General features: G+C 68.0%; 52 protein-coding genes, 1 tRNA gene and 1 pseudogene (1 of these 54 cut by a window edge). 39 read left to right on the top strand and 15 right to left on the bottom strand.

Annotation, left to right across the window (positions count from 1 at the left end; genetic code table 11):
- The 28 genes from V7Q42_RS10630 to V7Q42_RS10490 form a co-directional block, all read left to right on the top strand.
- Positions 1–224 carry the final stretch of a DUF4442 domain-containing protein gene (locus tag V7Q42_RS10630; RefSeq protein WP_333824017.1) on the top strand. The gene continues 238 nt to the left of window position 1, outside the view, so the window shows 224 of its 462 coding nt (coding positions 239–462); its start codon lies beyond the left edge, outside the window; it ends in the stop codon at positions 222–224.
- A gap of 123 nt (positions 225–347) precedes the next feature.
- Entirely contained in the window at positions 348–1,385 is a 1,038-nt protein-coding gene (locus V7Q42_RS10625) for a HupU protein (protein ID WP_442958185.1), read from the top strand.
- The gene (locus V7Q42_RS10620; RefSeq protein WP_333824015.1) at positions 1,382–2,833 is read left to right on the top strand and encodes a nickel-dependent hydrogenase large subunit; all 1,452 of its coding nucleotides are present in this window, start codon (positions 1,382–1,384) and stop codon (positions 2,831–2,833) included. Before V7Q42_RS10625 ends, V7Q42_RS10620 begins: the two co-directional genes overlap by 4 nt.
- 316 nt (positions 2,834–3,149) lie before the next feature.
- Positions 3,150–4,232, top strand: coding sequence for a hydrogenase small subunit (locus V7Q42_RS10615; protein ID WP_333824014.1), 1,083 nt, complete (start codon positions 3,150–3,152; stop codon positions 4,230–4,232).
- 47 nt (positions 4,233–4,279) lie between these two features.
- Positions 4,280–6,070 carry a nickel-dependent hydrogenase large subunit gene (locus V7Q42_RS10610; RefSeq protein ID WP_333824013.1) on the top strand — a complete coding sequence of 597 codons (1,791 nt, stop codon included), beginning with the start codon at positions 4,280–4,282 and terminating at the stop codon, positions 6,068–6,070.
- Between the two features lie 116 nt (positions 6,071–6,186).
- Positions 6,187–6,912, top strand: coding sequence for a Ni/Fe-hydrogenase, b-type cytochrome subunit (gene cybH, locus V7Q42_RS10605; protein WP_333824012.1), 726 nt, complete (start codon positions 6,187–6,189; stop codon positions 6,910–6,912).
- Between the two features lie 4 nt (positions 6,913–6,916).
- Entirely contained in the window at positions 6,917–7,522 is a 606-nt protein-coding gene (locus V7Q42_RS10600) for a HyaD/HybD family hydrogenase maturation endopeptidase (RefSeq protein WP_333824011.1), read from the top strand.
- A 93-nt stretch (positions 7,523–7,615) separates the two neighbouring features.
- Positions 7,616–7,918, top strand: coding sequence for a HypC/HybG/HupF family hydrogenase formation chaperone (locus V7Q42_RS10595; RefSeq protein ID WP_333824010.1), 303 nt, complete (start codon positions 7,616–7,618; stop codon positions 7,916–7,918).
- A 344-nt stretch (positions 7,919–8,262) separates the two neighbouring features.
- Entirely contained in the window at positions 8,263–8,712 is a 450-nt protein-coding gene (locus V7Q42_RS10590; protein ID WP_333824009.1) for a hydrogenase accessory protein, read from the top strand.
- Positions 8,713–8,714: 2 nt separating this feature from the next.
- On the top strand, positions 8,715–9,593 hold the full coding sequence (locus tag V7Q42_RS10585) for a hydrogenase expression/formation protein (protein ID WP_333824008.1): 879 nt from the start codon (positions 8,715–8,717) through the stop codon (positions 9,591–9,593).
- Entirely contained in the window at positions 9,590–9,820 is a 231-nt protein-coding gene (locus V7Q42_RS10580; RefSeq protein ID WP_333824007.1) for a rubredoxin, read from the top strand. Before V7Q42_RS10585 ends, V7Q42_RS10580 begins: the two co-directional genes overlap by 4 nt.
- Entirely contained in the window at positions 9,810–10,343 is a 534-nt protein-coding gene (gene hybE, locus V7Q42_RS10575) for a [NiFe]-hydrogenase assembly chaperone HybE (RefSeq protein WP_333824006.1), read from the top strand. Before V7Q42_RS10580 ends, hybE begins: the two co-directional genes overlap by 11 nt.
- Complete coding sequence (locus V7Q42_RS10570) at positions 10,340–11,455, top strand: nickel-dependent hydrogenase large subunit (protein ID WP_333824005.1); 1,116 nt, start codon at positions 10,340–10,342, stop codon at positions 11,453–11,455. Before hybE ends, V7Q42_RS10570 begins: the two co-directional genes overlap by 4 nt.
- A complete protein-coding gene (gene hypA / locus V7Q42_RS10565; RefSeq protein WP_333824004.1) occupies positions 11,448–11,789 on the top strand; it encodes a hydrogenase maturation nickel metallochaperone HypA in 342 nt (113 codons plus the stop codon). The genes V7Q42_RS10570 and hypA overlap by 8 nt, the downstream gene beginning before the upstream one ends.
- Complete coding sequence (hypB, locus tag V7Q42_RS10555) at positions 11,789–12,910, top strand: hydrogenase nickel incorporation protein HypB (RefSeq protein WP_442958184.1); 1,122 nt, start codon at positions 11,789–11,791, stop codon at positions 12,908–12,910. The genes hypA and hypB overlap by 1 nt, the downstream gene beginning before the upstream one ends.
- A 14-nt stretch (positions 12,911–12,924) precedes the next feature.
- On the top strand, positions 12,925–15,519 hold the full coding sequence (locus tag V7Q42_RS10550) for a carbamoyltransferase HypF (protein WP_333824003.1): 2,595 nt from the start codon (positions 12,925–12,927) through the stop codon (positions 15,517–15,519).
- A gap of 17 nt (positions 15,520–15,536) precedes the next feature.
- Entirely contained in the window at positions 15,537–15,770 is a 234-nt protein-coding gene (locus V7Q42_RS10545) for a HypC/HybG/HupF family hydrogenase formation chaperone (protein ID WP_333824002.1), read from the top strand.
- Positions 15,767–16,924, top strand: a complete 1,158-nt coding sequence (gene hypD, locus V7Q42_RS10540; protein ID WP_333824000.1) for a hydrogenase formation protein HypD — start codon at positions 15,767–15,769, stop codon at positions 16,922–16,924. The genes V7Q42_RS10545 and hypD overlap by 4 nt, the downstream gene beginning before the upstream one ends.
- Before the next feature lie 35 nt (positions 16,925–16,959).
- Complete coding sequence (gene hypE, locus V7Q42_RS10535; protein ID WP_333824034.1) at positions 16,960–17,988, top strand: hydrogenase expression/formation protein HypE; 1,029 nt, start codon at positions 16,960–16,962, stop codon at positions 17,986–17,988.
- Positions 17,989–17,998: 10 nt separating this feature from the next.
- Positions 17,999–19,513, top strand: a complete 1,515-nt coding sequence (locus V7Q42_RS10530) for a sigma-54-dependent transcriptional regulator (protein WP_333823998.1) — start codon at positions 17,999–18,001, stop codon at positions 19,511–19,513.
- On the top strand, positions 19,497–20,882 hold the full coding sequence (locus V7Q42_RS10525; protein WP_333823996.1) for a sensor histidine kinase: 1,386 nt from the start codon (positions 19,497–19,499) through the stop codon (positions 20,880–20,882). Before V7Q42_RS10530 ends, V7Q42_RS10525 begins: the two co-directional genes overlap by 17 nt.
- 149 nt (positions 20,883–21,031) lie before the next feature.
- Positions 21,032–22,222: an aromatic ring-hydroxylating oxygenase subunit alpha gene (locus tag V7Q42_RS10520; RefSeq protein WP_333823995.1), complete on the top strand. Its 1,191-nt coding sequence runs from the start codon at positions 21,032–21,034 to the stop codon at positions 22,220–22,222.
- Between the two features lie 78 nt (positions 22,223–22,300).
- Positions 22,301–23,914 (top strand): phytoene desaturase family protein, encoded by a 1,614-nt coding sequence (locus V7Q42_RS10515; protein WP_333823994.1) that lies wholly within the window; start codon positions 22,301–22,303, stop codon positions 23,912–23,914.
- 150 nt (positions 23,915–24,064) lie between these two features.
- Entirely contained in the window at positions 24,065–24,922 is an 858-nt protein-coding gene (locus V7Q42_RS10510) for an ABC transporter substrate-binding protein (RefSeq protein ID WP_333823993.1), read from the top strand.
- A gap of 146 nt (positions 24,923–25,068) precedes the next feature.
- On the top strand, positions 25,069–26,199 hold the full coding sequence (locus V7Q42_RS10505) for an amino acid ABC transporter permease (protein ID WP_333823992.1): 1,131 nt from the start codon (positions 25,069–25,071) through the stop codon (positions 26,197–26,199).
- Between the two features lie 17 nt (positions 26,200–26,216).
- Positions 26,217–26,963, top strand: coding sequence for an amino acid ABC transporter ATP-binding protein (locus V7Q42_RS10500; RefSeq protein WP_333823991.1), 747 nt, complete (start codon positions 26,217–26,219; stop codon positions 26,961–26,963).
- Complete coding sequence (locus tag V7Q42_RS10495; RefSeq protein ID WP_333823990.1) at positions 26,960–27,631, top strand: class II aldolase/adducin family protein; 672 nt, start codon at positions 26,960–26,962, stop codon at positions 27,629–27,631. The genes V7Q42_RS10500 and V7Q42_RS10495 overlap by 4 nt, the downstream gene beginning before the upstream one ends.
- A 128-nt stretch (positions 27,632–27,759) precedes the next feature.
- Positions 27,760–28,068, top strand: a complete 309-nt coding sequence (locus V7Q42_RS10490) for a hypothetical protein (protein ID WP_333823989.1) — start codon at positions 27,760–27,762, stop codon at positions 28,066–28,068.
- Between the two features lie 453 nt (positions 28,069–28,521).
- On the opposite strand, the gene V7Q42_RS10485 is transcribed toward V7Q42_RS10490, so the two are convergent.
- The 6 genes from V7Q42_RS10485 to hemC form a co-directional block, all read right to left on the bottom strand.
- The gene (locus V7Q42_RS10485) at positions 28,522–29,457 is read right to left on the bottom strand and encodes a prephenate/arogenate dehydrogenase family protein (RefSeq protein WP_333823988.1); all 936 of its coding nucleotides are present in this window, start codon (positions 29,455–29,457) and stop codon (positions 28,522–28,524) included.
- Positions 29,458–29,593: 136 nt separating this feature from the next.
- Positions 29,594–30,706 carry a histidinol-phosphate transaminase gene (gene hisC / locus V7Q42_RS10480; RefSeq protein ID WP_442958183.1) on the bottom strand — a complete coding sequence of 371 codons (1,113 nt, stop codon included), beginning with the start codon at positions 30,704–30,706 and terminating at the stop codon, positions 29,594–29,596.
- 69 nt (positions 30,707–30,775) lie between these two features.
- Positions 30,776–31,639, bottom strand: a complete 864-nt coding sequence (locus tag V7Q42_RS10475) for a chorismate mutase (protein ID WP_333823987.1) — start codon at positions 31,637–31,639, stop codon at positions 30,776–30,778.
- Between the two features lie 141 nt (positions 31,640–31,780).
- Positions 31,781–33,535, bottom strand: coding sequence for a heme biosynthesis protein HemY (locus V7Q42_RS10470; protein WP_333823986.1), 1,755 nt, complete (start codon positions 33,533–33,535; stop codon positions 31,781–31,783).
- 10 nt (positions 33,536–33,545) lie between these two features.
- Positions 33,546–36,443, bottom strand: coding sequence for a uroporphyrinogen-III synthase (locus V7Q42_RS10465; protein WP_333823985.1), 2,898 nt, complete (start codon positions 36,441–36,443; stop codon positions 33,546–33,548).
- A gap of 4 nt (positions 36,444–36,447) precedes the next feature.
- Positions 36,448–37,377, bottom strand: a complete 930-nt coding sequence (gene hemC, locus V7Q42_RS10460; RefSeq protein WP_333823984.1) for a hydroxymethylbilane synthase — start codon at positions 37,375–37,377, stop codon at positions 36,448–36,450.
- A gap of 179 nt (positions 37,378–37,556) precedes the next feature.
- Between hemC and tsaD the strand changes: the two genes are divergently transcribed.
- Together tsaD and V7Q42_RS10450 are read left to right on the top strand one after the other, a co-directional pair.
- Positions 37,557–38,633 (top strand): tRNA (adenosine(37)-N6)-threonylcarbamoyltransferase complex transferase subunit TsaD, encoded by a 1,077-nt coding sequence (gene tsaD, locus V7Q42_RS10455; RefSeq protein WP_333823982.1) that lies wholly within the window; start codon positions 37,557–37,559, stop codon positions 38,631–38,633.
- Positions 38,630–39,652, top strand: a complete 1,023-nt coding sequence (locus V7Q42_RS10450) for an NAD(P)H-dependent glycerol-3-phosphate dehydrogenase (RefSeq protein ID WP_333823980.1) — start codon at positions 38,630–38,632, stop codon at positions 39,650–39,652. The genes tsaD and V7Q42_RS10450 overlap by 4 nt, the downstream gene beginning before the upstream one ends.
- Positions 39,653–39,700: 48 nt before the next feature.
- On the opposite strand, the gene V7Q42_RS10445 is transcribed toward V7Q42_RS10450, so the two are convergent.
- Positions 39,701–40,186, bottom strand: a complete 486-nt coding sequence (locus V7Q42_RS10445; protein ID WP_333823979.1) for a hypothetical protein — start codon at positions 40,184–40,186, stop codon at positions 39,701–39,703.
- Positions 40,187–40,460: 274 nt separating this feature from the next.
- Between V7Q42_RS10445 and V7Q42_RS10440 the strand changes: the two genes are divergently transcribed.
- The 4 genes from V7Q42_RS10440 to V7Q42_RS10425 all read left to right on the top strand — a co-directional run bounded on the left by V7Q42_RS10440 (position 40,461) and on the right by V7Q42_RS10425 (position 42,393).
- The gene (locus tag V7Q42_RS10440; protein ID WP_333823978.1) at positions 40,461–40,751 is read left to right on the top strand and encodes a YciI family protein; all 291 of its coding nucleotides are present in this window, start codon (positions 40,461–40,463) and stop codon (positions 40,749–40,751) included.
- A gap of 8 nt (positions 40,752–40,759) precedes the next feature.
- Entirely contained in the window at positions 40,760–41,179 is a 420-nt protein-coding gene (locus tag V7Q42_RS10435) for an EVE domain-containing protein (RefSeq protein WP_333823977.1), read from the top strand.
- Positions 41,140–41,850 (top strand): class I SAM-dependent methyltransferase, encoded by a 711-nt coding sequence (locus V7Q42_RS10430; RefSeq protein WP_442958182.1) that lies wholly within the window; start codon positions 41,140–41,142, stop codon positions 41,848–41,850. Before V7Q42_RS10435 ends, V7Q42_RS10430 begins: the two co-directional genes overlap by 40 nt.
- A 141-nt stretch (positions 41,851–41,991) precedes the next feature.
- The gene (locus V7Q42_RS10425) at positions 41,992–42,393 is read left to right on the top strand and encodes a hypothetical protein (RefSeq protein WP_333823975.1); all 402 of its coding nucleotides are present in this window, start codon (positions 41,992–41,994) and stop codon (positions 42,391–42,393) included.
- A 12-nt stretch (positions 42,394–42,405) separates the two neighbouring features.
- Here V7Q42_RS10425 and V7Q42_RS10420 read toward each other — a convergent pair whose 3' ends face one another.
- Both V7Q42_RS10420 and rpmF read right to left on the bottom strand, forming a co-directional pair.
- A complete protein-coding gene (locus V7Q42_RS10420) occupies positions 42,406–42,816 on the bottom strand; it encodes a hypothetical protein (protein ID WP_333823974.1) in 411 nt (136 codons plus the stop codon).
- A 136-nt stretch (positions 42,817–42,952) separates the two neighbouring features.
- Positions 42,953–43,135 carry a 50S ribosomal protein L32 gene (rpmF, locus tag V7Q42_RS10415; protein WP_333823972.1) on the bottom strand — a complete coding sequence of 61 codons (183 nt, stop codon included), beginning with the start codon at positions 43,133–43,135 and terminating at the stop codon, positions 42,953–42,955.
- Positions 43,136–43,466: 331 nt separating this feature from the next.
- On the opposite strand from rpmF, the gene V7Q42_RS10410 reads away from it, so the two are divergent.
- The gene (locus V7Q42_RS10410) at positions 43,467–44,405 is read left to right on the top strand and encodes a polyprenyl synthetase family protein (RefSeq protein ID WP_333823971.1); all 939 of its coding nucleotides are present in this window, start codon (positions 43,467–43,469) and stop codon (positions 44,403–44,405) included.
- A gap of 379 nt (positions 44,406–44,784) precedes the next feature.
- Here V7Q42_RS10410 and htpG read toward each other — a convergent pair whose 3' ends face one another.
- A complete protein-coding gene (gene htpG / locus V7Q42_RS10405) occupies positions 44,785–46,671 on the bottom strand; it encodes a molecular chaperone HtpG (protein ID WP_333823970.1) in 1,887 nt (628 codons plus the stop codon).
- Positions 46,672–46,866: 195 nt separating this feature from the next.
- On the opposite strand from htpG, the gene V7Q42_RS10400 reads away from it, so the two are divergent.
- The gene (locus V7Q42_RS10400; RefSeq protein WP_333823969.1) at positions 46,867–48,084 is read left to right on the top strand and encodes a DUF4238 domain-containing protein; all 1,218 of its coding nucleotides are present in this window, start codon (positions 46,867–46,869) and stop codon (positions 48,082–48,084) included.
- Positions 48,085–48,114: 30 nt separating this feature from the next.
- Here the strand turns inward: V7Q42_RS10400 and V7Q42_RS10395 are convergent, their stop codons facing one another.
- From V7Q42_RS10395 to leuC, 3 genes and pseudogenes are all read right to left on the bottom strand, one after another.
- The gene (locus V7Q42_RS10395; RefSeq protein ID WP_333823968.1) at positions 48,115–48,342 is read right to left on the bottom strand and encodes a hypothetical protein; all 228 of its coding nucleotides are present in this window, start codon (positions 48,340–48,342) and stop codon (positions 48,115–48,117) included.
- A 139-nt stretch (positions 48,343–48,481) separates the two neighbouring features.
- A pseudogene (locus V7Q42_RS10390) lies at positions 48,482–48,603 on the bottom strand (2-hydroxyacid dehydrogenase); the annotation flags it as partial.
- A 109-nt stretch (positions 48,604–48,712) separates the two neighbouring features.
- Positions 48,713–50,116 carry a 3-isopropylmalate dehydratase large subunit gene (gene leuC, locus V7Q42_RS10385; RefSeq protein ID WP_333823967.1) on the bottom strand — a complete coding sequence of 468 codons (1,404 nt, stop codon included), beginning with the start codon at positions 50,114–50,116 and terminating at the stop codon, positions 48,713–48,715.
- 176 nt (positions 50,117–50,292) lie between these two features.
- Between leuC and V7Q42_RS10380 the strand changes: the two genes are divergently transcribed.
- Positions 50,293–50,368 (top strand) — tRNA-Thr (locus V7Q42_RS10380).
- 164 nt (positions 50,369–50,532) lie between these two features.
- Positions 50,533–51,762: a tyrosine-type recombinase/integrase gene (locus tag V7Q42_RS10375; RefSeq protein WP_333823966.1), complete on the top strand. Its 1,230-nt coding sequence runs from the start codon at positions 50,533–50,535 to the stop codon at positions 51,760–51,762.
- On the opposite strand, the gene V7Q42_RS10370 is transcribed toward V7Q42_RS10375, so the two are convergent.
- Positions 51,734–52,843, bottom strand: coding sequence for a tyrosine-type recombinase/integrase (locus V7Q42_RS10370; RefSeq protein ID WP_333823965.1), 1,110 nt, complete (start codon positions 52,841–52,843; stop codon positions 51,734–51,736). The genes V7Q42_RS10375 and V7Q42_RS10370 overlap by 29 nt on opposite strands.
- Before the next feature lies 1 nt (position 52,844).
- The gene (locus V7Q42_RS10365) at positions 52,845–53,273 is read right to left on the bottom strand and encodes a hypothetical protein (RefSeq protein ID WP_333823963.1); all 429 of its coding nucleotides are present in this window, start codon (positions 53,271–53,273) and stop codon (positions 52,845–52,847) included.
- A 294-nt stretch (positions 53,274–53,567) separates the two neighbouring features.
- Here V7Q42_RS10365 and cas9 point away from each other — a divergent pair, with 294 nt between their 5' ends.
- The gene (gene cas9 / locus V7Q42_RS10360; RefSeq protein WP_333823962.1) at positions 53,568–56,753 is read left to right on the top strand and encodes a type II CRISPR RNA-guided endonuclease Cas9; all 3,186 of its coding nucleotides are present in this window, start codon (positions 53,568–53,570) and stop codon (positions 56,751–56,753) included.
- Positions 56,754–56,950: the final 197 nt, after the last annotated feature.

The following is a 56,950-nucleotide window of genomic DNA, read 5'->3' as shown; positions in this document are numbered from 1 at the left end:
AGGCGGCGACCATCGACTACGTCAAGCCGGGCCGCGGCACCGTCACCGCGCGGTTCCGCCTGGAGGACGCGCGCATCGACGAGATCCGCGCCGCCGCCGCCGACGGATCGAAGGTCCTGCCGGTCTTCCGCTGCGATGTCCACGACACCGAAGGCGATCTCGTCGCCCGCATCGATCGCACCCTCTACGTCCGCCGCAAACGCGACGCCACACCCGTGTCCTGACCCCGCCGCTCGACGGCCTTCCGACACACTCGCGAAAACCGCCCCTTGTCGGGAGGCGGCCACCGTGATCCCTTCTGCGGAGGAATCGACGGCCGGCGCGAGGCGCTCGCGGACCGAGGAGGTGTGTGCGTGTCGGGTGAGGTGGCGAGCCGGTTCGGCGTGTTGTGGCTGCAGGCGGGCGCCTGCGGCGGCTGCTCCATGGCCTTCCTCGACCACGGCCGCCGCGGTGTCTTCGCCGACCTCGAGGCCTTCGGTATCGATCTCCTGTGGCACCCCTCGCTGTCGGAGGCGACCGGCGAGGAGGTGGTGGAGATCCTCCAGGGCATCGTCGACGGCCGTGTCCCCCTCGACGCTCTGGTGGTCGAGGGTACGGTCCTCACCGCCCCGAACGGCACCGGCCGCTTCCAGATGCTCGCCGGCACCGGAGCGAGCCTGCTCGACTGGATCCGCCGGCTGGCGCCGAAGGCCCGCCACATCGTCGCCGTCGGCAGTTGCGCCGCCTTCGGCGGCATTCCCGCCGCTTCGCCCGACCCCGGCGAGGGCGTCGGCCTCCAATACGACGGAATCGACCGCGGCGGCGCGCTCGGTGCCGGCCATCGCGGCACCGCCGGCCTGCCGGTCGTCAACGTCGCCGGCTGCGCCCCCCACCCCGGCTGGATCGTCGAGACGCTGATCGCGCTGGCCGCCGGCGATCTCGCCGCGACCGATCTCGACGCGCTCGGCCGCCCGAAATTCTTCGCCGACCACCTCGCCCACCACGGCTGTTCGCGCAACGAGTTCTACGAGTTCAAGGCGAGCGCCGAGGTCGCCTCCGACCGCGGCTGCCTGATGGAGCACCTCGGCTGCAAGGCGACGCAGGCGGTCGGCGACTGCAACCAGCGCGCCTGGAACGGCTCGGGCTCCTGCACCGACGGCGGCTACGCCTGCATCGCCTGTACCTCGCCCGAGTTCGAGCGCGCCCGCGGCTTCCTGGCGACGCCGAAGATCGCCGGCATCCCCGTCGGCCTGCCGCTCGACATGCCCAAGGCCTGGTTCATGGCCCTCGCCGCCCTGTCGAAATCGGCGACGCCGAAACGGGTGCGGCTCAACGCCGTGAAGGATCACGTGGTCGTCCCACCGGGACGCGCCAAACGCTGGGGCGCGGAAGGAGGAGACGGTTGACCCGTATCGTCGTCGGACCGTTCAACCGGGTGGAAGGTGATCTCGAACTGAAACTCGACGTCGAGGACGATCGGGTCGTCGCCGCACGGGTGACGACGCCGCTCTACCGCGGCTTCGAACAGATCCTGATCGGCCGGCCGATCGGCGACGCCCTGGTGATCGCACCGCGCATCTGCGGCATCTGTTCGGTATCGCAGTCGCTCGCCGCGGCGAAGACTCTCGCCGCCTTCTCCGGCGCGGTTCCCGCCCCGAACGGCGCGCTCACCACCGCCCTCGCCCACGCCGCCGAGAATCTCGCCGACCACCTCTCGCACTTCTACCTGTTCTTCATGCCCGACTTCGCCCGCGCCGAATACGCCGGCCGAGCCTGGGCGGCGACCGTCGGCGCGCGCTTCACCGCGGTGAAGGGAAGCGCCGCCGCAGACTTCCTGCCGGCCCGCTCGCGCCTGCTCGAGATCATGGGCCTGATCGCCGGAAAATGGCCGCACAGCCTCGCCTTCCGCCCCGGCGGCACCACCCTCGCCCTCGACCTCGGCGCCAAGATGCGGCTGCGCGCCGTCCTCGCCGATGTCCGCGCCTTCCTCGAAACCACGCTCTTCGATCGGCGTCTCGAAGACATCGCCGCGATCGAGACGCCCGACGAGTTGGACCGCCTCGCCGCCGCGGGGCGGGGCGATTTCACCGTCTTCCTCAAACTCGCCGCCGATCTCGACCTCGCCCGGCTCGGCCGCGGCCCGGGCATGGTGATGAGTTACGGCGCCTACGCCGACGTCGGCAGCAGTGGCCCGTTCTTCGCCGCCGGCCTCTTCGACACCGCCACCGCGACGACCCGGCCGTTCGCCCCGGCCAACATCGTCGAGGACCCGGCTCATTCGTGGTTCGCCGGCGACGCCGGCTCCCCGAGCCGCGCCGAGACCCTGCCCGACATCGATCGCCCCGACGCCTACTCCTGGGCACGCGCCCCTCGCTACGACGGCCGTGCCGTCGAAGTCGGCGCCGTGGCTCGCCAACTGGTCGCCGGTCACCCGCTGGTCCGAGCGATGGTGGTGCGCGACGGCGGCACCACGGTCGCGAGCCGCGTCGTCGCGCGCCTGCTCGAAGTGGCGCTGGTCGTGCCGGCGATGGAGACCTGGGTCGGCGGCATCGTTCCGGCCGAGCCGTTCTGCGCCGTCGAAGGCGAACCCACCGACGGCTCCGGCATCGGCCTCGTCGAGGCGGCGCGCGGCGGCCTCGGCCACTGGATGACGGTGCGTGGCGGCCGCATCACCCGCTACCAGATCGTCGCACCGACCACCTGGAACTTCTCCCCCCGCGACGGCGACGGCCACTCCGGCCCGCTCGAGGGCGCGCTCGAGGGCACCACCCTCTCCGGCTTCGGCGCCAGAGCCGCCGCCGTCCAGCACGTGGTGCGCTCCTTCGATCCCTGCATGGTGTGCACCGCGCATTGACGCGCGCCGGTCCGCTTCGAACGGCCTCCCGCCCCCGTCGATCGCCCCCGCACGACCGGAAAGCAGCTTTTCGTCGCCGGTCGCCGCCCTGACAGCGGATCGAACCGATTCGCACCGACAAGGACGCCCCCTTGTCGCGCATCCCGTCGAAATCCGGCGGAATCCGTGGATTTCCGGAAGACGAAGAGCCGCGGGGTGAGTTGGCCCGCTCCTTGCTGTCTCTATGGTCACGACGTCCGCGACGACCCCTCGTGCATCCACCATGCAGGTCGGGAGGCGGGCGGGCGAAGACGAAGTGCCATGGGGGAGGCTCGAGATGAGTGCCGGGCAGGAAACGTTCTACGAGGTGATCCGTCGTCAGGGGATCACCCGCCGCAGCTTCACCAAGTTCTGTTCGTTGACCGCGGCGAGCCTCGGGCTCGGGCCGATGGCGGCGTCGCAGATGGCCCATGCGCTGGAAACCAAGCCGCGCATCCCGGTCATCTGGATGCACGGCCTCGAGTGCACCTGCTGCTCGGAGAGCTTCATCCGCTCGGCCCATCCGCTGGTCAAGGATGTCGTCCTGTCGATGATCTCGCTCGACTACGACGACACCATCATGGCCGCCGCCGGTCATCAGGCCGAAGCGATCCTCCAGGAGACCCGGCAGAAGTACAAGGGCCAGTACATCCTCGCCGTCGAGGGCAACCCGCCGCTCAACGAAGGCGGCATGTTCTGCATCGACGGCGGCCGGCCCTTCGTCGAGAAGCTGAAGGAGATGGCGGAAGACGCCATGGCGGTCATCGCCTGGGGCGCCTGCGCCTCGTGGGGCTGCGTCCAGGCGGCCAAGCCCAACCCGACCCAGGCGACGCCGATCGACAAGGTCATCAAGAACAAGCCGATCATCAAGGTGCCCGGCTGCCCGCCGATCGCCGAGGTGATGACCGGCGTCGTCACCTTCGTCACCACCTTCGGCCGGCTGCCCGAGCTCGACCGCCAGGGTCGGCCGAAGATGTTCTATTCGCAGCGCATCCACGACAAGTGCTACCGCCGGCCGCATTTCGACGCCGGCCAGTTCGTCGAGGAGTGGGATGACGACGGCGCCCGCAAGGGCTACTGCCTCTACAAGATGGGCTGCAAGGGCCCGACCACCTACAACGCCTGCTCCACCGTCCGTTGGAACGGCGGCGTCTCCTTCCCCATCCAGTCCGGCCACGGCTGCATCGGCTGTTCGGAAGAGGGCTTCTGGGACAAGGGCTCGTTCTACGACCGGCTCACCGGCATCAACCAGTTCGGCATCGAGGCCAACGCCGACAAGGTGGGCGCGACCGTCGCCGGCGTGGTGGCGGCCGGCGTCGCCGCCCATGCCGCGGTGACCGCGGTCAAGCGCGTGATCAAGAAGCCCGAGAACGTCGGTTGATCCGACGGTCGTCCCCGACAGGTATCGAATTCTGAGGAAACGCCGTCATGGGTATCCAGACACCGAACGGTTTCAATCTCGACAACTCCGGCAAGCGCGTCGTCGTCGATCCCGTCACCCGCATCGAGGGTCACCTACGCGTCGAGGTGAATGTCGACTCCAACAACGTCATCCGCAACGCCGTCTCCACCGGCACCATGTGGCGCGGCATCGAGGTGATCCTGCGCGGTCGCGATCCGCGCGACGCCTGGGCCTTCACCGAGCGCATCTGCGGTGTCTGCACCGGCACCCACGCGCTCACCTCGGTGCGCGCCGTCGAGAACGCCCTCGACATCAAGATCCCGGAGAACGCCAACTCCATCCGCAACATCATGCAGCTGTGCCTGCAGGTGCACGACCACCTCGTGCACTTCTATCACCTGCATGCCCTCGACTGGGTCGACGTGGTCTCGGCGCTCTCCGCCGACCCCAAGGCGACCTCGGCGCTCGCCCAGTCGATCTCCAACTGGCCGCTGTCCTCACCCGGCTACTTCAAGGACCTGCAGACCCGGCTGAAGAAGTTCGTCGAATCGGGCCAGCTCGGCCCCTTCAAGAACGGCTACTGGGGTCATCCCGCCTACAAGCTGCCGCCGGAAGCCAACCTCATGGCGGTCGCCCACTACCTGGAGGCACTCGACTTCCAGAAGGAGATCGTCAAGGTCCACACCATCTACGGTGGCAAGAATCCCCATCCGAACTGGCTGGTCGGCGGCGTGCCCTGCGCCATCAACGTCGACGGCGTCGGCGCGGTCGGCGCCATCAACATGGAACGCCTGAACCTGGTCTCGTCGATCATCGATCGCTGCATCGAGTTCACCGAACAGGTCTACATCCCCGACCTGATGGCCATCGGCTCGTTCTACAAGGACTGGCTCTACGGCGGCGGCCTGTCGTCGAAGTCGGTGATGAGCTACGGCGACATCCCCGAACATGCCAACGACTATTCGCCGGCCTCGCTGAAGCTGCCGCACGGCGTCATCCTCAACGGCAACCTGAACGAGGTGATGCCGGTCGACCTGAAGGATCCCGACCAGATCCAGGAGTTCGTCACCCACTCCTGGTACGAGTATCCGGACGAGACCAAGGGCCTGCACCCCTGGGACGGCGTCACCGTGCCCCATTACGAACTCGGTCCCAAGGCGAAGGGCACCAAGACCAACATCGAGGCGCTCGACGAGGAGGCGAAATACTCCTGGATCAAGTCGCCGCGGTGGAAGGGCAACGCCGTCGAGGTCGGCCCCCTCGCCCGCTACATCATCGGCTACGCCCAGAAGAAGCCCGAGTTCAAGGACCCGGTCGACAAGCTCCTCAAGGATCTCGGCGTGCCGGTCTCCGCCCTGTTCTCGACGCTCGGCCGCACCGCGGCGCGCGCCCTCGAGTGCCAGTGGGCGGCGCATCAGATGCGGTATTTCCAGGACAAGCTGATGGCCGCCATCAAGGCCGGCGACTCGTCCACCGCCAACACCGACAAGTGGAAGCCGGAGAGCTGGCCGAAAGAGGTCAAGGGCGTCGGCTTCACCGAGGCGCCGCGCGGCGCGCTCGGCCACTGGGTGAAGATCAAGGACGGCAAGATCGACAACTATCAGGCCGTCGTGCCGACCACCTGGAACGGTTCCCCGCGTGACCCCAAGGGCAACATCGGCGCCTTCGAGGCGTCGCTGATGGACACCCCGATGGCCGATCCCGAACAGCCCTTGGAGATCATCCGGACGCTGCACTCCTTCGATCCGTGTCTGGCGTGCTCGACCCACGTCATGAGCCCGGACGGCCAGGAGATGTCGAAGGTCACGGTTCGCTGATCCCGTGAAGACGGCGACCGGCGGGCTCCCCCGCCGGTCGCTGCGAACCTCGAGCGAAGAACGAGACGATCGCACCCGGCCGACCACGTCGACGGGGCGACCATCGGGAGGGATCCATGAACCAGATCGTCGAGTTGCAGGGCGCGCTGGACGCACACGGCGAACGCGTCGAAGCCCGCCAGACCATCTACGTCTACGAAGCCCCGGTCCGCCTGTGGCACTGGGTGAACGCGCTGTGCATCGTGGTGCTGTGCATTTCGGGCTGGTTCATCGGCTCGCCGCTGCCCTCGGTGCCGGGCGAGGCGAGCCAGAACTTCCTGATGGGCTATATCCGCTTCGCCCATTTCGCCGCCGGTCAGGTGATCGCCGTCGCCCTGCTGATGCGCATCTATTGGGCCTTCGTCGGCAACACCTACGCCCGTCAGGTCTTCTATCTGCCCTTCTGGGACAAGACCTGGCTCTGGGGCGTGTGGTTCGAGCTCAAGTGGTATCTCTTCCTCACCAAGGATCCGAAGAAGTACATCGGCCACAACCCGCTCGGGCACGTCGCGATGTTCGCCTTCATGCTGTTCCTGGTGTTCATGATCTGCACCGGATTCGCCCTCTATTCGGAAGGGACCGGCATCGACAGCTGGCAGCACGCGCTGTTCGGCTGGGTCTTCGGTATCTTCCCCAACAGCCAGGACGTCCACACCTTCCATCACCTGGGCATGTGGGCGATCGTCATCTTCGCCATCGTCCACATCTATGCGGCGGTGCGCGAGGACATCATGTCCCGCCAGAGCATGATCTCGTCGATCATTTCCGGCGAACGCGTCTTCCGCGACGACTTCAGGGACTGAGCCGATGGGTGCGCTCGATCGTCACCGTGAGCGGCGGCAGGGAGACCTCCCCCGCGTCCTCGTCCTCGGCATCGGCAACATCCTGTGGGCCGACGAAGGGTTCGGCGTGCGCGCGGTGGAGGAGTTCCACCGCCGCTATCGGGTCCCCGACCATGTCACCGTCCTCGACGGCGGCACTCAGGGGCTCTACCTCGTCAACTTCCTGCAGGAACACGACCGGCTCCTCGTCTTCGACGCCATCGACTACGGCCTCGAGCCGGGCACGATGAAGATCGTGCGCGACGACGAGGTGCCGAAATTCACCGGCGCCAAGAAGATGAGCCTGCACCAGACCGGCTTCCAGGAGGTCCTCTCCGCCGCAGACCTGCTCGCCGCCTACCCCGAGACGCTGGCGCTGATCGGTTGCCAGCCCCTCGATCTCGAGGATTGGGGCGGCCCGCTCACCGAACCGGTGCGGGCGACCCTCGACCGCGCCCTCGACGCGGCGTTGGCGATCCTCGCCGAGTGGGGTATCACGGTCGAGCCGCGCGTCGGCGAGATCGAGGCGGACGATCGCCTCCTCGCCAACGACATCGACTTCGCCGCCTACGAGCGTCGCATCGAAGCCTGAGGCGGGTGCCGCCGGCCCCGCCCGTCACGTCAGCGAGATGCGCCGGCCCGCGGATCCTCCGCGCGCCGGCTTCGTCGTCGAGAGGACCCGATCATGTGTCTCGGCATCCCCATGACCGTCGTCGAAGGCGACGACATGCAGGCCCTGGTCGAGCGGCGCGGTGAGACCCGCCGGATCTCGATGATGCTGGTCGGCGAGCAGCCGGTCGGCGCGATCGTCCTCGTCCACATCGACAGCGCCGTCCGCGTCCTCGACGCCGCCGAGGCGAAGCTCATCGACGACGGCCTCGACGGCGTCGCCGCTGCCCTGGAAGGCCGCGACTTCGAGCACCTCTTCGCCGATCTGGTCGATCGCGAGCCGCAGTTGCCGGATCACCTGCTGAAGCCGGAAAGCTGACGGACACTCCGCCCGCCGCAGCTGCCTGACCGGCCTCGGCCGCTCCATCACCGTTTCCCCGTTTCGACCCGGAAGACACACGTTCCACGGGTATGCGAGCCCATGCGCCTGCGATTTCGGGTCGACATTCTACGTGGATGACTCGCGTCCGCCGCCTCCGGCTGCCGAATTCGGTCTTGGAAATGTGATTTCCAATTATTGGAAATCCAATGATCATGGCGGACCACGGAAGCGTTTCCTCCACCCTGCCGAAACGGCGGAATCCCTAGAGATCCGCTTTCCACCGACTGGAATCGCGTTTGGCACGCGCATTGCGAAGTACGGGGAAACACCAGGGAGGACCCATGACTTCGCCACTCATCGCCGCTCTCGGTGAGCGCCACGGACTGCCGACGATCGACGAGACCACCGTCGACGCCTTCCTCGCACCCGCCGCCGGCGAGCCGGAGCACACGCTGCTGTTCTTCACCGGCGATCCGGCGACCCGCGCCGAGACGCTCGATGTCGCGGTCGTGTTGCCCGAGCTTCTCGCCGCCTTCCAGCATCGGCTGCGCGGTGCGGTCGTGGCCCGCGTCGCCGAGACCGGGCTCGCCGCTCGCTTCCGCGTCGCCGTCCACCCGAGCCTGGTGGTCACGCGTGGTGCCGACCCGGTCGCCGTCTTCCCCAAGATCCGCGACTGGTCGGAGTACATGGACAGGATCGACGCGGCGCTGGCGCCCGACGCCCCGGTCCTTCCGGCCGAGAGCCGGCCGCGCACCGAATTCACCTACACCACCGCGCACGGGGGAGAATGACCATGAAAGCGGGTTTCTGGGTCGCCCCGGAGGGCGAAGACGGCGGCGTGTCGATGATGCCGATCGGCATCGACGAGACCGCTTCGGGTTTCGCCGGCCGCTCCGGCCTGACCGGCGCCGGCACCATCTCCTTCCTCGCCACAGCGAGCGCCGCCGACCTGATCGAGCGCTGCCCGAAGGTGGCCGACCTGCTGCCGCAGCTCGTCGCCGCCCTGGAGACGCAGGCGGCCGAGGCGCCGAGCCGGCTCTTCGATCTCGCAGGCTACGGCGCCGACGACCTCACCCTGATCGGCGAGGTGCTCGGTGAAGGCGAGGTCTCCGCCACCGTGGCGCTGCCCGAGGGCGTCGTCGCCCAGGTGCAGGAATCGGTGATGGCCGGCCTGTGGCGCGTGCGCTTCACCGATGCGTCGGGTGCGCTCGTCGCCGACTACGTCGAGGCCGCCTCGATCCCGGCGGCGGTGGAGCGCGCCGCGGCGATGGCTCCGGTGCTGGAGAGCTTCGGCATCCCGCCGGAAGGCGCCATGAACGTCATGCCGGTCCTGACCGAGATCCGCGACCGCGCCGCCGCGCACGAGAAGGGTGCGGCCTCGCACACCATCACCTTCTCGCTCTTCCCCATGTCGGACGCCGACATGACCTTCCTCCAGGACAGCCTCGGCCCCGGGCCGATCCGTATCCTGTCGCGCGGCTACGGCACCTGCCGGATCGTCGCCACCGGTGCCCGCAACGTCTGGTCGGTTCAATTCTTCAACGCCATGGACACCATCGTCCTCGACACTTTGGAGATCGGCGACGTACCGGTCACGGCGCGCGCCGCGGTCGAGGACTTCCGCGATTCGGCCGAGCGTCTGAAAGAGATCGAGGAGGCCTATTTCCGATGAGTTCCTTCGAGAACTTCGGCGTGATCGGCGACGTGACGGCGGAAGCGCGCATGGAATGCGGTATCTGCTGGCACGTCTACGAGCCGGCGGAGGGCGATCCCGTCTGGCAGATCGCGGCCGGCACCGCCTTCACCGACCTGCCGGAGGACTGGCGCTGCCCCAACTGCGACGCGCCACGCTCGAAGTTCATGGCGCTCGAAGCGGAGGGAGGCGGTCGTGACGGCTGAGGCGACGCGCGAACGGCAGGCGCGCGACGCCGCGGCGGTGGCCGCCGGCGAGACCCTGGCGCGAATCTACGGCGACATCGCCGAGCGCTCGATGCGCGACCTGCCGGTCTACAATCCGAAACTTCGCGTCGAGGCCGTCGGCTTCCACGACGACGGTTTTCGAGTGATCGGCATCGTCGCCACGCCGTGGTTCATGAACGCGGTGGTCGCCGCCTCGCCGCTCGGACCGGCGGCGGTGGAGGTCTCACCCGGATCGACCGTCACCCACGACCTGCCGAGCGGTGCCTACGACTTCGTCGCCGGCACCCTCGACGGCTTCGGCCGCCTCGACAGCCTGTCGCTGTTCTCGCCGATGTTCCGTTTCGAAGACCCTGAGGCGGTCACCGCCACCGCCGAAGCGGCGATGGCGGAACTGCTTCGCCCGCCGCAGCCGGCGAAGACCGAGACCCCGGCGCCGACGGCGCTCGACCGCCGTGCCCTGCTCTTCGGCCGCAAACCGCGGAACGAGACCGCCGCGCCATGACCACCCCCACCACCTCCTTCGGTCCGGGCGCCATCGCCCTCACCGTCACCGTGGCGCCGCCCGCCGAGGGCGGCCGCGTCGAGGCGGTCCGTATCGCCTCGACCCGGCCGGTCGGCTTCTCCTCGGCGCTCTTCGTCAATCGCTCGGCCGACGAGATCCCGGCCCTGGTCGGCCGGCTCCATTCCCTCTGCGGCCTCTCCCATGCGACCGCCGCGGCCATGGCCGCCGCCGCCGCTCGCGGCGAGGACGCGACCACGGTCGCCACCGTCCGCTTCGACGGGCTCCTCGCCGAACGGCTCGGCGAACACCTGCGCTCCACCTTCCTCGGTCCGGCCGGCACCCCCCCCGGCGAGGTGCCGCGCGAGATGCTCGCCGACCTGCGCGCCGTCCTCGCCGCAACCCGCGAACTGGCGGCGACCACCGCCGAACCGATGCCCTCCGGCGCTCGCCGCGCCGCGATCGGCCGCGCCCGCGCCGGCCTCGAGCGGCTCGGTCTCGTCCTCGACCGCGCCGGCCGCCTCGACATGCCGCCGGCTTCCTGGGCCGCCGGCGTCGTCGAGCGCTTCGGCGCGGCGAGCGGCGATATCCACCTTTCCGCCGATCCGCTCACCGCCGCCGACGACGAGGCGGTGGTCGCCGCCCTCGCCGCCGATCCGACCGGCTTCGCCGCCGCACCGCGCCTCGCCGACCGCCGTCCCGAGACCGGTCCCCTCGCCCGCGCCGGCTCGGGCGAACGCATCGCCGCCCGCCTCGGCGAGATCGCCGCGGCCGGCCGTCTGCTCGACGCCCGGTCGCAGACGCGGGCCCGCGCCCTCGACGCCTGGGCGCGCGCCGCATCGATCGATTTCCGTACGGGATATGCCGCCGTGGAAAGCCCGCGCGGCCGGCTCCATCATCTCGTCCGTCTCGACGGTATCGGACGCGTCGCCTTCTATGCCATTCTGGCGCCGACAGAATGGAATTTCGGCGCCGACGGCCCCTTCGTCGCGACCATCCGGGCCAATCGGCCGACGGCGGACGATGCGGGCCGCGCTCGGGTGGAACGGATCGCCGCCGCCTTCGACCCCTGCGTCGGCTTCGCGGTGAGCGTGGAGGAACGTGGTCGTGCATGAGATGTCGCTCATGGAGAGCGTCCTCGAGATCGTCGAGGAAGAAGCGAGGAAGGCGGGCGCGACCAAGGTCAAGGCGGTGCGCCTCGACATCGGCGAACTGTCCCACGTCGAGCCCGAGGCGATGCGCTTCTGCTTCGACGCGGTGGTGCGCGGCACCATCGCCGCGGAAGCGGCGCTGGAGATCGTCCGGGTGCCGGGCCAGGGCTGGTGTATGGACTGCTGCGAGACGGTGGCGCTTTCCGAACGCTTCGGCGCCTGCCCGAAATGCGGCAATCACAGAGTTCAGATGACGTCGGGCGACGACATGCGGGTCGCCGAGTTGGAGGTGGAGTGATGTGCACGGTCTGCGGCTGCGGTCAGGCGACGGTCGAGGGCAAGAAGGTCGAAGGGCACGATCACGGCCACGGCCACGATCACCACCACCACGATCATGATCACGGACATTCCCACGACCACGATCATGTCCACGATCACGACCATGCCCACCCGCACGGCCACGACCACGTGCATGCCCACAGCCACGAGCACGACCACGGCGACGGCCACGTCCATTCCCATGCCCACATCCATGGTCACGATCACGGCCACGACCATGCGCACGCCCACGGCCATGCCCATGTGCACACCCACGACCATGATCACGGGCACGATCATTCCCACTCCCATGACCACGTGCACGGCCCGGGCTGCGGGCACGATCACGACCACGGCCACGTCGTCCGTTCGGAAGACGCGATCGACTACGGCGCCGGCCTCGCCGGCGTCCACGTTCCGGGCCTCGCGCAGGAGCGCATCGTCAAGATCGAGCGCGACATCCTCGGCAAGAACGACGGCCTCGCCCGCGCCAACCGCCGCCGCCTCGCCGAGAAGGGCGTCTTCGCCCTGAACCTCGTCTCCTCCCCCGGTTCGGGCAAGACGACGCTGCTGGTCAAGGCGATCTCGGATCTGAAGGAGAAGCACGCCATCGCCGTGGTCGAGGGCGATCAGCAGACCTCCAACGACGCCGAGCGCATCCGCGCCACGGGGGTCAGGGCGATCCAGGTCAACACCGGCAAGGGCTGCCACCTCGACGCCTCGATGGTCGGCCACGCCCTCGACGACCTCGATCTCGAGCAGAATTCGGTCCTGTTCATCGAGAACGTCGGCAATCTCGTCTGCCCGGCCGCCTTCGACCTCGGCGAGGCCCACAAGGTGGTGGTGCTGTCGGTGACCGAGGGCGAGGACAAGCCGCTCAAGTACCCGGACATGTTCGCCGCCGCCGACCTGATGCTGCTCAACAAGGCCGACCTGCTGCCGCATCTCGACTTCGACGTCGAGGCCTGCATCGCCAACGCGCTGAAGGTCAATCCGCGCCTCCAGGTGATGACCGTGTCGGCCCGCTCGGGCGAAGGCATGGCTGTCTTCTACGCCTGGATCGCCGCCCGCGCCGCGCTCGCCGCCCGCCCGGCGAACTGAGGGAACCGCCGCCGATGAACCACGGACCCGCCGGCGACGCGCTCGTTCGCCTCTTCGCCGATGGCGGAGAGGTCGAGCGGCTGCGCATCCGCCTGCGCGGTGCGGTCCAGGGCGTCGGCATGCGTCCCTTCGTCCACGGTCTCGCCGCTCGTCACGGGATCTCCGGTCTGGTGCTCAACGACGGCGACGGCGTCGTGATCGAGGCCGAGGGCACCGACGTCGCCGCTTTCGTCGCGGCGCTGACGGCGGAGAAACCGCCACTCGCCTCGATCGATTCCGTCGAGACGGAGCCGATGTCCCCGACCGGCGAGAGCGGCTTCCGCATCGTCGAGAGCGTCGCCTCCAAGGCCCGCACCCGCGTCCCCGCCGACGCCGCGACCTGCGAGGCCTGCCTCGACGACCTCTACGACCCCGAGAGCCGGTTCCACCTCTACCCCTTCGTCAACTGCACCCACTGCGGCCCGCGCTACACCATCACCGCCCATCTGCCCTACGACCGGCCGCAGACGGCGATGGCCGGCTTCCCGATGTGCGCGGCCTGCGCGAGCGACTATCGCGATCCGACGAACCGCCGTTTCCACGCCGAACCGATCGCTTGTCCGACCTGTGGACCGAAGCTGCGCGTGGTGTGGCGACGCGGGGAAGGCTCGGCGGGGCGCGGCCTCGGACCGGAAGGCGACGTTCCATCCGTCGGGCTCCCGGTCGGGCCCGCCGGTCGCTCCATCGTCCCCTCCCCCCTCGAGGAGGAGGGACAGGGAGGGGGGGCTGCGGCCCATCCGCGCGCGCCGATGGTCGAAACGAGCACCGTGCCCTCCCTCTCTGTCTCTCCCCCTCCAGGGGGGAGAGAACCGGATGAGACTGCCGACGACCAATCGGCACCTTCGCTCGAGGCGAGGTCGTCGGCGGAAGGTGGCCCTTCCCTCCCCCCCATCGCCGAGATCGTCGCGGCGCTCCGCGCCGGGAAGATCGTCGCGGTGAAGGGCATCGGCGGCTTCCATCTGATGTGCGACGCGCGCTCCGAGACTGCGGTCGCCGAACTCAGGCGGCGCAAGGCGCGCGACGCCAAGCCCTTCGCGGTGATGGTGGCCAATGCCGCTTCGCTCGACGGCATCGCCGTCGTCGGGGACGTCGAGCGCGACCTCTTCCTCTCCGCCGCCGCGCCGATCGTCGTCATGGACGCGGTGCCCGGCGCGCTCGCCCCGTCCATCGCCCCGAACCTCTCCCGCATCGGCGTCATGCGCGCCTACGCCCCGCTCCATCATCTGATCTTCCGGGAAGCCGTCGGGGGCGAGGTGGCCGCCCGCGATCGTGAGGCGGCGAACGATTTCGTCGTCGTCGCCACTTCGGCCAATCCCGGTGGCGAACCGCTGGTCATCGACGACGCCGACGCCCGCCGCCGCCTCGGCGGCATCGCCGACCTGATCGTCGGCCACGACCGGCCGATCGTCATCCGCGCCGACGACTCGGTTGCCCAGGTGATCGCCGGCAAGCCGAGCCTGATCCGCCGCGCCAAGGGCTTCGTGCCCAACCCCGTCGATCTCGGATCGGACGGCCCGGTGGTGCTGGCGACCGGCGCCCACCTCAAGGCGACCGTCACCGTCACCCGCGGCCGCGAGGCCTTCGTCTCGCAACATGTCGGCGATCTCGACACCGTCGAGACGGTGAAGTTCTACCGCGAGACCGCGGCCCACCTCCTGTCGCTCCTCGACGTGAAGCCGGAGATCGTCGCCTGCGATCTCCATCCCGACTTCCGCTCGTCGCGGTTCGCCCTCGAGTTCGACGCGCCCGTCCTGCCCGTTCAGCACCACGCCGCCCATGTCGCGGCCATCGCCGCCGAGCACGGCATCGTCGAGCCGATCCTCGGCCTCGCCCTCGACGGCATCGGCCACGGCGACGACGGGTCGGCCTGGGGCGGCGAGTTCATCCGCGTCTCCGGCGCCTCCTGGCGGCGCCTCGGCCATCTCGCCCCGCTGGCGCTGCCCGGCGGCGACAAGGCGGCGCGCGAGCCCTGGCGCATGGCGGTCGCCGCCCTGCACGCCATCGGCGAGGCCGAACGCGCCCGCGCCCTCTTCGCCGACGAACCGCTTCTCGCCCCCCTTCTCGCCCGCCTCGACACCGGACGCGAGGCGACCACCACCTCGCTCGGCCGGCTCTTCGACGCCGTCGCCGGCCTCGCCGGCTTGCGCCGCCGCCAGGACCACGAGGGTCAGGCGGCGATGGAGCTCGAAGCCCTGATGGTCGAAGCGAAACACGGCAGCGGCCTGTTCCGGCTGGCGAACGGCGTCCTCGACTTCTCGCCGCTCCTGGTCGAACTCGCCCGGCCGGGTGTGCGCCCGCGCTGTGTCGCCGAGTTCTTCCACGGCACGCTGATCGACGGCCTCGCGACCCTGGTCGCCACCCACGCCCGGCATGGCGAGGCGATCGCGCTGGGCGGCGGTTGCCTGATGAACCGGGTGCTGGCCGAAGGCCTCGTCGCGGCACTGACCGCGCGCGGCTTCCGTCCGCTTCTCGCTCATGCCGTTCCCGCCAACGACGGCGGCCTGTCGCTCGGCCAGGCGGCCCTCGCCCGTGCCCATGCCGCATCCCGACCGACACCGAAGATCCCCTGAAGAGGAGACGTCCCCCCATGTGTCTCGCCATCCCCGCTCTGGTGAGCGAACTGCTCCCCGACGACATGGCCAAGGTCAGTCTCGACGGCGTCACCAAGGAGATCTCGATCGCCATGGTCGAGGACGTGAAGCCCGGCGACTACGTCATCATCCACGTCGGCTATGCGCTGTCGAAGATCGACGCCGACGAGGCCGAGAAGACTCTGGCCCTGCTCGCGGAAGCCGGCGCACTCCAGGGAGCGGCCGAATGAAATACGTCGACGAATACCGCGACGGCAAACTCGCCCGCGCCATCGCCGAGACCATCCGCGCCGAAGCGGATCCGGCGAAGACCTACCATTTCATGGAGTTCTGCGGCGGCCACACCCATGCGATCTCGCGCTACGGCCTCGAGGACCTGCTGCCGGCCAACGTGCGCATGATCCACGGCCCCGGCTGCCCGGTCTGCGTCCTGCCGATCGGCCGCATCGACGAGGCGCTGGAGCTGGCGAAGAACCCGAGGGTGACGCTCCTCACCTACGCCGACCTGATGCGCGTGCCCGGCTCCAAGGGCCGCAGCCTCCTCAAGGCCAAGGCCGAGGGCTGCGACATCCGCATGATCTATTCGACCCTCGACGCCATCCGCATCGCCGAGGAGAACCCCGATCGCGAGGTGGTGTTCTTCGCCATCGGCTTCGAGACGACCACCCCGCCGACGGCGCTGGCGCTCAAGACGGCCGAGAAGAAGGGGCTCACCAACTTCTCGGTGTTCTGCAACCACGTGCTCACCCCCTCGGCGATCCGCGCCATCCTCGAGGCGCCGGCGACCGGCAAGCTACCGCCGGTGAAGATCCAGGGCTTCATCGGCCCGGCCCACGTCTCGGTGGTGATCGGCTCGAAGCCCTACGAGACCTTCGTCGAGGAATTCGGCCAGCGCATCGTCGTCTCCGGCTTCGAGCCGCTCGACGTCATGCAGTCGGTGCTGATGCTGGTGCGCCAGGTCAACGAGGGTCGCGCCGCGGTCGAGAACCAGTACATCCGCGCCGTGGTGCCGGAGGGCAACGTCGCCGCCCAGAAGCTCTGCGACGACGTCTTCGATCTCCGCGACCGCTTCGAATGGCGCGGCCTCGGCTACATCGACAACTCGGCGCTGAAGCTGCGCGACGAATACGCCCGCTTCGACGCCGAGAAGCGCTTCGCGGTGACACGGATCCACGCCTCCGACAACCCGGCCTGCGAATGCGGCGTCATCCTCATCGGCGCCAAGCAGCCGGCCGACTGCAAGCTCTTCGGCACGGTGTGCACCCCCGAGACCCCGATGGGCTCCTGCATGGTGTCCTCGGAAGGCGCCTGCGCCGCCCACTGGACCTACGGCCGCTTCCGCGACAAGGCCAAGAATCAGGACGAACGGAGAAGAGCGTCGTGAACGCCCCGAACGAACCCCGCCTGCGCCACCGCAAGATGGACGTGAAGTCCGGCCGCGTCGACCTCTCGCACGGGTCGGGCGGCCGCGCCATGGCGCAGCTCATCGCCGAGATCTTCCACGAGGCCTTCGCCAACGAATATCTGGCGCAGGGCAACGATCAGGCGACCTTCGCCGCCCCGGCCCCGACCGGCGGCCGCATGGTGATGACCACCGACGGCTACGTCGTCTCGCCGATCTTCTTCCCCGGCGGCGACATCGGCTCGCTCGCCGTCCACGGCACCATCAACGACGTCGCCATGGGCGGCGCCCGGCCGGTGGCGCTCTCCGCCTCCTTCATCATCGAGGAGGGCTTCCCGCTCGCCGACCTGCAGCGCATCGCCCGCTCGATGGGCGAGGCGGCGCGCGACGCCGGCGTGCCGATCGTCACCGGCGACACCAAGGTGGTCGAACGCGGCAAGGCCGACGGCGTCTTCATCTCCACCGCCGGCATCGGCGTCGTCGCCGACGGCCTGGAGCTCGGCGGCCACCTCGCGCGCCCCGGCGACAAGGTGGTCGTCTCCGGCTCGATCGGCGATCACGGCGTCGCCATCATGTCGAGCCGCGAGAACCTCACCTTCGACACCGCCATCCTCTCCGACAGCGCTGCGCTGCACCGGCTCACCGAGGTGATGATCGCCGCCGCCGGCCCGTCGCTGAAGCTGATGCGCGACCCGACCCGCGGCGGCCTCGCCGCGACGCTGAACGAGGTGGCGAACCAGTCCGGCGTCGGCATCCGCATCGAGGAGGATGCGATCCCGATCAAGGCGGAAGTGGCGGCGGCCTGCGAGTTCCTCGGCCTCGATCCCTTGAACGTCGCCAACGAGGGCAAGCTGATCGCCGTGGTCGATCCGGGCGCGGCGGAAGCGATCGTCGCGGCGATGCGCGCCCACCCGCTCGGGCGGGACGCGGCGGTCATCGGCGAGGTGATCGAGGACGATCAGCGCTTCGTCCAGATGACCACCGCTTTCGGCGGCGGCCGCATCGTCGATTGGCTCTCCGGCGAGCAACTGCCGCGTATCTGTTGAGGCGGGACCCATGCCCCACGACCCGATCCGCGACACCCACGCCCATCGCCGCCCCGCCTCGAGCCCGGGCAGCGGCGCCACCGTGCTCGTCATCGACGACGAGATCCGCTCGCTCGAAGCGATCCGCCGCGTCCTCGCCGAGGAGTTCGAGGTCATCTCGGTACGCGGCGCCGAGGAGGCCGCCGAGGTGCTGGCCGGCGAGATGGTGCAGGTCATCCTCTGCGACCAGCGCATGCCCGGCGAGAACGGCGTCGACTTCCTCAAGCGCGTCCGCGATCAGTGGCCCGACCCGGTCCGCATGATCATCTCCGGCTACACCGACTCGGAGGACATCATCGCCGGCGTCAACGAGGCCGGCATCTACCACTACATCACCAAGCCCTGGCACCCGGAGAAGCTCGTCGCCTCGGTGCGCGAGGCCGCCACCCTCTACAAGCTGCAACGCGAGACCGGCGCCGCCCCGCTCGACACCAAACCGAGCCGCGAGCGCCTGACGAAGGTGGTCGCCGACAAGCGCAAGGCGGAACGCCGCTTCTGGGAATTCGACCGCATCGTCCACCAGCCGACGAGCCCGGTCGCCGGCGTCCTGGCGCTCGCCCGCCGCGCCACCGAATACGACATCTCGGTGCTGATCACCGGCGCCTCGGGGACGGGTAAGGAACTCCTCGCCCGCGCCATCCATCACGGCTCGGGCCGCGCCGAACAGGCCTTCGTCGTCGAGAACTGCGGCGCGTTGCCCGACGAATTGCTGGAAAGCGAACTCTTCGGCTGCAAGAAGGGCGCCTTCACCGGCGCCTATCAGGACCGCATCGGCCTCTTCGAGGTCGCCGACGGCGGCACCATCTTCCTCGACGAGATCGGCGAGACCTCGCCCGCCTTCCAGGTCAAGCTGTTGCGCGTCCTCCAGGAGGGCGAGATCCGCCCGCTCGGCGCCCAACGCACCCGCAAAGTCGACGTCCGCGTCGTCGCCGCCACCAACCGCGACCTCCTCGCCGACGTCGACGCCGGCCGCTTCCGTCGCGATCTCTACTATCGCCTCGCCGCCTTCCCCATCCATCTGCCCTCGCTCGCCGAGCGGCCGATGGATGTGCCGCCGATCGCCGATCGCATCCTCGCCGAGGTCAACCAGTCCTTCCGCCGCGAAGTTCCCGGCTTCGAGCCGGCGACCGTGACGGCCCTCATGGCCTACGATTGGCCCGGCAACGTGCGCGAGCTCCACAACGAGATCCAGCGCATGGTCGCCCTCTCCGACGGCGACCGCCCGCTCGAACCCCACCTCCTCTCGCCCCGCATCGCCGCACCGGGCGACGCCTGCGCCGCGCCGTCGCCGATGGCCGACGGCCGCCTGCAGCTCAAGGATCGCGTGGAGGCATTGGAGAAGCAGGTGATCGCCGAGACCCTCGATCGGCTCGGCGGCAACATCTCGCGCGTCGCCGCCGAACTCGGCTTGTCGCGGGTCGGCCTGCGCGCCAAGATCCACCGCTACGATCTGAAGCGGGATTTCGAGGATGACGACCGAGACTGATCCGCGTCGTCCCGAGAACCTGCTCGCCCACGTCATGCCCGGCGAGGAACCGGCGCTCGACGGCGAAGGCGAGGCGATGTGGATCGACGTCATCGCCAAGATGGACGCGGTCTATTCCGATCTCCTGCGCTACGAGGTCGATCTCGAGGCCAAGAACTCCGAACTCGAGGCGGCCGAGGGCTTCATCTCGTCGGTGATCGCCTCGGTCTCCGACATCCTGGTGGTGGTCGACGACCGTGGCGTGGTGGTCCAGGTCAATCCCGCCTTCGTCCGCCTGATCGCCCGCCCGTCCACCGAACTCGTCGGCCGACCGCTCACCGAACTGGTGGTGGAGAGCGACGCGGCGCGGGCCCGCGCCGCCCTCGTCTCCGGCGCCGAAGGCGAGGTGCGCGAACTCGAACTCTCTTTCCGCACCCCCGTCGGCCCCTCCGATCTGATGGCGGTCAACTGTTCGGCCCGCTTCGATCACAACGGCCGACGCGTCGGTGCGGTGCTCACCGGTCGGCCGATCGGCGAGCTGCGCCGCGCCTACGAGGCCCTCCACAAGGCCCACCTCGAGCTGCAACAGGCCCAGCGCAAGCTGGTCGAGCAGGAGAAGATGGCGAGCCTCGGCCGTCTGGTCGCCGGCGTCGCCCACGAACTCAACAACCCGATCAGCTTCGTCTACGGCAACATCCACACCCTCGAGCGCTACCGCCGCAACCTCGAGACCTACATCCACGACCTGCGCGGGCTCGCCGACCCGCGCGCCGTCGCCCGCCTCGATCGCGAGGCGCGCATCGACGCCGTCCTCGCCGATCTCGGACCGCTGATCGAGGGGACGCTCGAAGGCGCGGTGCGCATCTCCGAGATCGTCAAGAACCTGCGTCGGCTCTCCTTCTCGCGCTCCAACCAGCGCGAAGCGATCGACCTCACCCGCCTGATCGGCACCGCGGCCCACTGGGCCGTCCGCGCCAAGAACGTCCGCGCCCGCCTCGACACCGACATCGAGCCGGGCCTGACGGTCGAGGGGCAGGAGGGCCAGATCCACCAGGTGCTGATCAACCTCATCGACAACGCCCTCGACGCGGTTCGCGCCGCCGCCGATCCGCACATCACCATCACCTCCCGGTCGCAGGACGGCGAGGTGGTGATCGAAGTCGCCGACGACGGCGCCGGCATCGCCGACGAGGTCGCCGACAAGATCTTCGAACCCTTCTTCACCACCAAGACGGTGGGTGAGGGCACCGGCCTCGGCCTGTGGATCTCCTATTCCATCGCCCGCGACCACGGCGGCTCGCTCACCGCCGCCAACCGCCCCGAAGGCGGCGCCGTCTTCCGCCTCACCCTCCCCCGCCACGCCCCACCCGGGGCCGGCGCCGGCGGGTGAGACGCGGGTCACGTCGTTCACGCACGTGCTTCCCGCGACCGGGTGGCCACCCCTCCGCCACCCTTGACGCCCTCGCCTCGTTGTACGACTGTCTCACAAGCGTGCCACTCCGCTCGGAGGGCTCGGCGAGGGCGACGCGAGGGGGCGGCATGAGGGAAGATTCGATCGATCCGGTGATCCCGACCGACGAAGCCTCGATCACCCGGGCCGTCAGTCTACCGGCGTGGATCTATCGCGATCCCGAATATTTCGCCGTCGAATGCGACGAGGTGCTGCGCCCGTCCTGGCAGGTGGTCTGCCATCTCGCCGATGTGCCCGACCCCGGCGACTTCCAGACCTTCGATTTCATCGGCGAGCACATCGTCGTGGTGCGCGGCGACGACGGAGAGGTCCGCGCCTTCCACAACGTCTGCCGCCATCGCGCCGCGCGCATCCTCGACGGCACCCACGGCAACTGCGGGCGCACCATGATGTGCCCCTATCACGCCTGGAGCTACGACCTCGAGGGCCGGCTCGTCGGCCTGCCGTTCCGCAAGAGCTTCGCCGTCGACCCCGCCGACCTCGGTCTGAAGCCGGTCGAGATGGAGATCTGGCACGGCTTCGTCTTCGTCCGGCTGGAGAGCGGTGGTCCCTCGGTCGCCGAGATGATGAGCCCCTACGAGCACGAGGTGGCGCCCTACCGCTTCGAGGACCTCGTCCCGCACGGCCGGGTGACGCTGCGCCCGCGCGCCGTCAATTGGAAGAACATCGCCGACAACTACTCGGATTCGCTCCACATCCCCATCGCCCACCCCGGCCTCACCCGCCTCTTCGGCAAGGGCTACCGCATCGAAGCGACCGAATGGGTCGACAAGATGTGGGGCCAGCTGCGCGACGACCCGTCGGAGAACCTTTCCGAGCGCCTCTATCAGCGCCTGCTGCCCGACGTCGCCCACCTGCCGGCCGAGCGCAAACGGTTGTGGACCTACTTCCGCCTGTGGCCCAACGTCGCCTTCGACATCTATCCCGATCAGGTCGATTTCATGCAGTTCGTCCCCGTCTCGGCGACCGAGACGATGATCCGCGAGATCGCCTACGTCTTCCCCGACGACCGTCGCGAGATGAAGGCGGCGCGCTGGCTCAACTGGCGCATCAATCGGCTGGTCAACGCCGAGGACACCGACCTCGTCAATCGCGTCCAGGCCGGTATGGGCTCGCGCGCCTACGAGGTCGGCCCGCTCGGCGCCGAAGAAGTGTGCCTGAAGCACTTCGCCACCAAGACCCGTCGGCTGGTGCCGGAAGCCCGCCTCGACCGCGCCCCACCGCGCGGCTGGAGCCTGCGGCGGGCCGGAAATCGATGAAGGATCCGGCCCCCGGCCGGGCGACGACGACATCCAACGTCCCGATGCGACGGGACGAAGCAACGATCGGATGATCCCATGCGCGACGTGATCGTGATCGGCGGCGGCCACAACGGTCTGGTGACAGCCGGCTATCTCGCCGCCACCGGCTTGAAGGTGACGGTGCTGGAGGCCCGCGACGTGGTCGGCGGCTGTGCCGTCACCGAGGAGTTCCACCCCGGCTTCCGCAATTCGGTCGCCGCCTACACCGTGTCGCTGCTCAACCCCAAGGTGATCGCCGATCTCGAACTGGCGAAACACGGCCTCACCGTGGTCGAGCGCAAGCTCTCCAACTTCCTGCCGCTGCCCGACGGACGATACCTGAAGGTCGGCGCCGGGCGCACCAAGTCGGAAGTCGCCAAGTTCTCGGCGAAGGACGCCGAGCGCCTCGACGCCTACGGCGACCGCCTCGACCGCATGGCCGACGTGCTGCGCGAACTCGTGCTGGAGACGCCGCCCAACGTCGCCACCGGCCAGGGCCTCCTCGCCATGATCGGCGAGCTCCTCGCCGCCGGAAAGGTCGCCAACCGCTTCCGCCGCCTCGATCTCGAGGGGCAGCGCGACCTCTTGGAGATCTTCACCCGCTCCGCCGGCGACTATCTCGACCAGTGGTTCGAGAGCGATCCGATCAAGGCGATCTACGGCTTCGACGGCATCGTCGGCAACTACGCCTCCCCCTACGCCGCCGGCACGGCTTATGTGCTGCTCCACCACTGCTTCGGCGAAGTGAACGGCAAGCGCGGCGTCTGGGGCCATGCGCTCGGCGGCATGGGGGCGATCACCCAGGCGATGGCCCGCTCGGCGCAAGCCCGCGGCGCCGAGATCCGCACCGGCGCGAAGGTCCGCGAGATCCTCACCGAGCGCGGTCGCGCCGTCGGTGTCGTCACCGAGGCCGGAGAAACGATCCGCGCCCGTATGGTCGTCTCCAACCTCCACCCCAAACTCACCTTCGAGAAGCTGATCGATCCGGCGGCGCTGCCCGCCGACTTCCGCGCGCGCATCGCCTCCTGGCGCTCCGGCTCCGGCACCTTCCGCATGAACGTGGCGCTCTCCGAGCTGCCGTCCTTCACCTCGCTCCCCGGCCGCGACCTCGCCGAGCACCACACCTCCGGCATCGTGATCGCTCCGTCGCTCGCCTACATGGAGGACGCCTGGATCGACGCCCGCCGCGGCGGTTGGTCGAAGGCCCCGGTCGTCGAGATGCTGATCCCCTCGACCCTCGACCCGAGCCTCGCCCCCGAGGGGCAGCACGTCGCCTCGCTCTTCTGCCAGCACGTCGCCCCCGAGCTTTCCGACGGCCGCTCCTGGGACGACCACCGCGAAGAGGTGGCCGATCTGATGGTCGCCACCGTCGACGCCCACGCCCCCGGCTTCGCCGAGTCGGTGATCGCCCGCCAGATCCACTCGCCGCTCGATCTCGAGCGCAAGTTCGGCCTCGTCGGCGGCGACATCTTCCACGGCGCCCTCGGCCTCGATCAGATGTTCTCGGCCCGCCCGGTCATGGGCCACGCCGACCATCGAAGCCCCCTCGCCGGTCTCTACATGTGCGGCTCGGGCACCCATCCCGGTGGCGGCGTCACCGGCGCCCCCGGCCACAACGCGGCGCGAGAGATCCTCCGCGACATCCGGCGCGGACGGGTGGCGAAAGGGTGAGCCGAGCGGCGGAGCGGAAAGAACCTCCCGCAGATTCCCCTGCGGCGAAAGGTATTTCCCGGTTCCCATCTCCGATTTCGGCGCTAACATGCCCCCACGGTCCCGGCACCCGCCGGGAACGAAGCCATTCGCCACATGGGGCACCCTCTCATGACTTTCACGTCGAAATTTCGTACCGGCGTCGCCGTCGCCGCCTTCGCGGCTCTGACCACCGTCGCCGGCGCGGCCCAGGCCGCCAACATGATCGACAAGTGCGAGGTGACCGGTAAGAAGGGCGAGTTCTCGATCACGCCCGCCGTCGCCGGCCAGCTGACCTACCAGTCGAACCTGCCGGCGCCCGGCTGGAACAACGGCGACACGCCCGAGACCATCAAGGACGGCTACGAGTATTGCCTCGCCGCCAACATCGCCTGGCGCCTCGGTCTCGACAAGGTGAAGCTGGTCAACGTCGACTTCGACGCTCTCGTCGCCGGCAACACCAAGGACTTCGACATCGCCCTGTCGCAGATTTCGATCACCGACAAGCGCAAGGAAGTGGTCCGCTTCTCGGTTCCCTACTTCGACTCCGACGTCGGCGTCCTCGCCAAGAAGGGCAAGAAGTACGGCAGCGCCGACATGAAGGGCCTGCGCATCGGCGTCCAGCAGGGCACCACCGGCACCGACTTCGTCACCGATGCGCTGAAGCCCAAGACCCAGGCCAAGGTGTTCCCCGACACGCCGTCGATGTTCACCGCGCTGATGGCCAATCAGGTCGACGTCGTCATGACCGACACCGCCATCGTTCTCGGCCAGGCGGCCGAGTCGAAGGGCAAGATGGAGGTCATCGGTCAGTACAAGACCGGCGAGCAGTACGGCGCGCTCTTCCCGAAGAACTCGGCCAATGCCGAGACCATCGACAAGGTGATCGCCGCGCTCATCGCCGACGGCACCACCAAGAAGCTCTCGGCCAAGTATCTCGCCGCCTCCTGGGGCGCCGATCCCAACAAGATCCCCTACTTCAAGCCCTGAGCCTCGGCGCCGGGTCCGATGTTCCGGCGGACGGTGCTCTCGCGCCGTCCGCCGTCGCATGAGGCCCCTGCCGACCGGCCCGCGACGGTGCCGGCGGGGGTCGATGGAGATCGGACGCGATCTCCGCAACGACGAGACGATCTTCGATGGACGATACCCCCGCCGCCGCCCCCGTCGACCGAACGCCGGCGCCGCGCCCCACACGCCAGTGGAAGCCGGCGCCGCCGAAATCGGCGATCGGCCTCGCCACCGCCGCACTCGCCGGCGTCACGACCACCGTCGCCCTGGCGTTCTACACCGCCTCGTCGATCCACGACGCGCTCGTCACCCTCGAATTCACCTCACTCACCGTCGACGTCCTGCTCTACGCCGTCGCGGCGGCGACCTTCGTGCTCTTCCTGCCGGCGTGGCGCGGCTACGCCGCCGCCCGGCGCGCCCGCGCCCTCGTCGTCACCGACATCGCCGAGGCCCGCGCCACCACCGCCGAGGCACGAGAGAAGTCGTGGATCGCCGTCGGCTACTCGGTGGCGGCGGCGATCGTCTTCCTCTTCGGCCTCTTCGTCATCTCCAACGACATCGCCGTCGGCCGAATCTTCCTCGACTTTCACGTCATGGGCGAGACTTTCCATCTGGTCGTCGTCGCCTTCTGGGAGAACATCAAGATCTTCACCGCGGCGGAGATCCTGGTGCTGATCTGGGGCCTGCTGATCGCCGTCGCCCGCCTCGCGCCCGGTCGCGCCGGCGCGCCGGTCCGGCTCATCGCCACGGCCTATGTCGACCTCTTCCGCGGCCTGCCGGCGATCATCTCGATCTATCTCGTCGGCTTCGGCCTACCGAGCGCCGACCTGCCGATCCTGCGCGACATGACCCCGACCATGTTCGCCATCCTGGCGCTGACGCTGACCTACGGCGCCTATGTCTCCGAGGTCTATCGCTCCGGCATCGAGAGCGTCCACTGGAGCCAGACCGCGGCTTCCCGCTCGCTCGGCTTCTCCTACGGCCAGACGCTGCGCTTCGTCGTCGTGCCGCAGGCGCTGCGGCGCATCGTTCCGCCGCTCCTCAACGACTTCATCTCGCTGCAGAAGGACACCTCGCTCGTCCTCGTGCTCGGCACCATCGACGCCTTCAATCAGTCGAAGATCATCGCCGCCAACCACTTCTCGCTCTCCGCGGTGACCGTGGTGGCGGCGCTCTTCGTCCTCATCACCATTCCCCAGGGCCGCCTCGTCGACAAACTGATCGAACGCGATCAGAAGCGCATGCGGACCGGAAGCTGAGGCGGGGAGAACTCGAGATGGCTCTCGTCGAAGTCCGCGACGTCCACAAGGCCTACGGCGGGGTGGTCCCCGTCCTCAACGGCGTCACCCTCGACATCGAGGAGCATCAGGTCGTCTGCCTGATCGGCCCCTCCGGTTGCGGCAAGTCCACGCTGCTGCGCTGCATCAATGGCCTGGAACCGATCGACAACGGCGAGATCCGCCTCCACGGCGACCGCGTCTCCGGCCCCGGCGTCGACCTCGACGCGCTGCGGCGCGACGTCGGCATCGTCTTCCAGTCGTTCAACCTCTTCCCGCACATGAGCGTGCTCGACAACGTCACCGCCGCGCCGATCAAGGTGCTCGGCCAGTCGCGCGCCGAGGCCAAGGACCGGGCGATGGAGCTCCTCGCCCGCATCCAGCTCGATCAGAAGGCGCTCGAATACCCCGATCGCCTCTCCGGCGGCCAACAGCAGCGCGTGGCGATCGTCCGGGCGCTGGCGATGGATCCGATCGTCCTGCTCCTCGACGAGATCACCTCGGCGCTCGACCCCGAACTGGTCTCCGAAGTGCTCAACATCGTCCGCGACCTGTCGCGCGAAGGCATGACCATGGTGCTCGCCACCCACGAAATGGGCTTCGCCCGCGAGGTCGCCTCGAAGGTCTGCTTCCTCTACGGCGGCGTGGTCCACGAGGAGGGCCCGCCCGAACAGATCTTCTCCGAGCCGAAGAACGAACGCACCCGCGCCTTCCTCGAGCGCATCATCGAGGCGGGACGGCTGTGAGCGCGTCCCACTCCACGTTGCCGACGAGCGAGGCGGAGGCCCGCGCGGCGATCGCCGCCGCCATGCGCCGGCTCGATGCGAGCCGCCTCAATCGCAGCGCCTCGGGCAACCTGTCGCTGCGCTTCGGCGATACGCTTCTGATCACCCCGAGTGCCGTCGCCCCCGCCGATCTCACCCCGGATCTCGTCGCGAAGATCGACCTCGCCGACGACACCGGCGCCTGGGAAGGGCCCCGCAAGCCCTCCACCGAATGGCGCTTCCACCGCGACATTCTGCGGGCGCGGCCGGATGTGAACGCCGTGGTCCACACCCATTCGCCCTACGTGACGACCCTCGCCATCGCCCGCCGCCCGATCCCGGCGGTGCACTACATGATCGCCGGTTTCGGCGGCCCGACGATCCGTTGCTCCGGCTACGCCACCTTCGGCACCGAGGAGCTGTCGCGCGAAGCGCTCGCCGCCCTCGACGGCCGCAACGGTTGTCTCCTGGCCAACCACGGCGGCATCACCGTGGCGCCGACGCTCGCCCGCGCCCTGTGGCTGGCGGTGGAGATGGAGACGCTCGCCTTCCAGTACCACCAGAGCCTGCTGATCGGCGGCCCGGTCATCCTCTCCGACGCCGAGATCGCCGAAGCCACCGCGAAATTCGCCGATTACGGGTCGAAGTGAGGGGAGCGGGCGAGCGCCCCGCGCCGAGCGCGGCGGTCCGGACCGTTGATTTGTCGGCGGGGCGGGGTTAGGTGTCCGGTCGAAACGTCGATCCCCCCGCGCGCCGCGCCAGACCCGAGATCCCACCGATGAACAAAAAGCCCGAAGCCCCGCTGCGCGTCTACGGCTTCTGCTGGTTCCTCCGCGACGACTACGACGAGGCCCGCGCCGCGATGGCGGATCCCGAGGTGTTGTTCGACACCTATGCGGAATGGCTCAAGGCGGCGAAGAAGATCGAGGCCGAGGTCGCCGCCCAGGGCGGCAAGGTCATCCGCATCCGCTTCGATATCGAGTCCTTCATGTTCTACTGCGCGGCCCACAACGTTGCGCCGGTCGAGCAGACCCGCGCCAACTGGGCCGCGGCGGAACTGCGCCGCCGCTACGAGGAATCCGGCTGAAAAAATAAAAGCCCCGCGCCATAAGAGGCGCGGGGGGCTTTGAAACTCTTTGACCTTAGAATGGCCAGAACGAAGTCAACGTATACCAAACACTCGTCCAATCCGTCTCCCGCATATAGTCGTACAACGCGGAAACGGCATCGACCAAGTCGAACAGCGCCTTTATTCGCGAACCCAAGGGTTTCTTTACCATTGCCAGTGCTCCTTTGTCTCTTTACCTGAGGAGCGGTGGCGATTGAAAGAACCTGGGCGCCACCGCATTATATCAAAAAAATCGCCTAAATTTCGGCGATATATATCGATATACGGTGGCTGGACTCGCTACATCTTGTAACCTCTCAGTATTCTAGCTATTCGAGACACTTCCCCGTTCCTCTTGCGGAACGAGATGCGCCGTTACCCTACTATCTCGGGATGCATACCGAGCTATTCAAGATCGAGTATCGTGAAATTTCAATCCTTCTTCGGCACGCGGCCGAAGTCCGGCGCCGCCGTGTCCTGGCCGATGTCGAGAATGCCGCGGCGGATGGCGCGGGTCTCGGTGAACTGGCGGAACAGCGTGTCGCCGTCGCCGTAGCGGATCGCCCGCTGCAGCACGAAGAGATCCTCGATGAAGCGGCCGAGCATCTCCAGCACCGCCTCCTTGTTGTGGAGGAAGACGTCGCGCCACATCGTCGGATCGGACGCCGCGATGCGGGTGAAGTCGCGGAAGCCGCCGGCGGAGAACTTGATCACCTCCGACTGCGTCACCGTCTCAAGGTCGGCCGCCGTGCCGACGATGTTGTAGGCGATGAGATGCGGAATGTGCGAGGTGATGGCGAGCACCATGTCGTGGTGCTCCGGCGACATCGTCTCGACCTTCGAGCCGCACGCCTTCCAGAAGCCGACGAGCCTCTCCACCGCGCCCGCATCCGCCCCGGTGGGCGGCGTGACGATGCACCAGCGGTTCTCGAAAAGCTCGGCGAAGCCCGCGTCCGGTCCCGAATGCTCGGTGCCGGCCACCGGATGGGCGGGGACGAAATGCACGTGCGGCGGTAGATGCGGCGCCATCTGCCGGACCACGTCGGCCTTGACCGAGCCGACGTCCGAGACGATCGCCCCCGGCTTCAGATGCCGCCCGATCGCTTGGGCGACCTCCCCCGAGGCGCCGACCGGCACCGAGACGATCACCAGATCGGCCCCCTCGACGGCGGCGCCGGCATCCCGGATGTAGCGGTCGCCGAGCCCGAGTTCTTCGGTGCGCGCCAGCGTCTCCGCCCGCCGAGTCGAGATCACGATCTCGCGCGCCAGCCCCTCGCGCCGGATCACCCGGGCGAGCGAGGAGCCGATGAGACCGATGCCGACCAGCGCCACGCGCTCGAACATCGGGGTCTTCGCTTCCGCGGTCATCTCGAACCTCTTTCCGAACTCACGAAGTTCCGACTTGCCGGAACTTCGTGAGTGAAGGCGAGCCCGAACCGGCGTCGGCCGGTCGGGCCGTGACGCTCATGAAATTCGGACATGTCCGAACATCATGAGCCCGGCATCACTTACCCAGGAAGGCGGCGAGCGCCGCGATCAGGGCCTCGTTCGCTTCCCTCGTGCCTATGGTGACGCGCAGCGCGTTGGGAAAGCCGTAGGCCTCCACCCGGCGCACGATGATGCCGCGCTCGAGCAGGAAGGCGTCGGCGTCCGCCGCCCGCTCGCCCGGCGCGTCGGGGAAGTGGACGAGCACGAAATTCGCCACCGACGGCGTCACCGTCAGGCCGAGGTCGGTGAGCCGCCGCGTCACCTCGACGAGCCACGTCTCGTTGTGGTCGGCGGCGGCGCGGACGTGGTCGCGGTCCTCGATGGCGGCGATGCCGGCGGCGATCGCCGCGGTCGAGACGTTGAACGGCGCCCGGATGCGGTTCATTGCGTCGACGATGTGCGCCGGCCCGTAGAGCCAGCCCAGACGCGCCCCGGCGAGCCCGAAGATCTTCGAGAAGGTCCGGGTCATCACCACGTTGTCCGACGTCGACACCAGTTCGATGCCGGCCTCGTAGTCGTTGCGGCGAACGTATTCGGCATAGGCCGCGTCGAGCACCAGGACGACGTGCTTCGGCAGACCGTTCGCCAACCGCTTCACCTCGTCGAACGGCAGATAGGTGCCGGTCGGATTGTTGGGATTGGCGAGGAAGACGATCTTCGTCCGCTCGGTCACCGCTGCCAGCATCGCGTCGACATCGGCCGTCAGGTTCTTCTCCGGCACCTTCACCGGCGTTCCGCCCGCCGCGGTGATGGCGATCGGATAGACCAGGAAGCCGTGCGCCGAGTAGATCCCCTCGTCGCCGGGGCCGACGTAGGCGTGGGTGACGAGGGTCAGCATCTCGTCCGACCCGGTGCCGCAGATGAGGCGCTCGGGCGCCAGTCCCATCACCCGGCCGATGGCCTCGCGCAGCGACGGGGCGGTGTCTTCCGGATAGAGCGCCAGTTTCTCGGCCGCCGCGGCATAGGCGGCCATCGCCTTGGGGCTGGGGCCGAGCGGCGTCTCGTTGGAGGAGAGCTTGTGGATCTTGCCGCCGCCGGTCGCCTTGGACTTGCCGGGCACGTAGGCGGCGATGTCGAGGACGCCGGCGCGGGGAACCGGGCGCTCGGAGCGGAGAATGTCGGTCGTCATCGTCGATCTCTCGTCGAGAGGAAGCGGTAGGGGCTCGAACGGGCTGCCGGGGGGCTCGCGGTCGGACGATCAGTCGTCCGTGATCGGCGCGATGCCGCCCGGCCCGGCGTGTCGGATCGGTGCCGGATAGCCGCCGACGAGCCGCGGCGTACGGGCCTCGACCCCGGCCGTGGCGAAGGCCGCGGTGACCGCCTCGATCGGCGTCTCCGCCGGGCTCGCCACCAGGAAATCGGTGCGAAGGCCCTGGTCGAAGCGAGCCAGGAGCTCGAATCCGGCCGTCTCCAGGGCATCGGAGGGATCGCGGTCGCCGACGCCGGTGAAGGCGTGGACGAGGATCTCCGGTCCGACCGCTTCCGAGATCGGGTTGGAGAGCACGAGCGCCGGCAGATCGGCGACCCGTCCCTCGAACAGGATGTAGGGCAGACGTGCGATGATGCGCGGGCCGTCGCCACCGAGCCGGTTCCACCACGCGCCGACCCAGGAGGGCTGCGACTGGCGGACGATGCCGAGATCGGAGACCGATCGCGCCACCGCGTCGATGACCTCGTCCGGGCCGGCGACGAGATGCGCCGGCACGGTGAAGCCGAAATAGAAGCGGGCGAGATCGCGCATGGCGACCGGATCGCGTCCGCCGTCCATGTAGACCTCGTAGTGGGCCTGCAGGAAGGTGAAGGTCGAGACGATCTCGCGCCAGAAATGTTCGACCGTGGCGATCGGCAGGATGCCGCGATGGCGCGCCACCAGACGGCGCATCATGTCGGCCTCGCGCGCCGGGCGGAAAGCAGCGCCGGACACCGCGGTGCCCTTCACCTTGATCAACTCGTCGATGATGGCCGACCGCGCCACGAGGAGACGATGGATCTCCTCGTCGATCGTGTCGATTTCCCGTCGGAGGCCCGCGAGCCGCTGGGCCGGATCGATCGTCTCGGTCATGGCCTGCCCGCCCGCCTCACTCTCTGAGCCGCGTCGTTCATAAGCGATGCGGCCCCAGAATCAAGACTACGCCGAAGACGGCATCGAAGACGGCAACGCGGATGCGGCCGACATCGCCGACCGCACCCTCCTGCCGCGCCGTCAGCCGAAGAGCTTGAAGCGCTTCTTCGGCGCCGGCGCCACGTCGTCCGTACCCGGATCGTCCGGCGGCGGCGGGATCTCGGGGTCCTGCGACGACGCGACCTCGACCGGCGTCGTCACGACGGTGGCCGCCTCGATCGGAACCGCGGGAGCCGGTTCGGCCACAGGGGCGGCCGGCGGCACCTCGACCGGCTTCGCCTCGACCACCACCGGCTTCGCCTCCACCGCCGGTGCGCTCGCCTCGATCGGCTTCGCTTCCGCCGCCTTCGCTTCCGGCTTCGCCGCCGGGGTCGGCGCAGGCGCCGGCGCGACCGCCGGCTTCTCCGGCTCGATCACTTCCGCCTCGATCGTCTCAGCCTTGGCGGCGATCGCCTCGCGCGCCGCCTTCGGCGCCTCGAGCGGCACGACGCTGCCCGACGCGGTGAGCGTCTCGGTCGGCTCGTCGAAGAGATCGGCGAGCGGCGCCGTGGTGACGTCCTCCGGCGGCAGCTTCCACTCGAAGGCGTCGAGCTTGCCCGAGATCGGCGACACCGGCATCCAGTGATCCGACACCCAGCCGTCCGCCACCCAGGCCTTGTCGCGCGGCGCCGAGACGGCGCGGGCGAGCCAGGCGCGCGTCGCCCCGGCTCCGCCGTGCTCGTTCTGCTCCAGCTCCGCCATCAACAGGCAGACCCGCTTCGACGGCGCCTGCACCAGGAACGGCTCGAGCGTCTTGCGCGCCGCGTCGAATTCGTGGGCGTCGATCTCGGCCCGCGCCAGCGCCAGGGCGCATTCGGGGTGATGGGCGCGCACCTTGATCAGGTCGCGGATCCGCGTCAGCCGATCCTTGGCGCTGTCACCGGCGCGCAGATGCGCATAGGTTTCGGCGATCTCGGGATGCGGGTCGAGCTTCCACGTCGCCTCCAGCACCTTGGCCGCCTTCTTCAGGTCGCCGGCGCGACCGAGCAGCCGCGCCGCCAGACATGCCGCCGGCACCAGATCCGGGGCGAGCCCGTGCGCCTCGAGCGCATTGCCGCGCACCACGTCCGGATGGCCCTGTTCGCGCTCCAGCCCGTCGCCCGTCAAGACCACCGCCCGGAGCCGCTTGGCCGTCGGCTTGTCGACGATGCCGTTGCGCCGGTTGCGATCGATGGTCTCGAGCGCCCCCATCCAGTCGCACGCCTGCGAACGATATTCGACCAGCGCATGGGCCGCCCAGGCGAGCTTCGGCGCCGCGGTGTTGGCCGATGCGGCATAGCGCGCCGCCGCCTCGCCGTCGCCCCAGCGCACCGCCTCGACATAGAGGCCGCGCATGCCGAGGAGGCGGGTGGCCGGCGTCTCGAGCATCCGCTCGAAGGCCTTCTTGGCGCCGCTCCGGTCGCCGATGAGCTGCGCCGACTGCGCCTCGAGCAACAGCGCCAGCGGCTCGTTGCCGAGGATCTGGCGCGCCTCGCCGCTCGCCTTGATGGCGCCGCCGAGATCGCCGGCGCCGACCGCGATCATGCCGCGCGACAGGGCCGTCCAGCCCTTCTCGCGGCGACGGCGGCCGAAGAAGGAACCGATCGCCCCGGGCGTGTTCCAGATCCCCCGGAGGAGGGCGAGGATGAAGATCACCGCCACCAGGGCCACCAGGGCGCCGATGGCCGCGGTCATCACGTCGGTCTCGATGCGATAGCCCTGCCAGGCGAAGGTCACCTCGCCCGGACGATCGGCCAGCCAAGCGAAGCCGAAGGCCAGGGCGACGAGCGCGGCGAAGAAGAAGAGGAGCCGGATCATCGTTCAGACCTCACTTCGGTTGGGCGAGCTTGGCGGTGACCGCGGCGATCTGGGCGGCGAGCGCGGTGTCGACCGCCACCCGCGCCGTCAGGGCCGCGCCCCACTCGGCCGAAGCCTTGCGCGAGGCTTCGGGCAGCACCTTCCAGGCGGTGAGCGCCCCGGCGAGATCGGCGGCGGCGAGCCGCGCCTCGACCCGGGCAGCCATGCCGGCGATGTCGCCGCCGGCGACATCGCCGGGCTGGCGCACCTTCACCATGTCGGTGGCATGCGACAGCAGGCGGTCGAAGACGCCCCCGCCGCTCTCCTTGGTCTCGCCCGCCGCGACCGCGGCGCGCGACACCTTGGCCCAGCCGCTCCTGAGAGCCGACGCCGTCGGCACGCCCTTCTCGGCGAAGGGCTTCAGCGCCGCGAGATCGACGCCGCCACGGGCGGCCGCGTCGACCACGCCGAATTCGGTGACGAACGGCCGACCGGCCTCCACCGCCGATTTCAGATCGGCGAGTGCGATCACCACCACCGCTTCGCCACGGGCCTTGCGCGCCGCTTCCGCCTCGGCCTCGATGCCGGCGAGGCGGTTCTCCAGCGCCCCGACCTTGGTCTCGGCGGCGGCGGCGGCTTCGCCGACCTTCTCGACCATCTTCTGGCCGGAACTGCCGACCTCCCTGGTCGTCGTCTCCAGCGCGTTCAACCGCCCGGTCGCCGCCTCGATCTCGCCGGCGAGCGTCTTCAGCGCCGCCGCGGTCTCCTCGCCGCGCTTCTTGGCCTCCGCCTCGACCGCCGCCGATTTCTCCGAGAAGGCCCGCGCCAGATCGTCGATCCGCTTGCGTCCCTCGAGGTCGCTCGCCGCGACCAGTGCGTTCATCCGCTCGGTGAGGCCGCGGGCGAGGTCGTCGTTGCGCTTGCGCAGATCCTCGACGATGGCCGCGGTCTGGGCGGCGAGGCGATCGGCGATCGCCTGGGTCTCGATGCCCAACCGCGCCGCCAGCGCCTTGGAATCCGCGCCGGCCCGCTCCACCATCGCCCGGCTCTCGGCATCGATGCCGCCGCCGAGCCGTTCGAGGCGCGCCTTGAGCGCCGCGATCTCGGCCCCGGCGCTCTCGCGCAGCGAGCCGAGCGCCCGGTCGACCTGACCCGCCATCTCCGCCAGCGCCTGCTTCGACGCCCCTTCTGCGGCGATGCCCGACAGCGCCCCGGCGACCGAAGCCGCTCCCGATTCCGCCCGCGCCTTGGCCGCCGCCTCGAGCCCGGCGACGCGATCGGCGAGGTCGGCGGGCAGACGCACCGGCGGCACCGTCTCCAGTCGCGCCAGCCGCTCCTCGACGGCGGCGAGTTCGCCGTTCGGCTTCGCAGCCGCCTCGAGCTTGGCGAGACGTCCCTCGACGCCGGTGAGATCCGCCGGCGCCGCCGGCTTCGAGCCTTCGAGCGCCGCGAGCCGCTTCTCGATCGCCGAGAGATCGACCGCCGGCGCGGTGGCGGTCGGCGCGGTGGAAGTCGCCGCACCCGGCGCCGCGAGCCCGGCGACCTGCTTCTCCAGAGCCGCCAGTCGCTCCGCCGCCGCGCCGTCGAGGCCGGCGACCGGCGCCGGCTTCGCCGCCATCTCGCGCAGATATTGTTCGATGCCGGCGATGCGCTCCAGCGTCGCCGTGTCGACCGCCGGCACCGCGGGCGCGCCCACCCGCTTCTCCAGCGCCGCCAGACGCTCGACCGTCGCCGGATCGGCGCTCGGCTTCTGCGCCTTCAGCCCGGCCACCGCCGTCTCCAGCGCCGCGACGCGCCCGTCACCGCCACCGGTTCCCGGCAGAAGGCCCTGCAGGGCGAGGCCGTAGCTGCCGCCGACACCCAGCGCACCGCCGAGTAGGGTGGCCACCAGCACACCACCGACGCCGAAACCGCGCTTGCGCGGCGGCGGCGGCGGAGCGACGACCGGAGCCGCCGCCTCGGCGCGAGCCGCCGCTTCGACACGAGCCCGGAACGCCGCCTCTTCGGCGCGATCCGCTTCGGCCGCCGCCTCGGCGGCCTTGTCCACCGCAGCGACCGGCTCGGTCGACGGAGCCGTGTCGGTCGCCGTTTCGACCGGATCCGCAGCGGCGGCTGCCGCCTCCGTCTCGGTCGTGGAGCGGGTGTCCTTCCTCGACTTGGGCGGCATGGGCGTACTCCTGATCTGATCGCCGAGCACTTCGGCGGGAGGCGACGGGGAACGAAGTGTCGCCAGCATGGCATCGCTGTCGGGCGATGCTGCGACGACGACCTCGCGCCATCCCGCCGCACGGAAGGGTTTCGCGGTCGCCTCGGATATAACATGGACCGGGAAGTCGAGCGAACCGGGAGAAAAGCCGCAATCCGCGAGCTTCGCCAACAGGATCTCTCCGGAGCGCGGCGAGAACACGAGGGCCGCGTCGATCTCGCCGGCGGCGATCGCGGCGCGCGTCGTCTCGCCGAGGTGAGCGACCGGCTCGGCGCGATAGACCTCGACCGGCACCACCGTGAAGCCCGCCGGCTCGAGATCGGCGACGAGATCGCCCGCCTTGTCGCGCCCCACCAACCATAGGATCGCGCCCTTCGCCGGGTCCAGTTCACCGACGATCGCCTTCACCAGATCGCGCCGATCGCCGTCGGCCGAATGCACGTCGGTGAAGCCCACCACCCGCGCCGCCTCGGCGGTGCGCCCCCCGACGGCCAGGAACGGCAGACCGAGAAAGTCGGCGATCTCCGGGCGACCGGCGAGCACCTCGACGGCGTTGAGGCTGGTCGCGGTCACCGCCTGGACGGTCTCGGCGGGCGGAAGGGCCGGGGCCTCGGTCGCGACGATGGTGGTCAGCGGCTCGAGCACCGCCTCGTGACCGAGCGCCGCGAGCCGGGCTGCGGTCGCTCGTCCCTCCTTCTCGGCGCGTGTGACGAGGACCCGCATGCGTTCATGCCCCGACGACGAAGAAGTCGGGGCCGCCCCGCGCCTTCAACTCGCGCCCGGCATCGCGGCCGAGCGCCTCCGCCGCGGTGATCGGCCCGCGCCGCGTCGTGGCGTGCGCCTCCGATCCGTCGGGCCGCAGGATCAACCCCTCGAAGACGATCTCGTCGCCCTCGACGTGCGCCAGCCCGGCGATCGGTGTCCGGCACGACCCGTCGAGCTCGGCGAGGAAGGCGCGCTCGAGCGTCAGCGCCACCGCCGTCTCGGCGTGATGGATGAGGGCGATCATGGCGTTCACCTCGGTGTCGCCCATCCGGCTCTCGATGCAGATCGCCCCCTGACCGACGGCCGGCAGGAAATCCGCGGTTTCGAGGAGCGAGGTCGCCACCGCCTCCTGGCCGAGCCGCTTGAGGCCGGCGAAGGCGAGGAGCGTCGCGTCGGCGACGCCGTCGCCGAGCTTCTTCAGCCGCGTCTGGACGTTGCCGCGGAACTCCACCACCTCGAGGTCGGGGCGCAGCCGCTGGACCATCGCCCGCCGCCGGAGCGACGAGGTGCCGACCCGCGACCCCGCCGGAAGGTCGGCGAGGCTCTTCGCGCTCGGCGACAGGAAGGCGTCGCGTACATCCTCACGCGGCAGAAAGCCGGAGATGAACAGCCCCTCGGGCAGGACCGTCGGCATGTCCTTGGAGGAATGCACGGCGAGGTCGATCGACCGATCGAGCAGCGCCGTCTCGATCTCCTTGGTGAACAGCCCCTTGCCCCCGACCTCGCTCAGCGGCCGATCGAGGATCATGTCGCCGGAGGTTTTGATCACCACGATCTCGAAGTCGCTTTCCGGCCGGCCGGTCGCCGCCATCAGCCGGGCGCGCGTCTCGTGGGCCTGGGCGAGCGCCAACGGGCTGCCTCGCGTGCCGATTTTGACGGTCTCGGTCGACATCTTCGATTGCACGTCCTTCCCACCCGATGATACGGCAGGGCCGCCAGAGAGGTGCGGACCCGGCCGGACTGCCACGATGTCGTCCCTCTCTAGAGGAAGTCGCGCCGCCTCGCCATGGGGCGGATGGACGGAATAACCCCGATGGGCGGGTCGCAGCGACCCGAAACGACGAGTTCGACGTGCTGATCCTCGGCATCGAGACCAGTTGCGACGAGACCGCCGCCGCCGTGGTGGCGCGCGACGCGGACGGCCGCGGCCGCATCCTCGCCGACGTCGTCCACTCCCAGCTCGCCGATCACGCCCCCTTCGGCGGTGTCGTCCCCGAGATCGCCGCCCGCGCCCATGTCGAGATCCTCGACGGCCTGATCGACCGCGCCATGCGCGACGCCGGCGTCGGTTTCTCCGACCTCTCCGGCGTCGCCGCCACCGCCGGCCCCGGCCTCATCGGCGGCGTCATCGTCGGCCTGATGACCGCCAAGGCGATCGCCGACGTCCACGCCCTTCCGCTCGTCGCCGTCAACCACCTCGAGGGCCATGCCCTGACGCCGCGGCTGACCGACGACGTCGCCTTCCCCTATCTGCTGCTGCTGGTCTCCGGCGGCCACACCCAGTTCGTCGCCGTCGAGGGCCTCGGGCGCTACCGCCGCCTCGGCACCACCATCGACGACGCCCTCGGCGAGGCCTTCGACAAGACCGCCAAGCTCCTCGGCCTGCCCTATCCCGGCGGACCACAGGTCGAGCGTCTCGCCCGCGCCGGCGACGACGCCCGCTTCGATCTGCCGCGCCCCTTGATGCGCCGCGACAGCCTCGATTTCTCCTTCTCCGGCCTGAAGACGGCGCTGCGCCTCGAGGCGGAGGCCCTCCAGCCGCTCGACGATGCCACAGTCGCCGACCTCTGCGCCGGCTTCCAGGCGGCCGTCACCGACGTCATCCGCTTCAAGGCCAAGCTCGCGCTGAAGCGCTTCCGCGAATTGACCGGCGTCGCCGCCCCGACCTTGGTCACCGCCGGCGGCGTCGCCGCCAACAAAGCCGTCGCCGGGGCATTGGCCGAAGCCGCCGCGACCGTCGGCGGCCGTGTCGTCGTGCCGCCCGGAAAGCTCTGCACCGACAACGGCGCGATGATCGCCTGGGCCGGCGTGGAGCGTCTCGCCGCGGGCCTCGTCGACGGCCTCGACGCCCGCGCCCGCGCCCGCTGGCCGCTCGATGCCGACGCGGCCCCGAAACTCGGATCCGGCCAGTTGGGAGCCAAGGCATGACCTCGACCATCGCCCCTCGTCCGATCGAGACCGTCGCGGTTCTGGGCGCCGGCGCCTGGGGCACGGCGCTCGCCCTCGTCGCCGCCCGCGCCGGACGCGACGTCCGCCTGTGGTCGCGCGATCCCGAGACCGTCGCCGAGATCGGCGATCGCGGCACCAATTCGGCCTTCCTCGGCGACATTCGCCTCGATCCCGGCCTCTACGCCACCACCGACGCGCCCGCCGCCCTCGCCGGCGCCGACATGGTGATCCTCGCGGTTCCCGCCCAGGTCACTCGCGACGTCGCCCGCGAATTCGCCGCGGCCTGTCCCGCCGGCATCCCCGTCGTCTCCGCCGCCAAGGGCCTCGAACACGGCACTCACGCGACGATGACCCGGGTCATCGCCGACGAATTGCCCCATGTGGTGCCCGCCGTCCTCTCCGGTCCGAGCTTCGCCACCGACGTGGCGCGCGGCCTGCCGACCGCGGTCACCGTGGCGGCCGCCGACGATGCGGTCGCCGAAGCGATCGCCGTCGCCCTCTCCTCGTCGAGCTTCCGCCCCTACGCCTCGCACGACCTCGTCGGCGTCCAGATCGGCGGGGCGCTGAAGAACGTGCTGGCCATCGCCTCCGGCATCGTCGTCGGCCGCGGCCTCGGCGCCAGCGCCCAAGCCGCGCTCACCGCCCGCGGCTTCGCCGAACTGACCCGCCTCGGCCGAGCGCTCGGGGCGGAACCGGAGACCATGATGGGCCTCTCCGGCCTCGGCGATCTGGTGCTCACCGCCACCTCGCCGCAATCGCGCAACTTCTCGCTCGGCCATGCCATCGGCGCCGGCGGCTCGGTCGTCGACCTCACCCGCCACGGCACCAAACTCGCCGAAGGGGTCCACACCGCCGCCGTGGCGGTGGACTTCGCCGCACTCCACGGCGTCGAACTGCCGATCACCGCGGCGATCGCCGACGTCGTCTGCGAGAAGATCGACGTCGCCGGCGCCATCGACCGCCTGATGAGCCGGCCGCTGAAACGCGAGACGGCGTGAGGCGAGCGGACCGGTGAGGCCGGGCTCGCACGAACGACGAGCCCTGCGTCAGTCGCTCGAGCGGCAGGCATCGACGAAAGCCGCGAGTTTGCGCTTCGCCGCAGCGTCGAACGCCGCGGACATCCGCTTCTCGCCCGCCGCGAGGGTGACATCGCCCCGACCCTTCGAAAGCAGCGCGAGAGCGCCGTCGTTCGCCTCGACGACGGTGAGGAGCTCGCTGCCGCCCGTCATCTCGAAATTCGGGCTCTTGACCGAAACGCCGGTCAGCGTGGCCGTGGCCTTACCGGAGACGACCGTCACGGAGACCCGGTCGAAGGCGCCCTGGCCGAGCTGCAATTCGGCTCCGATCCGCAGTTCGATACGGCCGCCACCGAGGCATATCTCCTCGAGCGTTCGATCGACCTCGCTCTCGTTCGGCATGATCTCGATCGCGGCCTTCTTGGCCGTGGTGACGACGTGGTCGGCGGCCGACGCCGGGGTGCAGACGATGAGCAGCGATGCCGCCACGATGGCACGACCGATCGATGTCTTCATGGTGGATCTCCCGCGATGATGTTCCGTCCCGGCCCCGATCGGCGTCTCGATCCCTTCGACGGCACGGACGACCGTGCCGCGAAGTGTGATCGCACCCGACCGCAAGCGTCACTCGTACGACGACAGAATGCGATCGAGCCGTGTCGTTGGCCAGTGCCCCGATGCCAGTCACCGTACGTCGAGCCGACCGTCGACCCGGGGGAATGCCTTGATCTCGGACGCCACCCCCTCTAACTCTCCAACGAACCCCATTCTCGACCCCGAGGCCGACCTCATGCTCTTCGCCGCCATGTGCCACGACAAGCCCGACCACCTCGCCGTCCGTCTCGCCACCCGCGACGCCCATGTCGCCTGGCTGAAGGGGATGGGCGCGAAGGTGCGCATCGCCGGCCCGTTCCTCGACGACACCGGCGAGATCATGCAGGGCTCGATCGTGGTGATCGAGGCCGAGACCCTCGCCGAGGCGAAGGCCACCTTCGCCACCGACCCCTATGCGGTGGCCGGCCTCTTCGCCGACGCCGAGATCCGGCCCTGGCGCTGGGTCGTCGGCGCGCCGACGGCGTGAGGCGCACTATGGCTCATTGGCTCTACAAGTCCGAACCCGACGTCTGGTCGTGGGACGATCAGGTCGCCGCCGGCGAGACCGGCACCTACTGGGAAGGCGTGCGCAACCATCTCGCCAACAACCACATGAAGGCGATGAAGGTCGGTGATCGCGGCTTCTTCTACCATTCGAACGAAGGCAAGGCCGTCGTCGGGGTGGTCGAGGTCGCCGCCGCCTGGGCGCCCGATCTCGCCGACCCCAAGGGCACCTTCGGCGCGGTGACGCTGAAGGCGGTCGAACCGCTTCCCGTCCCGGTGACGCTCGCCGCCATCAAGACCGATCCGCGGCTCGCCGAGATGGTGCTGGTCAAGAACTCCCGCCTCTCGGTGCAACCGGTCACCGACGAGGAATGGCGGCTCATCCGCGAACTCGGGGGGCTCGGCGGTTGAGCGACGGACGGATCGGCGACGCCGCGGAGTTCATCCGCTCGAACACCCGCCTGCAGGCGCCGCCGCACGTCCCCGAGATCTCGCTCCACCTCGCCGACGAGGCGATGGATCTGTGGAAGCTGACCGAGGAGGAGCTCGACACCCTCGGTCTGCCGCTGCCCTTCTGGGCCTTCGCCTGGGCCGGCGGCCAGGCGCTCGCCCGCTGGATCCTCGATCATCCCGAGACGGTCGCGGGGAAGAACGTCCTGGTCTTCGCCGCCGGTTCCGGCCTCGAGGCGATCGCCGCGGTCAAGGCCGGTGCCGCCCGCGTCTTCGCCACCGAGATCGACCCCTTCGCCCTCGTCGCCATGGAACTCAACGCCGGCATGAACGGCGTCCGTTTCGAGATCGCCGGTCTCGACGTCCTCGACGCCGGTCTCGACGCCGTGCCGTTCCGTCCCGAAACGGTGCTGTTCGGCGATGTCTTCTTCGAGCGTCCCCTGGCGGACCGCGTCGCCGCTTTCGCGGCGAGCGTGGTGGCGAGTGGGGCGCTCGCCCTCGTCGGCGATCCCGGCCGCAGCTATCTGCCGAAGGACCGCCTGGACATGCTGGCGGAATACCGGGTTCCCACCACCCGGGCGCTGGAGGACGCCGAAGTCAAGCATTCGGTCGTCTGGCGTTTCCGCGGCTGACGTTCACCATCCTGCGAAGATCCCGGCCCCGTCCGCCACCGGAGGGACCGAACTGGCCCGGCGCTTGCGGAACTCTTACCGAAAGATCGACGCGCCGTCCCGTTCCGGGACACCCGTCGATCCCGGTGAGAGGCGAGTTCCATGCGGATCGGACGGACGAACGGGATCGGAAACGGCTTCGGCGTCGAGCGCCGCGCCCTCGATCCGCGTGCCCTCGATCCCTGCGCCTTCGACCGCCGCGTCGAGCCGGCCGCCGGCGCCGCAGGGACCGGCGCCGAGCGCGATCGGGCCGAACCTTGGACCGACACCCGCGCCCTCGTCCCCGCCACCGCGCCGAAGCGCCACGAGAACGAGACCGAACGGCTGGTGCGTTGGCACGCCCACGCGCCCTTCCTCGCCCAGCTCGTCGCCACCCGCGAGGATCTCCCCGAGACCCGCCGTCGCCGCCGCGCCGAACCGGCCCGTGCCGCCCGCGCCTATGCCGACGTCATGGACGGCCCCGGCCTGCTGGTCCCCGGCTATCTCGTCGACACCGCCCGCTGAAGCGGGTCCGGCTCACTGACGCTCGAAGCCGAAATCCCGCCGTGCGCCGCGGATGGTGATGGTGAAGCCACCCACCACGTCGATCAGCGCGATCACCATCAGGATGAAGAACACCGAGGTCGCCGCGCCGGCGACGGTGAGGAATTCCACGAGATAGAGGATGAAGACGCCGAGCGACATCGAATGATCGACGATGGTCGGCGCCGAGGTGCGCGTCGCCTTGACGATCTCGACGAACAGGCAGACCAGCCCGGCGACGATCAGGAGATCGCCGAACAACAGGGTGAAGCGGGCATCCGACATCATCGCGACGGTGAAGACCGGCGACACCCACGGGTCGCCCGCCGCGGCGCCGAACACGCCGAAGAGCTGCAGGTTGTAGACGAGGAGCGGCGCGAGGGTCAGCGGGATGTTGAAGAACATCGGGCGGCATCCTGTGTGGGGACGGCGAAGCGGGTGAGCGGGAGAATCGCTCGACGGTCTCGATAGGACGAGATGTGGCCGAAAAGAAGAAAGGCCGGCGAAACGCCGGCCTTCGAATTCTCGTCGGAGCGGACGATCACTCGCCCTTGGGCTCCAGGATCTGGCGCCCGCGATACATGCCGGTCTTCAGATCGACGTGATGCGGACGGCGCAGTTCGCCGGAATCCTTGTCCTCGACGTAGGTCGGGGCCTTGAGCGCGTCGGCGGAACGGCGCATGCCGCGCTTCGACGGCGAGGTCTTTCTCTTCGGAACGGCCATCGTTCGTACTCCGGATCTGGCGCGTCGACCTCTACGGTGACGCGAAAACGCGTGCGGGGTGCACCGTCAACCCCGATGCCGAACGGTCCGGACAGCCGGCCGAAGGCGCAAGATTTCGGTGGATCGGCGCGGCTTATACACACCTCTCGCGGCTTTGACCAGTGCTCGCGGCGTATTTTCCGCGCGACCGCCGGCCCATCCGACCCCGGCGGTCGAGCGTACACCACGGATACGAAAGACCGCGACCGCCTCTTGGAAAGCCGCCCGTTTCGCGTTAGCTCCGATCGGCCGGCACCGCGACGCCGGTGCCGTCCGGAACCGACCCGCGCCGATGACCGCAAACCCGACCCTCTTCGAGACCCGGCTCGCCGCCGACGCCGCCCTGATCGAGGCGATGCTCGAGCGGCTGCTCACCGACGACGCGCTTCCCGGCGAGACCCTGCGCCCGGCCCGCCTCCTCGCCGCCATGCGCCACGCCGTGCTCGGCGGCGGCAAGCGGCTGCGCCCCTTCCTGATGATCGAGGCGGCGCGGGTGTTCGGCTGCGAGGGCGAGACCGTGGCCCGCGCCGCTTGTGCCGTCGAACTGGTCCACTGCTACAGCCTGGTCCACGACGACCTGCCGCAGATGGACGACGACGACCTGCGCCGCGGCCGCCCGACCGTCCATCGCGCCTTCGACGAGGCGACCGCCATTCTGGTCGGCGACGGCTTGCAGAGCCTCGCCTTCGATCTCCTCGCCGATCCGGCGACCCATGCCGATCCGGCGGTGCGCGCCGAACTCGTGCTGCGGCTGGCGCGCGGCGCCGGCATCGGCGGCATGGTCGGCGGCCAGATGCTCGATCTGGCGGCCGAGGGCCGCTGGACCGCCGACGGTCGCCCGGAAACGCTCGACGACGCTGCGATCCGCCGCCTCCAGGCGATGAAGACCGGGGCACTGTTGCGCTTCCCGCTCGAAGCCGGCGCGATCTTTGCCGGCGCCGACCCCGAGCACGTCGCCCGCCTCGGCCGCTTCGGCGCCATCGTCGGCCTCGCCTTCCAGATCGCCGACGACCTGCTCGACGTCGAGGCCTCGGCCGAGACCATGGGCAAGGCGACCGGCAAGGACGCCGCCCGCGGCAAGGGCACGCTCGTCGCCCTCCACGGTGTCGCGGCGATGCGGGAGGAGCTTTCCCGTCTGGTCGACGCCGCCACCGCCGAACTCGCCCCCTACGGCGACCGCGCCGAGACGTTGATCGCGGCCGCGCGCTTCATCGCCGAACGGAGGAGCTGAGGGAGGCGCCGGCCAGCGGGGTGTTCCCACCCCTCCTCCCATCATCGCCGGACTCGATCCGGCGATCCATCGGACTCGCCCCCGGGACCGGCGTCCGTGCGCGATCCTTCGAGACGGGCCTGCGGCCCTCCTCAGGATGAGGTGCTGGGGATTTCCAAGCAATGGCGAACGCCTCATGCTGAGGAGGCGCGCCTCGCGCGCCGTCTCGAAGCATCGCGCACGGCATTGAAATCGGCTGATCGAACTACGCAGAGGTTCCCGTGAGGGGTGGGGACCCCGTGCCGTGCCACACCGGCATGCGGCCTCCTCGTTCTCCTCCCCGAAACGAAAACGGCGGGCCGAAGCCCGCCGTCGAATTTCGTCCCGCTCGACCGGAGGCTCACGCCCCGAGCGCCTTCTCCAGCACCCGGGCCAGCCGCCGGCCGAAATCGGCCGGATCGTCAGGTGCCTCGCCCTCGGCTACCTTGGCCTGACCGAGGAGGAGATGGCCGGCGTCCTCGACCAGGGTGTCGTCGGCGCCGATCTTGGCGGCGATCGCCGTCACCAGATGGTGCGTCGGGTTGATCTCCAGCACCGGCCGGCCGAACGGCGCTCCACCCTGATGGCGCGCCATCAGCTTCTCGAACTGCTTGTCCGGCCCGAACTCCGAGGCGACGAGACAGGCCGGCGACGAGGCGAGGCGCGCCGAGGTGCGCACGTCCGAGACCTTGTCGCCGAGCAGCCCCTTGAGCTTTTCGACCAGCGCCGCGACACCCGCCGCGTCGCTCGCCTCCGGCTTCGGAGCCTCCTCGCTCACCGGAATGGCATCGAGATCCGACGCCCCCTGCGTCACCGACTGGAACGGCTTGCCCTCGTAGCCGAGCGCCGTGCGCACCCAGAAGGCGTCGACCGGATCGGTGAGCAGCAGCACCTCGATGCCGCGCGCCTTGAAGCCTTCGAGATGCGGGCTCGCCTCGGCCCGGGCGAGATCGTCGGCGAGCAGATAGTAGATCTTGGTCTGGTTGTCCTTGAGCCCGGCGACGTAGTCCGAAAGCCTCCGCGTGCCCTCGCCGCTCGTCGTCGTCTTGAAGCGGGCGATCTTGAAGAGCTCGTCGCGCCGGTCGGTGTCCTCGTAGAGACCCTCCTTGATGACCGCGCCGAAGGCGTCCCAGACGCCGGCGAACTTCTCGGCGTCGGCCTCGGCGAGCTTGGCGAGTTCGGAGAGCAGCCGGGTCGTCACCGCCTTGCGGATCGCCTCCAGCACCGGATTGTGCTGCAGCATCTCGCGCGACAGGTTGAGCGGCAGATCTTCCGAGTCGACCACGCCGCGCACGAAGCGCAGCCAGTGCGGCAGCAGGTCGACGTCGTCGGCGATGAAGACGCGGCGGACGTAGAGCTTGATGTGGCCCTTGCGCGCCGGATCGAAGAGATCGAACGGCTTCATCGACGGGGTGAACAAGAGCACCGTGTACTCGTGGCGGCCTTCCGCCTTGTAGTGCACCGTCATCGCCGGCTCGTCCCACTGGCCCGAGACGTTGCCGTAGAACTCCTTGTAGGCCTCGGCCGTGATCTCCGACTTCGGCTTCGCCCACAGGGCCGAGCCGTCGGAGAGCGCCTTGGCCTCTTCGCCGAGCTTGACGAAGCGCACCGGCACCGGCACGTGCGCCGAATAGGTCTCGACGATGCGCTCGACGGTCTCTTCCTTGGCATAGTCGAGGCTCTCGTCGTTGAGTTCGAGCCGGATGACGGTGCCGCGCGCCGGCGCGTCCTCGTCGGCCGCCGGCATCACCTCGTAGCCGTTGATGCCGTCCGAGATCCAGGTCCAGGCTTCGGCATGGCCGGCGCGACGCGAGGTGACGACCACCCGCTTCGCCACCATGAAGGCGGAATAGAAGCCGACGCCGAACTGGCCGATCAGGTTGGACGCCTTGCCGCCCGCCTGACCGGCGGCCTCGAGGAACGCCCGGGTGCCCGACTTGGCGATGGTGCCGAGGTTCTCGATCAGCTCGTCGCGTGTCATGCCGATGCCGTTGTCGGCGATCGTCAGCGTCTCGGCGTCCGCGTCGGCGGCGATGGTGATGGCGAGTTCGCCGTCCTCACCCATCAGCTCCGGCGTCTCCAGCGAGAGATACCGCAGCTTCTCGCAGGCGTCGGCGGCGTTCGAGACGAGTTCGCGCAAGAAAATGTCGCGGTTCGAATAGACCGAATGCACCATGAGATGCAGCAGGCGCGACACCTCGGCCTGGAAGGCGTGGGTCTCGGTCGGGCGATCGATGGTGTCCGTCATGGTAGCATCCGGCTTTTAAGAGGGTCGAGATACGGCGGGCTGGAGGCCCGCTCGACTGGCCGAGATATCGTCGGGGCGGGCGTGGGATTCAAGGGGAGACGGGCGTCGGACAAGATTGTAACTGATTGACATGCTAACAGGAGTAGCGCCCTTAGCGGGCTTTGATCGACACTGACTACGGTTGGGAGACAATGAGTGGCTGACAATAAGCGCCAGCACTACGTGCCGAAGTCAACCCTGCGCTACTTTGCATACGATTTGGGTCGACAACCTAAAGCTCGGCAGATCAATCTAGTTAATATCCAGCGTCGTAAAGTCGTTCTGAAAGCGTCACTTGGGGAACAATGCTATAAAGACTATTTTTATGGGAAGAATACAGCTATTGAAAAGGCGCTTGGGCAAGTCGAGGGGCATTTTTCTAGCCTAGTCCGCAAAATGATCGATACGAGGTCTATCGACGAGCGCGATGGCTGGCATCTCATCCAGATGGTCATGCTTCAGAAAGCTCGAACTTTGCGCGCCGAAGAAGAACTGAACGGAATGGTAGATAAACTGGTCAAACTTTTGATGTACAATCGCATTGACGAGCATGTTCTTCGCAAGACTAGAATCGGCATTAAAGATGCCGTAAACTACAACGTTGGCCACGCATTGGCGCTGAGTCCATTGATGCTCGACCTAAAACAATTCCTGATTGTGAATGAGACCGCCGTCCCGTTTGTCATCGCCGATAATCCCGTAGTATCTACGAACTGGTTCGGCAGGCGACATTTCCCACAACGCGCGGTTGGTCTCACCCGCTCTGGGCTGCAAATAGTTCTGCCGCTCTCACCTCAGTTTGCACTAATGTTGCACGATAGCAATGTCTACACAACAACTTCAGATAGAAATGTAATATATATTAAGAAATCCACGGAAGTAGTGGAATTAAATAAGCTACAATGGCTAAATGCATATAAGAACGTGTATTTCCCACCCACTCTTCGTAATGATTTATTGGAAGAGATGATGAATGTTGCACGAGAAGAAGGCGACCTTTTCAATTTTCGCCGAATGGAACGGATTGGAGAGGGTAGTGGTTATCATATAACAGACAAAGATGAATTCTCCGCTCCTTCAAATGGCATAAGCTCAGAAATTATATATACATCAGCAAAATGCCTTCCCAAAGACGTGCGACTACGGGCAGTTCGGATGCGGGACAAGCCGATATTCCACGACGATGGGTCTCTTAGGTCGCCACAACGCGACCCAGCGTGGGAAAACATCGTTAACGACTTTGCTCGCCGAGTTACGGCAGATGGAGCAAAGCTGACACAATTTTGGGATTTTGTTGAAAGACATCCGAGCGCACCTTCTATCGGTTCATGGTTCGGAAGAGCACAAAGAAGATCAGAACGTCGACAGAAATAAGCGTCTTTCTGATCATGCCTCGGCCATTCGCTACCGGCGCTGTTCGAAATTACTCTCTGCCTTCGAGGGGTCAAACACGAATACGATATTTGTTTCTTGAGCCTTGGTCGACGCTGCCACCACATGCCAAATCGCGCAGACGCGCTCGGCGATGAGAGCGCCGTTCGGAATGGCCCAGGTCTCGGCCTCCGCCTTGCCCCTCAGCCAAGCCGCCGTTTCGTCGAAAGCCTCGACCCGCACGTTGCCGATACGGCTCATGGGTCTCTCCTCCGACACTCTCGACCGCCACCACTCGTCGGCCGACTGTCCTCACCCCTTCCCCTGCCCCCTCCGCCACCACCCGGTTCGCCGACACCCTTCCAGCCTCCTGCTCAGCGATGGTCAGCGAGAAGGCCTAGTGGCCGGTGACCAGCACGTCGGGGAAGGTCAGGAGGTGTCGTCCGGGATGACCTCGTCGGAGAGATCCTCGAAGAAGAGGTCGGCCTCCCGCTCGTAGACGTCGAGGCCGACGGCGCCGATCTAGCCGGACATGGACCTGCGATCGACCACGAAGCGGCCGCTCCGACAAGAAAGCCGGGAGGCGTTTCCGCGTCCCGGCCTCTCGTGATCGGTGCGAAGATCTCGGCTCTCACTTCAGATCGCGCACGTCGACGAACCGTCCCGCGATCGCGGCCGCCGCGGCCATCGCCGGGCTGACGAGATGGGTGCGGCCCTTGAAGCCCTGACGGCCCTCGAAGTTGCGGTTCGAGGTCGAGGCCGAACGCTCGCCCGGGCTGAGCCGGTCGGCGTTCATCGCCAGGCACATCGAGCAGCCCGGCTCGCGCCATTCGAAACCGGCTTCGACGAGGATCTTGTCGAGCCCCTCGGCCTCCGCCTGCTCCTTGACCAGACCCGAGCCCGGCACGGCCAGGGCGCGGACACCCTCGGCCACCTTGCGGCCCTTGGCGACTTGCGCCGCGGCACGGAAGTCTTCGATGCGGCCGTTGGTGCACGAGCCGATGAACACCGTGTCGATCTTGACGTCGGTCATCTTCGTGCCCGGCTTCAGATCCATGTACTCGAGCGCCCGCCACTTCGAGGCCCGCTTGGTCTCGTCGGTGATGTCGTCCGGGTCGGGGATCGGCGCGTCGATGGCGATGACGTCTTCCGGCGAGGTGCCCCAGGTGACGTTCGGCTTCAGGCTCGCCGCGTCGATGTGGATCTCGGCGTCGAAATGCGCGCCCTCGTCCGAGAACAGCGTCTGCCAATAGGCGACCGCCGCGTCCCAATCGGTGCCCTTCGGCGCCTTCGGCTTGTCGCGGAAGTAGTCGATGGTCTTCTCGTCGGGAGCGACGAGACCGGCGCGCGCGCCCGCCTCGATCGACATGTTGCACACCGTCATGCGGCCTTCGATCGACAGATCGCGGATCGCCTGACCGGTGTATTCGATGACGTAGCCGGTGCCGCCGGCGGTGCCGAGGCGGCCGATGATGGCGAGCACGATATCCTTGGCGGTGATGCCGGCCGGCGCGGCGCCGTCGACCACCACCTTCATGTTCTTCGCCTTGGCCTGCACCAGCGTCTGGGTGGCGAGCACATGCTCGACCTCCGAGGTGCCGATGCCGTGGGCGAGCGCCCCGAAGGCGCCGTGGGTCGAGGTGTGGCTGTCGCCGCAGACGATGGTGGTGCCCGGCAGGGTGAAGCCCTGCTCCGGACCGATGACATGGACGACGCCCTGGCGCTTGTCGTGCTCGTCGTAGTACTCGAGCCCGAAATGCGCGGCGTTCTTGGCGATGGTGGCGACCTGGAGCGCCGATTCCGGATCGTCGATGCCGTGGCTGCGATCGGTGGTCGGCACGTTGTGGTCGACGACCAGCAGGGTCTTCTGCGGCGCACGCACGCTTCGCCCGGCGACGCGCAGCCCCTCGAAGGCCTGCGGGCTCGTCACTTCGTGGACGAGATGGCGATCGATGTAGAGCAGGCAGGTCCCGTCGGGCTGGGTGGCGACGACGTGATCGTCCCAGATCTTGTCGTAGAGGGTGCGCGGAGCCATCGGATCGTCCTTCGGAGGCGGGAAGATGTCGCCGGCTGATTTAGAGCAAGACGGCGAAGAGGGAAAGTGCCGGCAGGCTTGCCAAGGGTTTCGAATGCCGGTATCAGGTCGGCCGTCCGACGGATCGCCCGGGCCGGCGCCGCGCGCCGCACCCTTCCTGCGACCCGATCCGACGAGCCGCGGTAGCTCAGCCGGTAGAGCACGTCATTCGTAATGATGGGGTCGGGGGTTCGAATCCCTTCCGCGGCACCACCCTCCCCTCCGAGATCGTCCGATAACGTCCGAAAATCAACGGTTTAGAGCCGTTTTCGGGGCCTCGTGTGTCCGGATTGGTCCGGGGGCCTCCGATTGCATCCGATGAAATTGGGGGCTTTAATGGGGGCCTCGGCTGAAAGCCCCCGGAGGCGAAGCCCCCAATGCCCCTTTCCGACATCGCCATTCGCAACGCCAAGCCCCAGGACAAGCCCCACAAGCTCACGGATGCCGGGGGCCTCTATCTCCTCGTCAACCCGACCGGGTCACGCCTCTGGTATTGGAAATACCGGTACGGGGGCAAAGAGAAGAAGCTCGCGATCGGCCCTTATCCCGTCGTGACCCTCGCCAAGGCGCGGGAGGCCCGAGACGCCGCGCGCGGGCTTCTGATCGAGGGCATCGACCCATCCACCCACAAGCGCGACGCTCGCCGTGAGGCCGCGCTCGTCGCGGCGAACACCTTCGCTGTCCTCGCCGACGAGTACCTCGACAAGATGCGCCGCGAGGGCAAGGCGAAGTCGACGGTCGGCAAGGTCGAATGGCTCCTCGGTCTCGCCCGTGGCGAACTCGGCGACCGTCCGATGACCGAGATCCGCGCACCCGACGTGCTCGTCGTCCTCCAGCGCATCGAAGCCAAGGGTAACCACGAGACCGCGGTTCGCCTGCGGGCGACCGTCGGCGCCGTCTTCCGCTACGCCATCGCCACCGCCCGCGCCGAGACAGACCCCACACAGGCCCTGCACGGCGCCCTCGTCCGCCCCCAGGTGAAGCACCGCGCCGCCGTGACCGACGCGAAGGACCTAGGCGCCCTCCTGAGGGCGATCGACGACTTCGACGGACAGGCGACCACCAAGACCGCGTTGCGCTTGTTGGCGATCCTCTTTCCCCGCCCCGGCGAACTGCGCATGGCGGAGTGGTCCGAGTTCGACCTCGCCAAGGCGGTTTGGACGATCCCCGCCCATCGCGCCAAGATACGCCGCGAGCACCGTATACCGCTCCCGCACCAAGCGGTCGCCGAACTGGAAACACTCCGAGCCATCACCGGCGGCGGGCGCCTCGTCTTCCCGAGCGTCCGCACCGTCCTACGGCCGATCTCCGAGAACACCCTCAACGCCGCCCTTCGTCGCCTCGGTTATGCCAAGGACGAAGCGACCTCCCACGGCTTCCGAGCGACCGCGTCGACCCTTCTCAACGAGTGCGGCAAGTGGAACCCCGACGCGATCGAGCGCCAACTCGCCCATGTCGAGAAGAACGCCGTCCGCCGCGCCTACGCCCGCGGGGAACATTGGGACGAGCGGGTGAAGATGATGCAGTGGTGGTCGGACCACCTCGACACCCTGCGCAAGGGCGCCGAGGTGGTCGAATTCAGGACGAGTGGGAGGCCGGGGCGATGACCCCATGGGCCGAAAGCACCGCCGCGAGGTCATCCACGATCGCGTTCCGTTTGGCTTTCGCCACGCCGAGCCCATGCAGGATCTCGGCTTGCCGATGGGACGGGACCTGTCCATAGCTCGAGAACGTCGTTGCGACGTGATCGTGACCGAGGTTCTGCGACCACACCTTGAACTCCTCGGGACCATTGCAGATCCGCTCGCCCAACTGAGCGAGTGTCTTTCGGACCGAATGGGGATTGAAGTACGGCAATCCGGCCGCCGCGAAGGCCTCTCGGAAGATCGCCCGGATCGGTTCGGCATTGCTCCAGACTTTGCGATCGAGCCCCGCCACTGCAAACCGGCGCGTCTGCGGGTCGACTTCCACCTTGGATGCCGGGAACAGCGGATCGGCGTCACCCATGAAGTGGACGCCTCGCAGCTCCTTCACCCACTCGGTGACGATCGCCGTGGCCTCCTCCCCGACCGGGAAGAACCACGTATCGAAGCTCTTCGAGAACTTCGTCCGTACTTCCTTCGCATCCTGTCGGAACCGACCTTCCGCTAGATCGACGTGCTTGATCCGAGCCGAGGCGATGGCGTCGTCACGCGCGCCGGTCAGCAGCGCGAAGGCGACCACCGCCCGGTTGCGTCTGTCGATTTCCGTCTCGGTCGGCATGATCGAGAGCGTGTGCCGAATCTGTTCGAGCGTCGGGACCGGACGTTCGAGCGACGCCGTGGCGATCCGCGCGTCCTTCTCCGACAGATTGAAGTAGTCGGCATCGGCGTAAGTGAGGCGCGACCGATACCCCGGTTGCCCCGCCAACCACAGGAAGAAGGCCCGACAGGCGGCGAACGTCTGATGGACCGTCGCCTTGGCGAGCGGCTTGCCGGACCGGTCCGAGATCGCGTCGACGAGCGAGGCCTTGAAGGCCGTCGCCTGCGAGATGTGGAAGCGCTTGAAGTCGCGTCGCTTCGTGTAGTCCTCGAAGCGCGCCAGCGCCGCCGCCGCATCGACCGACGCCTCGCTCGCCCGCTTCGCTTCCTTCAGATACTGAAAATAGGAGCGCTTGATCCGCTCGTTGGCGGCGTTGAGTTTCGCCATGTCATCGATCCTTTCCGAAGTCACGATTGAGGGAGGGGTCGGAACTCTCGTTCAATCGTGTTCGACCCATCGGAAACGCGACCTCCATTCGCGCCGCGACGACGCCCAATCGGGCGAGCGATGCCCTCTTGTTCATGACCGTTGCGCAGACGGGGCAGAGCGCCGAGAGATTGCCGATCGCATCGTCGAAGGGGAGGTAGTCCGCCATGCCGAGGGCCGGCTCGCGCGGCTCGCGACACCGGAAGCAATAGAACTTGCCCGGGCCGCACGGGCTCTTGAGAGCGGCGCGGCGGGAAGTGAGAAAGCGTTTACACCAAAAGACGACTTTGAAGCTGACGAAGTTCACTCGCAGGATGTCGACCCGGTCGATCCCGTAGTCGCCGGACCGGCCGGTGACGTCCACCTTGGTGAAACCGGCTTCGCGCAGCATGCGCTGACGTTCTCCACATCAGCCGCGCAGCAAGGAGATGAACCCGTGAGTATGGATGCCGCGACGTGGCCTTGGTGGCGGCAATGTCGGAGATTCTTAAGAATGACAAGGGTTTGACGCCGGAAGCAAGAGAGGCGGACCGGAGCCCGCCTCGATTTGGTGGCATGGTGCCTTGCTAACGGAGGGACCACACCACGTTCCTTGCTAGAACGCCCTCTGATAGCACAGGTGCATCGGTTTTCAAAGAATCCCGAAGGGTTGTAGGCTTCTCGGCAAAGAACGCGGAGACGCCCCGTGAGCAAAATTCGGTTCTCCTTCGACATCGGGACCAATTCGATCGGCTGGGCTGTCTGGCGGACCGGTGACGGCGTTTTCGGGGCCGATACGGCGCTCGAACTCGCACGCACAGGCGTCCTCATCTTCAAGGACGGTCGGAACCCCAAGGATGGTCAGTCGCTCGCAACGATGCGGCGGGTTCCGAAGCAGAGCCGCAAGCGCCGTGATCGATTCGTCCTGCGGCGGGCCGACCTCATGAAGGCCCTGGTTACCGAAGGGCTCATGCCGATCGACGAAAACGACGCCCGATCCTTGGCCGAAATCGACCCCTATTTCCTCAGGGCAAAAGGTCTCGATGAACCATTGACCCCTCACGAATTCGGGCGAGTTCTCTTCCACCTGAACCAAAGGCGCGGGTTCCGATCGAACCGGAAGGCCGACAGGAAGGACAACGAGAAGGGTAAGATAGCAGAAGGCTCCGAGCGTCTTCGCGCCTTGCTCGACGAGACCAATTCACGCACTCTCGGCGAATTCCTATGGTCCAAGCATCGCGGCACACCGAGAACTCGTCAGGCGACGCGCATTCGCGTCGAGGGCAAAGGGGCCAAGTCCCTCTACGCCTTCTATCCGACACGCGAGATGATCCGGGCCGAGTTCGGGCAACTCTGGGTGAAGCAGGCTGGTTTCGCCCCCGAGCGTTACACGGAAGCGCTTCGCGACCGACTTGCGACGATCATTTTCCGGCAACGGGACCTGAAACCCCCGAAGATCGGTGTCTGCACGTTCGAACCTTCCGAGAAACGCCTACCGAAAGCGCTTCCCTCGGTCGAAGCGCGAGGCATCTACGAACGGTTGGCTCACCTGAGACTGTCGACCGGCGCTGTTTCTGAGCGCCCGTTGACCAAATCGGAACGCGATGTCATCGCTTCGGCGCTCATGAGCGGAAAGAACCTCACCTTCAAGGCGCTGCGCAAGGCGTTGAAGATCCCCGCACATGTCCGCATCAATTTCGAAGAAGCCGGTGAGACCGGCATCGATGGCGCGGCAACCGCGAAGTTTCTCTCGAAGCGAGACCACTATGGCCCTGGATGGCTCTCGCTGACGTTCGAGCAAAAGGACCGGTTCCTCGCCAAACTTCTCGATGAAGCAGACGAGGACCGGTTGATCGAACGGCTCTCGGTTGAAGACGGTCTGACGAACACTGCCGCACAGCGGTGCGCGACCATCCCGCTCGCCGACGGATACGGGCGCTTGGGTTCGACTGCGAACCGAGAGGTTCTCCACGCGTTGATCCGCGAAGCGGATGCCGGTGGTCATGTCGTGACCTACGCCGATGCGGTTCGCCTAGCCGGTGAGCGGATCGGTCGCCCCTGGCATCATTCCGACGCACGCGACGGCGAGATCATGGATCGGCTGCCCTACTACGGCAGGATTCTGCAACGTCACATCTTGCCGGGGTCCGGGGAGCCCGATGAAAAGGATGAGGCGGCCCGTTGGGGGCGCATCATGGACCCCTCGGTCCACATTGGGCTGAATCAGCTGCGCAAGGTGGTCAACGGCCTCGTCGCCGAGTTCGGTCATCCCGACCAGATCGCAGTGGAACTCGCCCGTGAGCTGAAGCTCAATCGAGAACAGAAGGAGCGTCTCGATCGGGAAAACCGCGCCAATCGCAGTCAGAACGAAAAGCGGGCTTCGGACTTGGCGAAACTCCGTGAACGCGACACGCCCGAGAATCGCGTGCGCCTTCGTCTCTTCGAAGAGCAGGCCCGGGCCAATGACGGGGTCGCTCAGTGCCCCTATACGGGCCGAACCATCGGCATCGCTGAACTCTTTTCGGCGGACATCGAGATCGACCACGTTCTCCCTGTCTCCCTTACGCTCGACGACAGTCTGGCGAACCGCGTTCTTTGCCGACGGGAAGCAAATCGGCAGAAGCGCCGCCAGACCCCTTTCCAAGCCTTCGGGTCATCTCCCGATTGGCCCGACATCCTCGCTCGCGTCGCCCATTTCCCCCCGAACAAGCGCTGGCGCTTCAAGCCGGACGCGCTCGAACGGTTCGGCAAGCAAGAAGACTTCCTGGCTCGCCAACTCAACGAGACGAAACACCTCTCTCGCCTCGCCAAGATCTACCTCGGCAAAATCTGCGATCCTGACCGAATCTGGGTGACACCCGGAACACTCACCGGCCTCCTGCGCGGCAAATGGGGATTGAACTCGGTTCTGTCGGACGACAACTTTAAAAATCGAGCCGATCATCGGCACCATGCGATCGACGCCGTGGTCATCGGGGCGTTGACGCGTGGAGTCGTGCAGCGGATCGCTCATGAGGCGGCAAGAGCGGAAGAGCGCGACCTCGAAAAAGTCTTCACCGAAATCCCGACCCCGTTCGATGACTTCCGCGATCACGTTCGCGATCGTATTCGGTCCGTTACCGTCTCCTACAAACCCGAGCACGGGCGCGAAGGGGCGCTCCACGAAGACACCTCGTACGGCTTGGTCCCTGAGAACGACCCCGACCGTGCACTCGGCAACGTCGTACTCCGCAAACCCCTCAAGGGTCTGACCCTCAACGAAGTCGAGCGCATCCGCGATCGGGGCATCCGAACCAAGCTCAGGGCCCTCGCCGACCCGTTCCTCGACGCCTCCGGAAAGGTCGCGGACGCCAAAGGTTTCGCTCAGATGTTGGAGGCTTTCGCAGGCGACAACGGAATCCGTCGAATTCGCGTCCTGAAACCGGAAGCGAGCATCGAACCGATATTGGATCGAAAGACCGGAAAGCCCTATCGCGCGGTCACGCCCGGCGAGAATCATCATGTCGACATCGTTCAGATGCGGGATGGGTCTTGGCGCGGATTCGCGGCATCCGTCTTCGAGGTCAACCGCCCCGGCTGGCGTCCGCAGTGGGAACGCGACCGGCTCGGCGGAAAGCTCGTCATGCGCTTGCACAAAGGCGACCTCGTGGAGGTGCAAGATTCCGATGGCGAACGACGGATCAAAGTGGTCCACCGCATCGAGATCAGCGCCAATCGCATCCGCCTTGCCGCTCACAATGAAGGCGGCAAGCTGCAAGAGCGCCATGCCGACCCCGACGATCGGTTCCGCTGGGACTTGGCGACCATACCCTTGCTCAAGGAAAGAAATTGTCGCGCTTTGAAGATAGATTCAACGGGATGCGTCTCACCAAAGCGAACCAACGTGAAATAATCGAATCCCAAATGGAACAATCTTTGCGTGAAGTCGATCTATCCATGCCAATTCGCGGCGATCGCGGAAGCATGCATCGGCTCTCGCGGGAGATGTGCCATGTTGGGACGCATAGTCGAAATCGAAGGTGAAGGCAGGCGTCTCATACCAGCCGGATGAATTTCTGACTCGTGGGGGATTTTCACGAAGGCGCGAAG

This window comes from Pinisolibacter sp. (genome assembly GCF_036782435.1).
Taxonomy (GTDB): Bacteria; Pseudomonadota; Alphaproteobacteria; order Rhizobiales; family Ancalomicrobiaceae; genus CALBKH01.
This window is presented reverse-complemented; position numbering and strand designations above follow the sequence as displayed.

Coding starts and splice junctions, on each gene's coding strand:
- V7Q42_RS10615 (WP_333824014.1), top strand. CDS start 3,150: ATGAGTGCCGGGCAGGAAACGTTCTACGAGGTGATCCGTCGTCAGGGG.
- V7Q42_RS10610 (WP_333824013.1), top strand. CDS start 4,280: ATGGGTATCCAGACACCGAACGGTTTCAATCTCGACAACTCCGGCAAG.
- cybH (WP_333824012.1), top strand. CDS start 6,187: ATGAACCAGATCGTCGAGTTGCAGGGCGCGCTGGACGCACACGGCGAA.
- V7Q42_RS10600 (WP_333824011.1), top strand. CDS start 6,917: ATGGGTGCGCTCGATCGTCACCGTGAGCGGCGGCAGGGAGACCTCCCC.
- V7Q42_RS10595 (WP_333824010.1), top strand. CDS start 7,616: ATGTGTCTCGGCATCCCCATGACCGTCGTCGAAGGCGACGACATGCAG.
- V7Q42_RS10590 (WP_333824009.1), top strand. CDS start 8,263: ATGACTTCGCCACTCATCGCCGCTCTCGGTGAGCGCCACGGACTGCCG.
- V7Q42_RS10585 (WP_333824008.1), top strand. CDS start 8,715: ATGAAAGCGGGTTTCTGGGTCGCCCCGGAGGGCGAAGACGGCGGCGTG.
- V7Q42_RS10580 (WP_333824007.1), top strand. CDS start 9,590: ATGAGTTCCTTCGAGAACTTCGGCGTGATCGGCGACGTGACGGCGGAA.
- V7Q42_RS10570 (WP_333824005.1), top strand. CDS start 10,340: ATGACCACCCCCACCACCTCCTTCGGTCCGGGCGCCATCGCCCTCACC.
- hypB (WP_442958184.1), top strand. CDS start 11,789: ATGTGCACGGTCTGCGGCTGCGGTCAGGCGACGGTCGAGGGCAAGAAG.
- V7Q42_RS10550 (WP_333824003.1), top strand. CDS start 12,925: ATGAACCACGGACCCGCCGGCGACGCGCTCGTTCGCCTCTTCGCCGAT.
- V7Q42_RS10545 (WP_333824002.1), top strand. CDS start 15,537: ATGTGTCTCGCCATCCCCGCTCTGGTGAGCGAACTGCTCCCCGACGAC.
- hypD (WP_333824000.1), top strand. CDS start 15,767: ATGAAATACGTCGACGAATACCGCGACGGCAAACTCGCCCGCGCCATC.
- hypE (WP_333824034.1), top strand. CDS start 16,960: ATGGACGTGAAGTCCGGCCGCGTCGACCTCTCGCACGGGTCGGGCGGC.
- V7Q42_RS10530 (WP_333823998.1), top strand. CDS start 17,999: ATGCCCCACGACCCGATCCGCGACACCCACGCCCATCGCCGCCCCGCC.
- V7Q42_RS10525 (WP_333823996.1), top strand. CDS start 19,497: ATGACGACCGAGACTGATCCGCGTCGTCCCGAGAACCTGCTCGCCCAC.
- V7Q42_RS10520 (WP_333823995.1), top strand. CDS start 21,032: ATGAGGGAAGATTCGATCGATCCGGTGATCCCGACCGACGAAGCCTCG.
- V7Q42_RS10515 (WP_333823994.1), top strand. CDS start 22,301: ATGCGCGACGTGATCGTGATCGGCGGCGGCCACAACGGTCTGGTGACA.
- V7Q42_RS10510 (WP_333823993.1), top strand. CDS start 24,065: ATGACTTTCACGTCGAAATTTCGTACCGGCGTCGCCGTCGCCGCCTTC.
- V7Q42_RS10505 (WP_333823992.1), top strand. CDS start 25,069: ATGGACGATACCCCCGCCGCCGCCCCCGTCGACCGAACGCCGGCGCCG.
- V7Q42_RS10500 (WP_333823991.1), top strand. CDS start 26,217: ATGGCTCTCGTCGAAGTCCGCGACGTCCACAAGGCCTACGGCGGGGTG.
- V7Q42_RS10490 (WP_333823989.1), top strand. CDS start 27,760: ATGAACAAAAAGCCCGAAGCCCCGCTGCGCGTCTACGGCTTCTGCTGG.
- V7Q42_RS10485 (WP_333823988.1), bottom strand. CDS start 29,457: ATGACCGCGGAAGCGAAGACCCCGATGTTCGAGCGCGTGGCGCTGGTC.
- hisC (WP_442958183.1), bottom strand. CDS start 30,706: ATGACGACCGACATTCTCCGCTCCGAGCGCCCGGTTCCCCGCGCCGGC.
- V7Q42_RS10475 (WP_333823987.1), bottom strand. CDS start 31,639: ATGACCGAGACGATCGATCCGGCCCAGCGGCTCGCGGGCCTCCGACGG.
- V7Q42_RS10470 (WP_333823986.1), bottom strand. CDS start 33,535: ATGATCCGGCTCCTCTTCTTCTTCGCCGCGCTCGTCGCCCTGGCCTTC.
- V7Q42_RS10465 (WP_333823985.1), bottom strand. CDS start 36,443: ATGCGGGTCCTCGTCACACGCGCCGAGAAGGAGGGACGAGCGACCGCA.
- hemC (WP_333823984.1), bottom strand. CDS start 37,377: ATGTCGACCGAGACCGTCAAAATCGGCACGCGAGGCAGCCCGTTGGCG.
- V7Q42_RS10450 (WP_333823980.1), top strand. CDS start 38,630: ATGACCTCGACCATCGCCCCTCGTCCGATCGAGACCGTCGCGGTTCTG.
- V7Q42_RS10445 (WP_333823979.1), bottom strand. CDS start 40,186: ATGAAGACATCGATCGGTCGTGCCATCGTGGCGGCATCGCTGCTCATC.
- V7Q42_RS10440 (WP_333823978.1), top strand. CDS start 40,461: ATGCTCTTCGCCGCCATGTGCCACGACAAGCCCGACCACCTCGCCGTC.
- V7Q42_RS10435 (WP_333823977.1), top strand. CDS start 40,760: ATGGCTCATTGGCTCTACAAGTCCGAACCCGACGTCTGGTCGTGGGAC.
- V7Q42_RS10430 (WP_442958182.1), top strand. CDS start 41,140: ATGGCGGCTCATCCGCGAACTCGGGGGGCTCGGCGGTTGAGCGACGGA.
- V7Q42_RS10425 (WP_333823975.1), top strand. CDS start 41,992: ATGCGGATCGGACGGACGAACGGGATCGGAAACGGCTTCGGCGTCGAG.
- V7Q42_RS10420 (WP_333823974.1), bottom strand. CDS start 42,816: ATGTTCTTCAACATCCCGCTGACCCTCGCGCCGCTCCTCGTCTACAAC.
- rpmF (WP_333823972.1), bottom strand. CDS start 43,135: ATGGCCGTTCCGAAGAGAAAGACCTCGCCGTCGAAGCGCGGCATGCGC.
- V7Q42_RS10410 (WP_333823971.1), top strand. CDS start 43,467: ATGACCGCAAACCCGACCCTCTTCGAGACCCGGCTCGCCGCCGACGCC.
- htpG (WP_333823970.1), bottom strand. CDS start 46,671: ATGACGGACACCATCGATCGCCCGACCGAGACCCACGCCTTCCAGGCC.
- V7Q42_RS10395 (WP_333823968.1), bottom strand. CDS start 48,342: ATGAGCCGTATCGGCAACGTGCGGGTCGAGGCTTTCGACGAAACGGCG.
- leuC (WP_333823967.1), bottom strand. CDS start 50,116: ATGGCTCCGCGCACCCTCTACGACAAGATCTGGGACGATCACGTCGTC.
- V7Q42_RS10375 (WP_333823966.1), top strand. CDS start 50,533: ATGCCCCTTTCCGACATCGCCATTCGCAACGCCAAGCCCCAGGACAAG.
- V7Q42_RS10370 (WP_333823965.1), bottom strand. CDS start 52,843: ATGGCGAAACTCAACGCCGCCAACGAGCGGATCAAGCGCTCCTATTTT.
- V7Q42_RS10365 (WP_333823963.1), bottom strand. CDS start 53,273: ATGCTGCGCGAAGCCGGTTTCACCAAGGTGGACGTCACCGGCCGGTCC.